Source organism: Bradyrhizobium sp. UFLA05-89, from assembly GCF_059803475.1.
In genome coordinates this window covers 111,232-163,701 of sequence record NZ_JBANBA010000005.1, presented here as the reverse complement: position 1 = coordinate 163,701, position 52,470 = coordinate 111,232, and the positions used below count along the sequence as shown (strand labels likewise).

The window sequence follows — 52,470 nt, the reverse complement described above, 5'->3', positions numbered from 1 at the left end:
AAAGAATCAACGGACCTCCGCCTCAGCCAACCATGCCCGCCGTACGTCACGCCATCGTCGATCTCATCCTTCGGCCGTCGTCTCAACGGTGTCCACACTGCCGAAAACGACTCCTTGAAAAACACTGGCGCAGACCGATTCTGCCAAAGTAGTGCTAATACTCGCAATTCCTGTAGTCCGATGCTTCGCAGGCCTGCAACATCTCGTTCGCGCGAGCCATGTCTTGCGTCGTCATCGTCGCCGAGACGGTCTTGAGCTCCGCCTTGGCCTTGGCATCGCCGCGGGAGGCAGCGAGGCTCAGCCACATGAAGGCGTGCGCCGAGCTCTTCGCCACGCCCTGCCCGCGCTGATACATCGCGCCCAGCATGCCTTGCGCCTTCGCATTGCCGGCCTTCGCCATGCCGCGGAACACCTGGATCGCCGGGACATAGTCGCCGCGGTTATAGGCGGCCATACCGTCTTCCCATGGGCCGGCCATGGCCGCAGAGCTCGTCATGCCCAGCGCAGCCGCGATCAGGCTGCCGATCACCAGCTTTCTCATCTCCCCCTCCTCATCCCTTCCCCTTGCCTTCTAGCGGGTCGGTACGGCGCGCACCAAGGAAAGGTTTCACGGGGCCGGCGGCCCCGGGGGAAATGGGGTTGGAGGGCCACGCGAAATTGGCTACTAGTCTTGCGCAACTGTTCGCGTTCGAGGACTGAAATGACCTATTGCTGCGGAATCCTGGTTCGGGAAGGTCTGGTCATGATCGCCGACACCCGGACCAATGCGGGGCTGGACAACGTCTCGACCTTCCGCAAGCTGCACATCTTCTCCAAGCCCGGCGACCGCATCATGGCGATTGCGAGCGCCGGCAACCTTGCAATCAGCCAGTCGGTGCTGTCGACGCTCACCGAGGGTCTCGAGGACCCCGACACCGGCGACATCGAAACGCTGATGAACGCGCCGACGATGTTCCAGGCGACGCAGCGTATCGGCCGCGCCATCCGCGCTGTGCATTTGACCGAGGCTGCACCGCTCAAGGCCGAAGACATCAATTTCGACGTCTCGTTCCTGTTCGGCGGCCAGATCAAGGGCTCGCGGATGCGGCTGTTCATGGTCTACCCGGCCGGCAACTTCATCGAATGCACCACCGACACGCCTTACCTGCAGATCGGCGAGCACAAATACGGCAAGCCGGTGCTCGACCGCGCCATGCATTACGACGTCGAGCTCTATGAGGCACTGAAGACCGGCCTGATCTCGATGGATTCGACCATGCGTTCCAACCTCGGCGTGGGGCTCCCGATCGACGTTCTGGTCGCACGCACGGATGTCTGCGAGGCCGATCTCAACCATCGCATCGAGGCGGGCGAGCCCTATTTCCACGACCTGCGCTCGCGCTGGTCGGCGGCCTTACGCGCGGCGCATCAAAACATTCCGCGGCCGCCCTACAAGAACGACAAAGAATCCAAAACCTGACAGAGAAGAAAAGGCAGGAAACGATGAGCGAAGCGAAAAAGATCGCAGTGGTGACCGGCGCCGGCACCGGTGTCGGACGCGCAGCCGCACTGGCGCTGATGAACGCCGGTTTCACCGTGGTGCTGGCCGGCCGCCGGCTCGAGATGCTTGAGGACACCGCAAAGCTTGGACCTGCCGGAAAGAGCCTCTGCGTCTCCGCCGATATGACCAATCCCGGCTCGATCGCCGCGCTGTTCGCCAAGGTCTCGGAGACCTATGGGCGCCTCGATGTGCTCTTCAACAATGCCGGCATGGGCGCCCCTCCGGTGAACTTCGAGGATCTCAGCCTCGAGCAGTGGCAGGCGGTGGTGAACACCAACCTCACCGGCCCATTCCTCTGCACCCAGCACGCCTTCCGCATCATGAAGGACCAGAACCCGCGCGGCGGCCGCATCATCAACAACGGCTCGATCTCCGCGCACGCGCCGCGGCCGTTCTCGGCCGCCTACACCTCGACCAAGCACGCGATCACGGGCCTCACCAGGGCCAGCAACCTCGACGGCCGCGCCTACGACATCGCCGTCGGCCAGGTCGACATCGGCAATGCCGCAACCCCCATGACCGACCGCATGGTCGCCGGCCCCGGCGTGATGCAGCCCGATGGCACGATGAAGCACGAGCCGCGAATGGACGCGAAGGCGGTCGGCGATGCCGTCGCCTACATGGCCGGCCTGCCGCTGGACGCCAACGTGCTGTTCATGACGGTCATGGCGACCAAGATGCCGTTCGTGGGGCGCGGCTAAGTTCTTTCGCTCTCCCCGCTTGCGGGGAGAGCGTCGGGCTCTGCCCAAAAAAAACGAAAAACAACCCCATGCACAGTAGGCGTGGCCGCCGCCAGAGGTATTATTTTACTCCAGCCGCTCCACCTTTCGCAGGCCCGGAAACAGCTTCATCCACAACAGCGCGACCGCGATGGTGCCGATGCCGCCCAGCACGGCGGCCGGCATGGCGCCGAACAGCGCCGCAGTGAGCCCGCTCTCGAACTGCCCGAGCTGGTTCGAGGCGTTGATGAAAAGGAAGTTGACCGCGCCGACGCGGCCACGCATCTCGTCTGGCGTCGAGAGCTGCACCAGCGAGAAACGGATCACGACACTGATCGTATCGGCGGCGCCCAACACCGCGAGCGCCAGCACCGACAGCCACATCCACTGCGACAGCGCAAACACCACGGTGGCGATGCCGAACACGATCACGGCCTGAAACATCCTGATGCCGACGTGGCGCGAAATGGCATGGCGCGCCAGCACCATGGTCATCAAGAGCGCACCGACCGCAGGCGCGGCGCGCAGGACGCCGAGACCAAGAGGGCCGGTCTGGAGAATATCGCGGGCATAGATCGGCAACAGCGCGGTGACGCCGCCAAACAGCACCGCGAACAGGTCGAGCGAGATAGTGCCGAGGATCGCCGGATTGCCGCGGATGAAGCGGACGCCCGCGTAGATGTCGTCGTCCGCGGCGTCCTTGGCGATCGCCTGCGGGCCCGGCTGGATCATGCCCGTGAAGATCATGCCAAGAATCCAGAACACCACCATCACGCCATAGGCGAAGTGCGGCGCGACCGCGTAGGCGAAGCCGCCGAGCGCCGGCCCGGTGATGGTCGCGACCTGCGCCGCGCCGCTGGCAATCGCAGTTGCCCGCTGGAGCGAGCCCTGCGGTGCGATCAACGGCAGCAGCGCCGCGGTGGTCGGACTTTCGAACGCGCCGGCGATGCCGAGCGCGAAGGTGGCGACGAAGATCTGCACCTCGCCGATGGCGCCAAGATAGGTGGTCGCGGCGAGATAGAGCGCGGTCGCGGCTTCCGCGAGCTGGCAGAGCTGGACGACGCGCTTGCGCTCGAAGCGGTCGGCGGCGTGGCCTGCGACGAACACCAGCAGCGCTGTGGGGAGGAACTGCACCAGCCCGACCATGCCCAGCGCGAAGGCGCTTCCCGTGAGATCGTAGATTTGCCAACCGATCGCGACCGCCGCGATCTGGCTGGAAAAGCGCGACAGGCTGCGCGAGAGCAGAAAAAACAGGAATGGCGGGTGCTTGAGGAGTTCGCCGGCACTGACCGGCGGGTTCGCGGACATTGGCTGCTCTTGAAGCTGCTCTCTTTCGGCGAGGCCCGTGGCCGCGCGCGAATGGTGTTGACGCTGAGCCGTGACTGAGGCCGGAAGTCTTGTCAACAGCCGGTCGAGCCCGGTGCGCCCCGGCATTGCCTTTGCATCGGCCCGGCTGCCATAATCATTGCGGGATTGGGGACATCATGCTGCGACTGCAATCAGCACTCGGCATTTTCGCATTGCTGTTGATCGCCTGGGCGCTGGCGGAGAACCGTCGCGCGGTCTCGCTGCGTCAGGCGGGAATCAGCCTCGTCGTCACCTTCCTCACTGCGATCGTCCTGCTCAAGCTGCCGTTCGTCGCGCATGCCTTCGGCGCCATCAACGACGCGGTCGGCGCGATTTCGGCGGCCTCGCGCGCCGGCACGTCGTTCGTGTTCGGCTATGTCGGCGGCGGCCCCCTGCCCTACGACCTCAAGGCACCCGGTGCCGATTTCATCCTTGCCTTCCAGGCGCTGCCGATCGTGCTGGTGATGAGCGTGCTGACGACGCTGCTGTTCTATTGGCGCGTGCTGCCCCCGATCGTTCGCGGCATGGCGTGGTTGCTCGAGCGCACCCTGGGCGTCGGCGGCGCGGTCGGACTGTCGACCGCGGCGAACATCTTCCTCGGCATGGTGGAAGCGCCGCTGTTCGTGCGGCCGTACCTGGTGCAGATGACCCGCAGCGAATTGTTCCTGGTGATGACCGGCGGCATGGCCGGCATTGCCGGCACGGTGCTGGTGCTCTACGCGACGCTGCTTGCGCCGCTGATCCCGGATGCGGCCGCGCATTTCGTCATCGCCTCGGTGCTCGGCGCGCCGGCGGCGATCCTGATCAGCCTGATCATGGTGCCGGAGACCAGCGACCGGCTCACCGGTGGCTCGCTGGAAGACCCTGACATGCACGCCTCCGGCACGATGGATGCGATCGTCAAGGGCACCTCCGCAGGGCTCGAGTTGCTGCTCAACATCGTCGCCATGCTGATCGTGCTGGTGGCGCTGGTTTATCTGGTCAACGCGGTGCTCGGGCTGCTGCCGAACATCGGCGGCACCGCAATCTCGCTGCAACGATTGCTCGGACTCGTGATGGCGCCGGTATGCTGGCTGATGGGGCTGCCGTGGGATCAGGCCGTCACGGCCGGCAGCCTGATGGGCACCAAGACGGTGCTCAACGAGCTGATCGCCTATGTCGATCTGTCAAAGCTCGCCCCCGACGCACTCGATGCGCGCTCGCGCCTGATCATGCTCTACGCGATGTGCGGCTTCGCCAATTTCGCGAGCCTCGGCATCATGATCGGCGGCCTCGGCGTCATGGCTCCGGACCGGCGCGATGAGATCAACGCGCTCGGGCTGAAGTCGATCGTGTCGGGGACGCTGACGACGTGTTTGATAGGCGCGATCGTGGGGGTGTTGACGTAGGCACCGTCATTGCGCGGAGCCACCCGGTCCCGCCTCCGGCGGGCCGGATGACAGGCTCCGCGACGAACCGATCCAGAGTGCATCCGCGGAGACATTTCTGGATTGCTTCGCTTCGCTCGCAATGACGGCGGAATTCCTAGCACGCTTACGCCGTGATCTCGACCGTCTTGAACTCGGCCGGCAGGATGATCTCCAGCAGTTCGACGTCGTCGGAATAGTCGAGGATCATGTGCTTGATCTTCGGCGGCTGGGTCCAGGCGCTGCCTTGCTTCATCAGCGTCTCGCCCTGGCCGTCCAGGTAGGTCTTCACCCAGCCCTTGAGCACGTAGACCATCTGGAATTCGACGTCGTGATAGTGGAGCTTTGACACCTCGGCCGGATTGCAAGGCGGCAGCAGGCGGATGACGTGGGCTTGGACGAGACCGTGCGTTGCCGCAGCAATGCCGAGATCGCGGTACTGCGCGTAGGCGCGCAGGCCGTCGGCTTTGAAATCCTCCTCACGATGATGGCTGACGGCGATGTGCTGCTTGGGCCGGGTGCGCGTTTTGGCTGGCGTTGTGCGAGCTTTCGTCTTCACCGCTTTGCGTGCTGACGACCGCGCGGCGACCTTGTGGCCGTGCCACTTCTTTTTCACCGCTGATTGCGCCGCGCTGCGCGAGGTCACCTTCCGCTTGGCCATTGTCTCCTCCCGTTCTTGTTCTGGAGGCAAAAGCTAGCACAGAATTTCGAAATCGTAGGGTGAGCAAAGCGAAGCGTGCCCACCGCTCACGAGCGCAACCGCGGAGTGATGGTGGGCACGGCGCATTCGCGCCTTTGCACACCCTACAGCTCCGACCTACAACTCTGCGGCGCCGTTCAGTTCAGCCTGAACACGCCGTCGACCGCGCGCAGTTCGGCGGGCTTGATCAGCTTGGAGTGCGCCACCGTCACCGAATAGAGCGGACCGTCGAGCTTCTCCTCCCAGAAGGCGAGGAAATCCGTCAGCGCCGGGAATTTCGGGAACAGATCGTAGTTCTGCCAGATGTAGGTCTGGAGCAGCGAGGGATGATCCGGCATCCGATACAGAATCTGCGCCGTCGTCAGCCCGTAACCCAGCAATTGTCTCCGGAAGTCGTCGGAAACACCCCCAACCCGCAAGCCCATGCCAGCCTCCTTTGCAGGAGCGCATATTCAAGGGGTGGCTTACTCGGACTGCCCCAAAGAGCCACCCGGTGGAGATGCGCTCACATGAGAGAAATGTGACGCATACTGCCAACCGATCTCAAGCCCAAAAGTTTGACAAGTTGTTGAAATTCAATGCTTTAGCAGCAGATCGCGATGCCTGCTAATAGCCGGGCGGGCCCGGTTAACGATGGAAAATGATTTTGGCAGACAGGCCTTCTGAGTGCTGATTTTTCTGCTAGAAGCCCTTGCTCCCGTAAAAAACCTGTCCTATCTCCATTTCGCCTGCGTAGCACTCGTGGGCATCGACTGCTAACAACCCAAAAATCTCCATCTCGTGCAAATGCTTAGGAGGACTGCATGAAATTCCGTCCGCTTCACGACCGCGTCGTGGTCAAGCGCATCGACGCAGAAGAGAAGACCGCTGGCGGCATCATCATTCCCGATACGGCCAAGGAAAAGCCCTCCCAGGGCGAAGTGATCGCCGTCGGCCCCGGCGGCCGCGACGAGAGCGGCAAGCTGATCCCGATCGACGTCCAGGTCGGCGACCGCGTGCTGTTCGGCAAGTGGTCGGGCACCGAGGTCAAGATCGACGGCCAGGACCTGTTGATCATGAAGGAAAGCGACATCATGGGCGTGCTCGAAGCTCCCGCTTCGAAGAAGAAGGCCGCCTAATTCAACCGCTCGCACCGCTCACCCCTGAGGAGCGCCTGCCGGGCGCCTCGCCAAGGGTGAGATGAGACCAAGACAACTCAGGGAAACCAATATGTCAGCCAAAGAAGTGAAATTCGGCGTTGACGCCCGCGACCGCATGCTGCGCGGCGTCGACATCCTCGCCAACGCCGTGAAGGTCACGCTCGGCCCGAAGGGCCGCAACGTCGTCCTCGACAAGTCGTTCGGCGCCCCCCGCATCACCAAGGACGGCGTCACCGTCGCCAAGGAGATCGAGCTCGACGACAAGTTCGAGAACATGGGCGCCCAGATGGTGCGCGAAGTCGCCTCCAAGTCCGCTGATGCGGCCGGTGACGGCACCACCACCGCGACCGTGCTCGCGGCTGCGATCGTCCGTGAAGGCGCCAAGGCGGTTGCCGCCGGCATGAACCCGATGGACCTCAAGCGCGGTATCGACCTCGCCGTCGACGCCGTCGTCGCGGACCTCCAGAAGAACTCCAAGAAGGTCACCTCCAACGAAGAGATCGCCCAGGTCGGCACGATTTCGGCCAACGGCGACGCGGAGATCGGCAAGTTCCTCGCCGACGCCATGAAGAAGGTCGGCAACGAGGGTGTCATCACCGTCGAGGAAGCGAAGTCGCTCGAGACCGAGCTCGACGTCGTCGAGGGCATGCAATTCGACCGCGGCTACATCTCGCCCTACTTCGTCACCAACGCCGACAAGATGCGCGTTGAAATGGACGACGCCTACATCCTCATCAACGAGAAGAAGCTCTCCTCGCTGAACGAGCTGCTGCCGCTGCTCGAGGCCGTGGTGCAGACCGGCAAGCCGCTGATCATCGTCGCCGAGGACGTCGAGGGCGAGGCGCTCGCCACGCTCGTCGTGAACCGTCTGCGCGGCGGCCTGAAGGTCGCGGCCGTCAAGGCTCCGGGCTTCGGCGATCGCCGCAAGGCCATGCTGCAGGACATCGCGATCCTGACCGGCGGCCAGGCGATCTCGGAAGATCTCGGCATCAAGCTCGAGAACGTCACGCTCAACATGCTCGGTCGCGCCAAGAAGGTGATGATCGACAAGGAGAACACCACGATCGTCAACGGCGCCGGCAAGAAGGCCGACATCGAGGCGCGCGTGGCCCAGATCAAGGCGCAGATCGAGGAGACCACCTCGGACTACGACCGCGAGAAACTCCAGGAGCGTCTCGCCAAGCTCGCGGGCGGCGTCGCGGTGATCCGCGTCGGCGGCGCGACCGAGGTCGAGGTCAAGGAGCGCAAGGATCGCGTTGATGACGCGATGCATGCGACCCGCGCGGCGGTCGAGGAAGGCATCGTTCCGGGCGGCGGCGTCGCCCTGCTCCGTGCCACCGAGCAGCTCAAGAACCTTCGCACCAAGAACGACGACCAGAAGACCGGCGTCGAGATCGTGCGCAAGGCGCTGTCCTGGCCCGCTCGCCAGATCGCGATCAACGCCGGTGAAGACGGCTCGGTGATCGTCGGCAAGATCCTCGAGAAGGATCAGTACGCCTACGGCTTCGACTCGCAGACCGGCGAGTACGGCAACCTCGTCACCAAGGGCATCATCGACCCGACCAAGGTCGTGCGCACCGCGATCCAGAACGCCTCCTCCGTGGCGGCGCTGCTGATCACCACAGAGGCCATGGTCGCCGAGCTGCCGAAGAAGGCCGCGGCCGGCCCCGCCATGCCCCCGGGCGGCGGCATGGGCGGCATGGACTTCTGATCCAGCCGTTTCAGGCAAACCACGAAATGCGAAACCCCGGCAGCGATGCCGGGGTTTTTGTTTGGGGTTGTCATTCCGGGGCGCTCGACGCGAGCCCGGAATCCATTTCACCAGTCACGCACGGCCTCCTATGTATGGAGTCGATGCGGCCGATCTCAGCCATCCAGCAACTGGTCGGCGGTCCTTGCCCGCGCAAATCTCGGGCGACTGTGATCGGCTTCACAGAGTCGGCATTGATGTCGGCCCAGCATGCGTTAATCTGGAAGATATTTTTCGATGTTTTCCCCGAGGGCATTCATGAGTGCTCTTTGCAGGTTTTACTTCGTCCTGCTCGCCTGCTGGCTTGGCCTGGGTCCCGCATCGGCGGAGACACGGGTGGCGCTGGTCATCGGCAATGGCGCCTATGCCAACACGGCACAGCTCGCCAATCCATCGCACGATGCGGAAGACGTTGCGACCGCGCTCACGCGCAGCGGCTTCGAGGTCATCAAAGGCATCGACCTGCGCCAGGCCGACATGCAGGATCTGTCCATCCGCTTTGCGCGCGCCGCAGGCAGGGCCGACGTCGCCATGTTCTACTACAGTGGACATGCGATGCAGTACAACGGCGTCAACTACCTGATGCCGATCGACGCCGTGCTCGCCGACGAAGCAGACCTGAAGCGCTTCGTGCGCGTCGATGACATCCTGAACGATCTGCAACAGGCCAGGAACCTGCGCATCCTGGTGCTCGACTCCTGTCGCGACAATCCGCTGGCCGAAACCTTGAAGCGTTCCGCCGGCGCGACGCGCGCCGCATCGATCGGACGCGGGCTTTCGAAAGTCGAAGCGCCGCTCGGCACGATCGTGTCGTTCTCGACCCAGTCCGGGCAGACGGCCGCGGACGGAAGCGGCCGCAACAGCCCCTATACGTCCGCGTTCCTGAAGCATATCGAGGAGCCGCACGAGATCGGCGATATCTTTCGCGACATCAGCGGCGACGTCTACGAGACGAGCGGCAAGACCCAGCTCCCGGAGCTCTCACTGTCGATCATCGGAAAGTTCTATCTGAACGGACCAGTGTCGGTGACGATTGCCCCAGCGGCCCCTCAAGCTGCGCCGCGACCTGATCCGTGTGCAGCCGCCGAGGCACACTGGAAGGCGGCCGAGGCGATCGGCACCATCGCAGCCTTCGAAGACCATCTCGCGCGGTTTCCAAGCTGCAGCTTCGCCGATCTCGCGAGGGCGCGCCTCGACGGCCTGAAACAGAAAACCGCGCTCGCCCCGACAGCCGACGCGAAGCTTGTCGCGAGCAAGGAATTCGACGGCAAATGGGACGTCAGCGTCAGCTGTGCGAATGCGGGCAAGGCGCTCGGCTATACCAGGAGCCTCACGGCCACGATCGCGAACGGAGCGTTCCACGCCGAGGATGCAGACCAGGGAAAGGTGAACTGGCTGGCCATCGAGGGGCAAATTCCAGCGGATGGAAAGGCCACGCTGAGTGCGCGGGGCACGACGGGCCCGAGCGCCTATACCGTCAACAATGCCGCTCCCGGCTCGGCCTACGCGTACACGATCGACGCGCAATTCGAACGCACCCGCGGCACCGGCAAACGCAACGAGCTGCGGCCCTGCAACTTCACCTTCGTCAAGCGCTGATCAATCATTCCCGCGCGAAATCCCTGAAGCAGGAGCGTACCCACTCGATCGTCAGGCGCGTTGCGGGATCGCGTTTGAGATGATTTTGCACCAGCAGCCAGACGTCGCGGCGCCTTGCGAGCAAAGTGGCGCGCAGGCTGCGATCGGCGAGCAACGCCTCGCAGCCATATTCGGGGAGCACGCCGATCGCCTGATGCGACTGGATCAGGGTGCGCATGACGCGGATGTTGTCGGTGACGCAGCGCGCATTCTTCAGCCGCTTCGCGCGCAGGAATTGCGCCTCGGGGATGGCGTCGAGCTCGTCCGGATAGGCGCACACGATCGGATCACCGTTGCTGCGCCTTGCAGGCTCGAAGAAGTACAGGCGCACGTCCGTGAGCTTCGAGATCGTGAAATCACCTTTGTCTGGCTTGCGCAGGCGAATGGCGAGATCCGCTTGCCAGCGCGAGAACTTCACGTTCTCGCTCGAGGTGAGGAATTGCAGCGTCAGCCCCGGATTGTCGCGCAGAAAGCCTTGCGCACGCGACGCCAGCAGCTCCTCGGCGACGGTATTGGTGGAGGCGATGCGCAAACGGCCGACGGCGCCGGGCTCGCTCTCGCCGATGCGATCGATTGCGGCGATATGCGCCGCCATGGCCTTGACGTGCTCGAGCACCGCTTCGCAGTGGCGGGTCGGCCGGCGCAATCCGTCGACCGCCTCGAACAGGGGCACGCCGAGGTCGCGCTGGATGCGGGCGAGCCTGCGCCCGACCGTGGTCTCATCGATGCGCAGCCGTGCGCTGGCACCGGCATAGGTGCCCTCGTCCCGCACGGCCGCAATGATGCGCAGATCATCCCAGTTCATGCAGCCATTTAGCACGCACGGCGCGGCGCCTGCAAATTTGCAGCCATCTGCTGCAATATTCCTGCACAATGGCAGGCCAGAGCTGCGCTAGGTTTCGTCGAGCTGACGTCACCGAAAGGCAGCCTCACCATGACCGCTCCCAAGACCCTGCTCCAACTCGCCGGCGCTGATTTGAGCCCGCCCCGGCTCGGCGAGAGCTGTCTCGTCCTGATCGATCTCCAGAACGAATATCGCGCAGGTCCGCTGGCGCTGTCCGATGCGGAGGCGGCCATCGCGCGCGCGGCTCACCTGTTGGCCCGCGCACGGCAGAGCGGTGCGGCGATCTTCCACATCGCGCACAAGGGCCGATCGGGCGGCCTGTTCGATCGCGAGGCCGAGCGCGGCGCGATCATTGCGAGTCTCGCACCGCTCGCAACCGAGCCGGTGATCGAAAAGGCGCTGCCGAATGCGTTTGCCGGCACTGACCTGCAAGCGCGGCTTGCCGCGACCGGACGCAGGAACATCGTCCTCGCGGGCTTCATGACCCATATGTGCGTCAGTTCGACTGCGCGCGCCGCGCTCGATCTCGGTCTGCGCACCACGATCGCATCGGATGCCTGCGCGACGCGCGACCTGCCTGACGGCCGCGGTGGCGCGATCGCCGCCGCAACCGTTCATGACGTTGCACTCGCCGAACTGTCCGACCGCTTTGCCGTCATCGCGCGCGGCGATGCGCTGATCTGATCAAATCCGAACACGGAGCATATCAGCCCATGTTGCAGCTCTACTTCCGGCCAATGGCCTGCTCGTTCGCCAGCCGTATTGCGCTGATGGAGGCCGGCATCGAGGCGCGCTATCACCTCGTCGATCTCGGGACCAAGAAGGTCGTGGACGACGGCAGCGACTTCCACAGCGTTTCGCCGAAAGGCGCCGTGCCGGTCCTGGTCCTGGAGAACGGCGAACGACTGACCGAGAGCGCGGCGGTGCTGCAATATATCGCCGATTTGAAGCCTGAGCTCGACCTTGCGCCGCGGCCCGGTGATCCCGATCGCTATCGCCTGCAGGAGTGGCTCAGCTTCATCGGCGCAGAGATCCACAAGGCATTCCTGTTTCCGACCTTCTGGTACAAGGACGACGCGTCGCTTGCGAAGCCGCGTACGAGAATCGGACAGACACTAGCGGTGCCCGCCACGCATCTCGCCGAGCGCGAATTCCTCGTCGGTGACCGCTTCACCGTTGCGGATGCGCATCTCACCTGGGCCTTGCTGCTGCTCCGTCCTGCAGGCGTCGACATCGCGCAATGGCCCTCGCTGGCCGACTATCTCGCCCGCATGCAGGCGCGGCCCGCCGTGCGGGACGCGATTGCGACGGAAATGGCGCTGCGCAAGACGGCAGCGGCTTAACGCGTCGCGTCACTCCACTCGCGCGAGCACGGCGAGCTTGCGGATGCCCTTGTTGCGGTAGGCGTCGAGGAAGGCGGAGTAGTCGCGGAACGACACGCAGCCGTTGGAATCGCCGTTCGGTCCGAGCATGAAGGTGTGCGCGAGCAGGCCGTCGCGGCCGTAGATCGCGTTTTCGCCGCCGATCGGCGTCAGCCGCAACGCGGGCACGCCGTGGAACAGCGCCTCGCGCGGCTTCAGGTTGTAGATGTGCGGCGGTGTCACGCCGCGCATGCGGACGCGTGAGGAGCGCGGGTCGTCGAGATTGGAGCCGAGGCCGGAATGCGCCTCGAGCTTGGTGCCGTCGGGCAGATACACCGTCTTCGCGGTGATGTCGTAGACCGCAGTGTCGCGGTCATAGGGTGGCGCACCGCCCAGCATCGGGTTCTGCTCTTTCGGCGCGATGCTCGCGGTCACGCTGGCATCGGCTGAAGCGTAAGCCAGCAAGCCGCCCGACGGCTCGCGCTTGCCCCAGAGCTTCTCGACCATCGACTGCCGCGGTCCGGTGATCGCCATCACCGCCGCCTTCGCGCGATCGGCGAAAGATTTCGTGGGCTTTGCCTCTGGCACGCGGGCGGTCTCGGCCGGCTCGGCCGAGGCAACCTGCACCGGCACATCTGCGCCGCGCTTGGCCTTCGCGGCGTCTGCGATCTTGGCGGGGCCTTGCGCCTTCGGCGCTTCCGCAACCTTCACAGGCGCGACAGGCTTCGCAGCCTCCTTGGCGTCGGCAATTTTCGTCGCGGGAGCCTGCGGTACGGCGCTCGCCGCATTCGACTCCACGCCCTGCGGGGCTGCGGCGGCAAAACGCTCGTTGAACATTTCGCGCGTGATCGGCGTGACCACCTGCCCGCGATCGGGCAGCATCGCAAAAACTTCCTTCACCGCTTCGCCAGCCTCGCGCAGCGCGACCTTCGGCGCGCGCTTGATCACGGGCTCGTCGTAGCCGGCGGTGCCAACGGTCGGATAGACGTTCGCACCGAAGACGTTGTTGTAGACGGTCCAGCCGGCGCCCAGCACGAGGCAGCCGATCGCGGCGGCGCCGACGATCGTCTGGATGGTCACTTTCCGGGAAGACTTCCGAGAATTCTTCTTGGACTTCCGTGCCGCGTTACTTTGCGCAGCGATACTCGTACTCATTCGCCTTGCGTCCAGGACGGTGTCACTCAGTCCCCCTTCGAAGTGCCGCTACTGGTCACGGTCCGAAAGCTGCATCTCGCAGAGGGTCGGAGCGTCATTAAGGCGACTTTTAGTTAAATGCGGATTAAGTTCGGGCAGATGTGGGGCAACCTTTAAAAGGTTGTCCCGTTTCGGGAAAAAGCCCGCAGAATTACGGGCTTAGTCGAAATTGTTAACCATGTTTGTCGACCGGTTTGGCGCGATGACCTGCCCCCTCCGGCCGCACCTCATGACGCATCCAACCACGGCCTTTTCGTGATCTCGAACGCCGGCGGATCATAGCAACGGAGCGTTGCGCGAGGCTGGCGGACTCCTTCGGTGCAAGACGCGATGCGCCAGCCGACACCATTCACATCGCGCCCCCGGGCGCTCACGCGACACCGCGCGCTGACCGAGAGTTGATCACGCCTCGCCTGGAAAAGAGCCCCGCGGCAAAATAGGTCCAACCGCGGCACTTTTCAGCAGCCTCTGCGAGTGATACGGTACCGTATCAACATCGCCTTGAAATGTGCCGAGCACGCCAATGGAGGCTGGCATGAGAAGGGTCGCACACGCCGGATTTTTGGCTCTGGCGTCGTCGTTCTTGTTGATCGGACAGGCTGTCGCGCAGCCTGCCGGCGCGGGCTGCACGTCAACGCCGTCGGCGGCGGGAACGCAGACCTGGCGCTGCGACAACGGCATCACGATCGTTGCGGAAAATGGCGCCAGATTTGAACTTAAGGACGCCAACCGCGACGGACATATCGACTCGGTCGAGTTGAGCAGCAAGGCGCTGCTGGTCGAGGTTCCCAAGAAGCCCGGCGGCAATCCCTTCAAGGTGCTGACGCCACAGGCGATCGCCGCGGTGCGCGGCACGAGATGGGCCGTCGATGCCGCCGACGGCAGCAAGACGGCCGTGTTCGTCGCCGACGGACGTGTCGGCGTCAGCCGCAGGGCGCGCGGGCGGGCCGTCGTGCTCGGACCGGGCGAAGGCGTCGACGTCGATGCAACCAGCATGGCGGAGGTCAAGCGTTGGGGCCAGCCGCGCATCGACGCCTTGATGGCAAGACTCGGACAATAGAGACTCGGACGATAGAGGCTCGGACAATAGGTGACAGCAGAACGACGGGTATGAGTAGCCGACGCGTTCAAATCCTCCTTGCGCTCGTCCTCACCGCGCTGTGGGGCGGCACTATTTACGTCGCTCACGCGAACGGCCATCTGCGGTTTCTCGATCGTCTCGAGGCAACGCTCACGGACTTGCGAACGCTGGCGCGCGGCCCGCAATCTCCCCCCGATCTCGTCACCATCATTGCGATCGACGACACCGTCGTGAAGCGCGGCGGCCGCTATCCGCTTCCCCGCGCCGACCTCGCGCGCGTCGTCGATGCCATCGCGCAGTTCAAGCCGAAGGTCATCGCCGTCGACCTCCTGCTGGTCGATCCCGGCGCCAGACTCGGCGATGCCATGCTGGCGCGTTCGCTCGCCGCCGCGTCCACCGTCCTGGCCGCCGCGGCAATCTTTCCAACCGCCAGCGATACCGTGGCAACGAGCAGCGAAGGGCCGCTCGCCGCCCTGCCCCAGGCCGAGCGTTTCCTGCTGCCGCTACCCGCCTTCGCCGATCACGCCGAGGTCGGCATCGTCAACGTTGCGACGGGGCAGTCCGGCTCCCCGCTCTCGGTCCCGATGCTGTTCCGGACGGGCGACAAGGTGGAGCTGTCGTTTCCGCTGCGTGTGGCGAGCCGCGCGCTCGGCCAGCCGCTGACGATTGCCCCTGATCATCTCATGCTCGGCGATCGTACGATCCCGACCGACACCGACTTTTCGCTACCGATCACCTATTACGGCCCGCGCCGCACGATCCGCACGCTCAGCGCGCAGAACGTTTTCGACGGCACGCTCGATCGCGATACAATCGAGAACCGGATCGTCGTGATCGGCGCATCGGTCGCCGGCGGCGGCGATTTCTTCCCGACGCCGTTCGATACCCTGATGCCCGGCGTCGAGGTCGTCTCGACCGCGATCACGCATCTCGTCGCCGGCGACGGCATCGAGCGCGACCGCAAGGTTCATGTCGCCGACGCATTCGCCGCGATCCTACTGCCGATGGTCCTGGTGGGCCTGCTTGCCTGGCGGCGAAGTGCGATCGGCCTCATTGCGGCCGCCGTGGTGGTGATGGTGTGGGCCGCTCTCAACCTGTTCGCGTTCACGCACGGCATCTGGCTCAACGCCGCAACCACGCTCGCGGCCGCGGTGCCGCCGGTTGCAATCTTTGCCGGCGTGCAATTATGGGCGGGGAGCCGCAGAACGCAGTACCTGACGGCAAGAAGCAGATCGCTGGCACAATTCCAGGCGCCCGCCGTGCAGGAGTGGCTGGCGCGCGATCCCGATTTCCTGAGCGAGCCGGTCCATCAGAATGCCGCCGTCGTCTTCATCGACCTCTCCGGCTTCACCGCGCTCAGCGAACGGCTCGACCCGGACACACTTCGCGACCTGCTCAAGTCGTTTCATGCGCTGGTCGACAAGACGGCGGTCTCGTCCGGTGGAATGATCACCGGATTTCTCGGCGACGGCGCCATGATCCTGTTCGGCCTGCCGCGCGCAGCGCCCGACGACGCAGCCCGTGCCGTGAAATGCTCGATCGACCTGCACCGCGTTGTGGAAAGCTGGAGGGCATCGCTGCCGGCACCATACAGGGATCAGCTCGGCTTTAAGATCGGCGCGCATTTCGGCCCCATAGTCGCCTCGCGTCTCGGCGGAAGCCACCAGCACATCACCGCGACGGGCGACAACGTCAACGTGGCGAACCGGTTGATGGAGGTCGCCGCCCAGCACGATGCGCGGCTCGCGTTCAGCGATACGCTGCTGGATGCGGCCGACTTCCACGGTGATCCCCATGGCATTCTGACGGGACCGTTGCAGACGCAGGTTCGCGGCCGCACCCGTGCGGTTACCGTCTGGTTCTGGCACGAAGAGCGGCAGCCGGGACAAGCCGCGGCTGAGGCCAACGTCGCGGGCTGAGAGCTTGACGTCCGTTACCGGGCTTCCGGCGGCGGCGAACGGTCGAGAACCTCGCCCTTGGCGCCTTCCAGCAAATCGATCCCGTAGGTCTCGACGACAAGCGGCCCCCGCTTGCGCTGCAATTCCGCAACGCCCGTCACCTGCGAGAAGATATCGTTGAGGAAGGGATGACCGTCCGCGCGCAGCTCGTCGACATAGAGCAGCTTGCCGGCCAGGAGTGTCGGATCAGGCTCGCCCATGTTGACCCAACGGATACGCTGGTCCCGCTGGACCACGCAGGTGCCGCGCGGCAGATAGAAGGTAAGCCAGGCCGTGGTGCCATAGTCCGGCGCGAGGATGCAGCGGGCGCCGGTCTTCGCGCGAACCGCCTCGATCTCGGATGCGAGCGCGCGCCAGCCGACGCCGACGCTGCGCACGGTGGCGTCGCGGCGATAGCCGGATAGCCAGCCGGTGTTGGCCTGCACGATCAGGGCTGCAAACATCACGATGCCGGCGGGCGCCGCCCATTTCAGGCAGAAGGCGACGAGCTCCTGCTGCCGTGGCTTCCATTGCGCGATGTGCGCGGCCACCGCGGCTGCGACCGCGAAGGCGGGATAGACCGGCGCGAACCAGTTGGCCTCGACGCGGGCGTGCAGCGAATGCCAGACGAAATAGACGACGATGGTCCAGAACATCGCCTCGACCAGGATGCGCGAGGCCGACGCTCCGATCCGCCGCCATGTCAGCGCATGAAGCCCCATCGCACCGAGGATGAAGACAAGCGGAGTTGCGAATGCGAATTGCGTCGGAACGAGCTCGGCGATGAAGACGGGGCGGAAATCCTCGATCCGCGCGCGGCCGAGCTGCTTGAGGAACGACACCCATTGATGATCGGCATTCCAGAAGACCACCGGCGAGAAGATAGCAAACGCCACGATGCCGCCGAGATAGGGCCAGGGCGAGATGAACCAGCGCCGCAGCTTCGGCACCGCGGCGAGCCAGATCAGGATCGCCACACCGAAGAACAATGCGGTGTATTTCGACAGCAGCGCGGCGCCGACCGCAGCGCCCACAGCAAGCCACCACATGCCGCGGCCGGTCTCCAGCACCTTTGCGAGGAAGAACAGCACGAAGCTGGAGGCGACCAGCAGCGGCGCATCGGGCGTGATGATCAGCGTGCCGACCGCGGCCAGCAGCGTCACGTTGAGCAGGATCGCGCTGGTTGCGGCAACGCGCGCGCCGCCGAACAGGATCTCGGCGGCGCGATACACCGCATAGCTCATCGGCAGCGCGAGCAGGATCGAGACCAGCCGCACGCCGAGCTCGGTGTCACCAGCGATCATCGTGCCGGCGCGGATGACGTAGGCGACCATCGGCGGGTGGTCGTAGTAGCCGCCCGCCAGACTCTTCGACCACATCCAGTAATAGGCTTCGTCGAAGGTGATCGGCGTGAAGGCGGCGGCGACCAGCCGCAGCACGACCAGCGCAGCGACAATGAGCGCGGTGTTGCGGACGATCCGCGCGTCAACTCCGCCCATGATGCGCTATTTCTTGCGCCAGACGAACAGCCCGGACATCGCGTAGTTCCACACCACGCCCATCAGCGCACCGGCCATGCCGGCAAGCCACCAGATCGGCTCCTGATCGTAGACCGAGAAGGCGACGCCGACATTGGCGAACAGGCCGACGCTACAGACGATGTAGAAGGCGATCAGGCCGCGCAGGATCGCAAAGCCCTTCAGTCGCTGGTCGCGATAGGTGAGGAAATTGTTGAGGACGAAGTTGCTGGTCATGGCGACGAGAGCGCCTGAGGCCTGCGCCTCCGCGAACGGCGCCTTGAAGATCTCGAGCCCGATGAACAGCGTCATGAGATGCACGACGAGGCCGATGCCGCCGACCATCGCGAACAGGAGGAAGCGCAGCGACACCGCGTCGTTGGTAAGCTTCGCCAGCACCAGGCCCAGGAAGTCGAGCGCGACCATGGAATCGAGCTTGCTCTCGCCGTGCTGGCGCGCGCCGAAGGTGTAGGGAATTTCGACGGCGCGTAAGCTGCCTTGCGCGGTCGCGACGATATCGAGCAGGATCTTGAAGCCGTGCACCGAGAGTTTCGGCGCCAGTTGTTCGAAACGGTCGGTGCGGATCATGAAGAAGCCGCTCATGGGGTCGGCGATCTCGACCTGCAGTACCTGCTTGGCGACTTCGGTCGCAAGCGCGCTGGCGCCGGCGCGCTGCTTGTTGAAGCCTTCGCTCTTGTAGCCCTCGATATAGCGGCTGCCGACGACGAGCTCGGCCTCTCCGCTCGCGAGCAGCGAGAGCATCTTCGGCAGTTGCGTCTCGTCATGCTGGAGATCGGCGTCGATCACGGCCGCATAGGGTGCGCTCGAGGCCAAAATGCCTTCGATGCAGGCACCCGACAGGCCGCGGCGGCCGATGCGGCGGATGCAGCGAACGCGACTGTCGCGCCTGGCGAGCGCGCGCACCACGTCCCAGGTTCCGTCGGGCGAATTGTCGTCGACGAACACGACCTCCCAGGCGATGCCGGCCAGAGTCGCTTCCAGCCGCCGGTACAGGACCGTGACATTGTCGCGCTCGTTGAAGGTGGGAACGACAACGGAAAGCTCTGGCGACCGTGGACCCGATTGCGGGGCCTGCGGCGGGGAATCGGGGGCCGGCCTGATAGCTTCGTTCATGACGGGGAGCGTATATCCGCCGCGTCCCGCAATGCCAAGCCGGGGTTTTAAGGGGAAAGCCCCCAAAGGGGGTACGAAAATGCCAACGACCCCAGAATAACGAGCCACGCGTACATCCGGCGCAGCCAAGCTATTCCAAGGTCGTCCCGGCGCCGGAGCGATAAGCTGCGACGTCGCCGTTATGGGCTAGATAGGAACGACACTGGCCCTCCGCAAGAGGGCCGGCCTATTGGTTTGGCACTTCGCGGATGACCGGTCCGCGCGGGGCAGGCGCGGCCGGAGCCGCGGGTGCTGCGGCCTCAGGCTGGGCGGCCGCCCTCGGTTTCTGCGGCTTGCCGTATTGGCCGATCGGCCCGAACACGACGGCAACCGCCAGCACGACAGCTGCGACGATCGCGCCAAAAATGCCTCCGATCGACTCAGACGTCATGCCTGCGCATTCCTGTTGCAATGTATTGAAACAATATCATGGAAGCGCCAGCCGCCGGAAGGGGGCCGGGTTCCGACGGTTAATGCATGAACAGCTAGCGCTGAGGCGCCCTGTGCTTCGCGAAGGCCGTCACGATATCCTTCTGCGCCGATTCGACCGCCCTGTTCGCGGTCGCGAGATGAGCGCCGGCATCGATGTTGGGATATTGCGTCGTCAGATAGTCGAGCAACGCGACCCGATAATACTGCCGCTCGGAAGGACAGGCGCCCGCGACCGAGCGCGAAAAATCCTGTTCCGAGAGGCCCTGATTGCTGTCGCGTGAATATTCCCGCGCCAGGCAGTGCCAATAGTCGTCGCGGCCCTGAATCGCCAGCTTGTGCGCCCCTCCCGCATCGTCATCATCGGCAATGGCAGCAGACGTCATCATGACCAGCGCCAGCGCGATCAGCATCCGCATCTTGTTCTCCCTTTATCGCAGATCCCGGAGAGCGACCTTAGACGGGACGCCGCAACTGGCCAATCACATCTCGCGACTAAAGCGCGATAAGATCGCGCTTTAGGTTATTGCTTGAGCATGATCTTTTCGGAAAACCGCTTCACACTTTTCCGGATCATGCTTTAGGATGCAAGTCCTCCCCCCATCCGCGCGAGATCCTCCCGTGGCCAAAGCAAAAACCGCGTCGCAAAAATCGGGCAACATCTTCATCGGTGTCGGCGGCTGGACCTTCGAGCCCTGGCGCGGCGTGTTCTATCCGGAAAAGCTCACCCAGGCGAAGGAGCTGTCCTATGCCGCATCGAAGCTGACCTCGATCGAGATCAACGGCACCTATTACGGCTCACAGAAGCCGGAGAGCTTTCGTAAATGGGCCTCCGAAGTGCCGGATGGATTCGTCTTCTCGGTCAAGGGGCCGCGCTTTGCCACCAACCGGCGGGTGCTGGCGGAGGCCGGCGATTCCATCAAGCGGTTCTATGATTCCGGCGTGCTGGAGCTGCGCGATCGCCTCGGGCCCGTGCTCTGGCAGTTCGCGCCGACCAAGAAGTTCGACGGCGCAGACTTCGGCAAGTTCCTCGAGCTGTTGCCGCGCAAGCTCGACGGACGCGCGCTACGCCATGTCGTCGAGGTCCGTCACGACAGCTTCTGCACGCCCGACTTCGTCGCGCTGCTGCGCGAGTTCGAGACGCCGGTCGTGTTCGCCGAGCACGGCAAATATCCGGCGATCGCCGACGTCGTCAGCGATTTCGTCTATGCACGGCTTCAGAAGGGCAATGACGAACTGAAGTCCTGCTATCCGCCCAGGGATCTCGATGCCTGGGGCAAGCGGTTTCAGGCCTGGGCCTCAGGCAGTGAACCGGATGACCTGCCGAAAGTTGACAAGGCAAAGCCAAAAAAGGAGCCGCGCGACGTGTTCGCCTATGTCATCCACGAGGGCAAGGTGCGCGCGCCGGCCGGCGCCATGGAACTGATCGCGCGGGTCGCCTGAGGTCCGGCATGGCCAAAGCGAAGAAGCTGTTCACCATCGGCTACGAGCAGACGCCGCCCAAGGCCGTGCTGGACGAGTTGGAGCAGGCCGGCGTCAAGCTGCTCGTCGACGTGCGCGCGGTGACGTCGTCGCGCCGGCCGGGCTTTTCCAAGAAGCAGCTCGCGGCGGGGCTCGACGAGCGTGGCATCGCCTACGTCCACCTCGCGGCCCTCGGCACGCCCAAGGAGGGGCGGCTTGCCGCGCGCAGCGGCGAGTATGCGGTGCTCGAGAAGATCTACTCAAAGCACCTGAAGACGCCGCAGGCGAAGGAAGAGCTCGACGAATTGTCGGCGCTGGTGAAGAAGGCCGGCCCCGTCTGCCTGCTCTGCTACGAGCGCGACCACACCCACTGCCACCGTCAGATGATCGCGGAGATCATCGAGGAGCGCGACGGGGTGAAGGTGGAGAATTTGGCAGGGCGGCAGGTGTAGGTGCCGTCATTCCGGGCGCGCGAAGCGCGAGTCCGCAATGACGACCGGAGAGAGCCTACGCCTCGCCCGTCAGACGGAACGTCCCTTCCATCATCTGCACGCACTGGCCGCCGACATGGGAGGACAGAAGCCCGCCGTTCTGCTTGCGCACGCGCGTCAGCAGGATGCTCGGCCTGCCCATGTCAAATCCCTGGCCGATGGTGAGCTTCAACTCGCCCTCGTGCCGGGGATCGAGATCGGCAAACAGGGCAGCGGCCGCGACCGTAGCGCTGCCGGTGGCGGGGTCCTCGATCAGGCCGCTTGCGCCGGGGAAGAACATCCGCGCCTGGAGATCGCTAGGCGCTTCCGCTGCAGGCACGTCCCGCGTGTAGAAATAAACTGCGAAGGCGCCGTCACGCGGCAACACCCGGCCGAACGCCGCGGCGTCGGGCTTCGCCCGCTTCACCGCATCGCGCGAGCGCACTTCCGCCACCACGAACGGCGTTCCCACACCGACAATCTGCGGCGCATGCCGATCCAGCCCGATGTCTTCCGCACTCAGCGAAAGACACGCTGCAACGTCGCTTGCGGAAAGCTGCGAGAGGCGGCTCAGCGGCTGCGGCGCGGTGAGCTCGGCGTTGACCACCCGGCCCTGCTCCCGCTGAATGTCCACCGGCACGAGGCCGGCCTTCTCCTCGAACAGCAGTCGCTGTTTCGGCTCCTTGGCAAGCGTCGCGAGCACGAACGCCGTGCCGACGTTGGGATGTCCGGCAAAGGGAAGCTCCCTGACGGGCGTGAAGATGCGCACCTCCGCATCGTTCGCCTTGTCGCGCGGCGGCAGCACGAACGTGGTCTCGGAATAGTTGAACTCGGTCGCGATCGCCTGCATCTGCTGCGTCGACAGCCCGCCGGCATCGAGCACGACGGCGAGCTGGTTGCCGCCGAAGGCGCGGTTGGTGAATACGTCGACGGTGATGTAGCGGCGTTGCATCCTTCTTCCCTCACGCAATGTACAGCCTCGACCGGCTGCATCGGCCTGCATGTTACAGGCCGATGGTAGCAACCGTCATGCCCCAAAACTCGGAGCACTCGGTGCAATCGCGCGAAAGAAATTAGAAGCGGAAAAGCTGATACGGCGATGCCAGTACTTGCGCGCGCTCGTCCTTGTCCGTGACGAGCTCGTCGAGAAAGCGTCGGTTCTTCTCGTAACTTTGCATCGCCTCGAACTGCGTGTGCGGCCAGTCGCTGCCCCACAAAAGGCGGTCGAGACCGTAAGCGGCGCGCAGCAGCGGATAGGCTTCCTTCGCAAAACTCTCGCCGGCCGGACCATTGCGGTACGGCGCGGAGACCTTGACCCAGACATTTCTGGTCGCGCCCAGCTTCAGCGCCGCTAGGAAGCCCGGGTCGGTGACGCCGAGCTTTGGATCCGGCAGAGCGAAATGATCGAGCACGACGGCGACACCGCGGTCGAGAAGCTGCGGCGCGAGCGTTGCGAGATCGGAGGCGTTGCGCTGGATCTCGACCTGCCAGCCCAGCGATTTGACCGATGCCAGCAGCGCCTTCCATTCGGGCGCAGTGAGATCCGGCAAGGGCTGGCCGACGAGATTGAGACGGATGCCGACGATGCCGGCGCGGTCGAGCGCGGCAAGCTCCTCGGCAGGAATCGCGGGATCGACGACGGCGATGCCGCGCAGCCGACCGCCGGCCGCCTTCAGACATTCGACGAGATAGGAATTGTCGGTGCCGAGAAAGCTCGGCTGCACCAGCACGCCGTTGGTCATGCCGTTGCGATCGAGCTGCTCAAGATAGAGATCGAGCAGCGCGTCATAGTCCGGCGCGTAACGCCGGCCGGGCGCAAGCTTCAGGCCACGGTGAAAGACGTGCGCGTGGGTGTCGATCGCAGGCATCGTCACCTCACTCACCGCCTTGCCCGTACTGGCGATCACCGAGGCAAGGGCAACGGCGCCCGCGCCGAATTGACGGCGCGTGAGGCCGCATTCGCCTGTCGTCATGCTCGTTACTCCACATTCGCAGCTCAGGCGCGTGTGCCGGCTACGGCCTGCTCGAACACCTTGCCCCGGGTCTCGGGCAGCAGCAGCACCGCGATCAGCACCAGCGAATAGGCAAACGCCGCGTCGATCCCGATCGCCGGCCCAAGCCCGATATGGTCGCTGAGATAGCCGACGAGAAACGGAAACGCGGCGGAGACGACGCGGCCGAAATTGTAGCAGAAGCCGACGCCGGTGCCGCGCACGCCTGCCGGATAGAGCTCGCTGAACAGCGCGGCCATGCTCGCCGGAATGCCCGCGGAGAAGAAGCCGAGGGGAAAACCCAGGATGCCGCACCTCGCGCAGGTATGTCGGCAGGAACGTGGTCAGCGCGGCATAGCCGCCATGGGCACCAGTACCGAAGAGACCGCCGATCAGCGTCGCGCGCAGCACGTCGCGATGGAAGATGCCGGCGAGTGTGGCAAAGAACGGCGGCTGAGCTGCGCTCGGTGCCACGCGCTGCGGCTCCTTCAGGCCGCGGCGGATGAAGATGATGAGGAGCGCGGGCAACAGTCCGACCGCGAACAGGATCCGCCACGCGATATCCGCCGGCGCATAAGTGAAGACCAGCGCCGACAGCAGCACGGCTGCGCCCCACCCCACCGCCCAGGCGCTCTGCACCGAGCCGAGCGCCTTGCCGCGATGCTCGGGACGGATGATCTCGGCCATCAGCACCGCGCCGCAGGCCCATTCGGCGCCGAAGCCGAGGCCCTGGATGGCCTTCAGGACCAGGAGTTGCGCAAAGCTCATCGCAAAAGCGCTGGCAAAGGTCGCAAGCGCGAAGGCAGCGACCGTGATCTGCAACGCCTTGACGCGCCCGAAGCGGTCACCGAGCGCGCCGCCAAGCCAGCCGCCGAAAGCGCCGAAGAACAGGGTGACCGAGCCAAGCAGGCCGGCATCGGCCTTGCTGATGCCAAAGGCCGCGATCAGCGCGGGGATCGCAAGGCCGAACATCTGGACGTCGAGCGCATCCAGCGCCCAGCCGCCGAAGCTTGCCCAGAAGGTGCGCCGCTCGAGCGGCGAGCTTTCGCTGTACCAGTTTGCCATCGTCTCTTCCCTGAAAATTGGTTATTGCTTGATGTCGTTTTCGCTCGCGCTCACCGGATCTCGGCGTGGTAGCGGAAGCGGTTGGCCGGCCCGCGCGAGCGGCGCCATTCGATCGGGCGCCGCTCGAGATCGAGCGCGAGACGCTCGATGACGATCAGCGGCGCGCGGGCCTCGAGCCGCAACAGGCGAGCCTGCATCTCGCTCGCAGTCTCGACGGTCAGGATTTCCTCCGCCGACACCACGACCTCGCCGCAGCGCTCCTCGTAGAGCGGATAAAGCAGGTCGCCGAACTCGGACGGGTCGATGTCGAGGATCGCCGCGAAGCGCGACTTTTGCAGCCAGATCTCTTCGGCAAGCAGCGGCACGTCGTCAATCAGGCGCAGGCGCGACAGACTGATCACGGGCTCGCCGACGGAGATACGCAGCGCGGATGCGACGGCAGAGGTTGCCGGCACGCATTTCCGCCTGAGGATGCGGCTTTGCGGCACGCGGCGCTCGCCGCTCTCGGACTGGAAGCGGAAGAAGCGGAACAGCGAGGAGTTGAAGCGCGCGCGGCGGACGAAGGTGCCGCGGCCCTGCTGGCGCTCAAGCACGGTGTCGCTGACGAGCTGATCGATCGCCTTCCGCACGGTGCCGATCGCGACGCCGTAATGCGCGGCGAGCTCGGCTTCGGACGGAATCGGCTCGCCCGGCCTCCATTCATTGCGGTTGATCCGCGCGGCGAGATCGTCGCGCAGGCGCTGGTAGCGTGGCAGGCGGTCGTCGAGCGGGGCTGAATTCATATAGTCATATAGATGACTAGATGAGAAATGAGTCAAGAACTACTGAAATACCTTCACCCTCCTAAAGCCTGGTGGTCGTCATTCCGGGGCAGCTCGAAGAGCCGAACCCGGAATCTCGAGATTCCGGGTTCGCCCTTAGGGCGCCCCGGAATGACGGGCATCGGAGTCCACTACCCCAACTGAAAAACCGCCATCGGCCGCTCGTAGCCGCGCACCTCGACCTCTCCGAGCGCGACGGCATCGTCGCCATCGTCACCGAGGACATCGCGCACCGCGGACGAAATCAGGAGCTGCGAGCCGAAATCCTTGTTCAGCGCCTCCAGCCTTGAGGCAAAGTTCACGGTGTCGCCGATCACCGTATACTCCTTGCGCCGGGGTGAGCCGATATTGCCGGCGACGACCTCGCCGAAATGGATGCCGATGCCGATCCGCAGCGGCCAGCTCGATTGCGCGTTGATGTGGTCCATCGCGCTGAGCATCTCGCGGCCGGCAGCGACGGCCCGGTGCGCGGCGTCGGATGCGGCGAGCGGTGCCCCAAACAGTGCGAGAAAACCGTCGCCCAAGAACTTGTTCACGATGCCGCCATGGCGATCGAGGATGTCGACCAGCACGGCGAAGGCGCCGTCGAGCCGATCGACCACGTCCTGCGGCGAGCGCGAGCGTGCGCCGGCGGTGAAGCCGCGGAAGTCGACGAACATCACCGCGACACGCCTGATGTCGCCGCCCGCGCTGGTCCCCTCCGCCATCAGCCGCTCGACGACCTGCGGCGAGACGTGCTGGCCGAACAGGTTTGTGACGCGGTCGCGCGCGGTAGCTGCCGTGATGCTTGCCGCGAACTGGCGGCGAAGCTGCGCGCCGACGGCGCCTGCGAGCACGCCGCAGACCAGGATGATGCAGCTGCGCACCGCATGGAAATAGGCCTGAGGCTCGCCGGCGCCGCTGACGGGATCGAAATAGAGTGCGACGGCGAGGAGCTGGGCAGCCGCCACGAATCCGGTGAAGGCCGACAACCAGAAATCGAGGCGCAGCGTCGAGAGAATGATGAAGATGAAATAGACCAGGGGCACGGCAAAACCGAGTGCAGGGATTGCCCCCATACTGCGGATCTCCAGGACCAGGATGACCGTCGGCAGCGAGGTCTCGATCAGCGTCCCGATGTACCGCCTGACCACCGGCACGTCCCGATCGAGCCTGAGATTTCGCCTGATCTGGGACTGAACCCAGACCTCGAACAGGACAAATCCGATCAGCAGGCTATAGACCTGGATCAGCCCGGACGTCCCGTGCCAGACCCGGTCCACGACGCTCGGGGCGATCAGGTACATCGCAGTGATGAACAGGATCATGACGCATCCCGTCACGATCAGCGCCTTGACGCGCAACAGCTCGGTCCGCAGTACCTCGCGCGCCAGCTCGTGCTCGAAATCCGCCGATATCGCGGCCTTCTGCCCGCCGGTCCTGCTTGCAAAACTGACCATCTCGCCCCTCGTCGTTGCGGGGCATTTTGCCTCAATCGAGCGTGCGGCGGAAGCGCGTCACGGCGATGACCATGGCGACCAGCATGAGGGCTGCCAGCGCCAAAGTGTCATATTGCAGGTTCTGGACGGTTGCGCCTTTGAGCATGATGGCGCGGACGATACGCACATAATGCGTCAGCGGCAGGCCCTCGCCGAGATATTGTGCCCAGACCGGCATGCCAGCGAACGGGAACATGAAGCCGGACAGCAAGATGCTCGGCAGGAAGAACATCATCGACATCTGCATGGCCTGGAGCTGGTTCTGCACGATGGTCGAGAACGTGTAGCCGATTGCGAGATTGGTGGTGATGAACAGCGTCGAAAGCAGCGCCAGCAAGGTGAGGCTGCCGAGCACGGGCACGCCGAACAGCAACACGCCGATCGAGAGGATCAGGAAGGCCTGAATGAAGCCGACCAGCACGTAAGGGATGATCTTCCCGAACATCACCTCGACCGGCCGTATCGGCATCGAGAGCAGGCTTTCCATGGTGCCGCGCTCGACCTCGCGCGTGACGGACAGCGCGGTGAAGATCAGCATGGTCATGGTCAGGATGGTGCCGACGAGGCCCGGCACGATGTTCAGCCGCGAGGACGCGGCCGGATTGTAGCGGGCGTGCGCACGGATCTCGAACGGCATCTCCGGGGGATCGCCGATGTAGAGATCGTGCTGGAGCGCGGTCTGCACGATCATGCCGAGCGAGCCGAGCGCTGCGCTTGCCGCGACCGGATCGGTCGCATCGGCGGCGACCAGCAGCGCCGGCTTGTCGCCGCGCCGCACCGCGCGCTCGAAGCCGCGCGGGATCTCGACGCCGAACAGCACCTTGCCGGACTTCAGCAGGTTGTCGAACTCGTCGACGTCGTGCACCTCGCGGGTGAAACGGAAATAGGCGGTGTTCTCCAGCGCCTTCAGCACGGAGCGCGCGAGATCGCTATCCTCCTGGAGCAGGACGGCGCTCGGCAGATTGTGCGGCGTGGTGTTGATGGCATAGCCGAACAGCAGAAGCTGCATCACCGGGATCATCACGATCATGGCGAAGGAGACGCGGTCGCGGCGGAGCTGGATGAACTCCTTCACCACCATCGCATAGGAGCGCCGCCAGAAGCCGAAGCGCTCGCGGATGTCGTGACCGTGATCCGATATGTCTGTAACGCTCATTGGAAATTGTCCTTATTGGAAATTGTCCCTGGAGCGGTTCATGAGTTCGATGAAGACGTCTTCGAGCGAGGGATGCGATTTCTGCCAGTGCATGCCATCCCGGTCGCGCAAGGGCGCGATACTGGCTTCCAGCGCCGCGACGTCGCGGCCCGAGACGTGCAGCGAGGTGCCGAACGGCGCCACCATGTCGACGCCGGGCTTGCCGGTGAGCTCGGCGGCGAGCCCGTTCAAATCATCGCCAGTGACGGTGTAGGTGGTGAGCGCGGATTTCGCGATCACCTCGTCGACCGTGCCATGGGTGAGGAGATGGCCGTAGGCGATGTAAGCGATCTCGTGGCAGCGCTCGGCCTCGTCCATGTAATGAGTTGACACCAGCACGGTGAGGCCTTCGGCGGCGAGCGCATGGATCTCGTTCCAGAAGTCGCGCCGCGCCTTGGGATCGACGCCGGCGGTCGGCTCGTCCAGCAGCAGGAGTTGCGGATTGGGCAGCGTGCAAGCGCCCAGCGCCAGCCGCTGCTTCCAGCCGCCGGAGAGCTCGCCCGCAAGCTGCTCCTCGCGGCCCGAAAGACCGAGCCGCTTGATCATCTCGCCTGCCGCGCCGCGCGCATCGCGCATGCCGTAGAGCCGCGCAACGAACTCCAGGTTCTCGCGCACCGAGAGGTCCTGATACAGGCTGAAGCGCTGGGTCATGTAGCCGACCTGGCGCTTGATGCGATCGGCATCGCGCCTGATGTCGTAGCCGAGACAGGTGCCCTCGCCGCTGTCGGGCGTCAGAAGCCCGCAGAGCATGCGGATGGTCGTGGTCTTGCCACTTCCGTTGGGACCGAGAAAGCCGTAGATCGAGCCGCGCTTCACCTGCATCGACAGATCGTGCACGACCTCGCGGCCGCCAAAGGACTTTGTCAGTCCTTTGACGTCGATCGCGATACCGTTGCCGGCTGTCCCGCTCATCGCTTGTCCGCTACCGGAGTTTTGGGATTGAGATACACGCTGATCGGCTGGCCCACGCGCAGCGCATCGGGCCGCGACGGCCGCGCCTGGATCAAGTACACGAGCTTGTTGCGCTCATCGAGGCTGTAGATCACCGGCGGGGTGTATTCGGCCGTGGTCGCGATGAAATAGATCTTCGCGGTGAGATCGGCCGCACAATTGTCGCAGGCGACCCGCACCTGATCGCCGATCGCAAGCTTGGGCAGCTCGGTCTCCGGCACGAAGAAGCGCAGCTTCATGTTGCCCGGCGGCATGATCGACAGCACCGGCCGCTGCGCCGCCACCATCTCGCCCTCGCGGAAATAGATCTGCTGGATGGTGCCGGCAACCGGCGCAAAACCCTTGCGCCGCGCCAGCCGCGTCTCCGAGGTCACCACGCGCGCCTCAGCGACCCGCAGGTCCGAGACGGCAGAATCGAGCGTCGCCTGCGTACCGGAGCCGGTCTTTCTAAGCGACTCCGCACGATCATGGGTCTGCTGCGCGTTCGCCAGCGTCGCCTTGGTCTGATTGAGATCGGCAAGCTGGAGATCGTCGTCGACCGAGTAAAGGGCATCGCCGACCTTCACCTCGTCGCCTTCGCGGACGTTGAGCCTGGTGACGCGGCCGGCCTCATCGGGGCTGACGAAGATCATGTCGGCCTCGACCCAGCCCTGGAAGCCGGGATCGCGGCTCTCCTTGCAGGCGGCAAGCCCGGTTGCAAGCAACAGGGCCGCGATCGCACAAAGTCGCGCGCGAGGCACCGAAAACTGAATCGCCTGGGGCGGCAGATGCCTCTGTCGAACCCTCACCCTGAGGAGCCGCGAAGCGGCGTCTCGAAGGGCGAGGGGCAACAACCGGGCCTTCATCCTTCGAGACGCGCGTTCCGCGCTCCTCAGGATGAGGTGAGAAATGGTTTGCGACGACCTCATGTCGTCCTCCGTTCGCCAAAAATCAAATCGAGATGGACGCGCAGCATCTCCTGCGCGTCGAGCGGGAAATGCCGCGCAAACAGGCTCTGCCAGATCACCGCGATCAGCGCCGGCGCGACCAGGATCTGGGGAAAGCGCGCGAGGTTCTTTTGCTGAATCTCACCGCGGGCGATCCCGAGCTCGATCAGCGCGCGCATGCCGGCCATCCCACGCGACACCACCTCGCGATAGTAGAAGTCGGCCACGGCCGGAAAGCGCGGCCCCTCCGCCACGATCAGGCGCACGAGATCGCCGCGCCTGGTGTTCGCAACCTCCTTCAGGAAATTGGTCGCAAAGGCCTCGACGAGATCGCGCACCGAGCCGGTCGGCGGCGGCAGCGTGGTGAGCCGCTCGACCACTGGCACGATGACGATGCGCACCAGCTCCTCGAACATGGATTCCTTGTCCTTGAAGTGCAGGTAGATCGTGCCCTTCGCCACGCCCGCGCGCTTGGCGATGTCGTCGAGCCGCGTCGCCGCAAAGCCGCGCGCGATGAACTCTTCCAGAGCCGCCTCCACGATCGCCGCACGCCGCTCCGCCGCGCGCGTGGCGCGGTTTGATCCGGGAGCGGCAGCTTCGCCGGCTTCGTGCGCATCGCTCTTGGCGCGGACTGCGGATGACATGACGGGTTTGGTCGGTTTCTTTGGCATCTGTAATTTATGACTGACTAGTCAGTCACTGTCAAGTTTTGGATTCGCCTGCAGCATCACTCGGACAAATTAGCCTTGACTAATTCATTAGTGATCGCTAATTTAACGGCCATGCTCGGAGCCGCTCCAAACTCAGTCACCACCGTCATGCGCGCTCTCGCCGATCCAACCCGCCGCGCCGTGTTCGAGCGTGTTTTCCAGAGCAAGGAGATCAGCGTCGCGGAGCTGACGCGCGGCAGCGGCGTAACCCAGGGCGCGATCTCGCAACACCTGAAGTCGCTGAAACAGGCGGGCCTCGTCGCCGAACGCGCCGAGGGGCGCAACGTCTACTACCGCGCCGCGCCGCAGGGACTCGAGCCTCTGGTTGAGTGGATGGATCATTACGGCGTCTTCTGGCGCGAGCGCTTCCAGGACCTGCGTGACCTCTTGAAGGAGATCGATCCGTGAGTGCAGCCGAGTTGAAAGCCGAGACCCAAGCGAATATCCGGGACATCGCCATTGAAGAGGTCTTCCCTCACACACCCGCGACAGTCTGGAAGGCGCTGACCAGCGCGCAGTTGATCGCGCGCTGGCTGATGCCGCCGACCGGCTTCGAGGCGATCGAAGGCAACACCTTCACCTTCCAAACCACGCCGGGAGGCGCCTGGGATGGAGTGATTCATTGCCGGGTTCTGGAGGTCATCCCGAACCAGCGTCTCGTCTATGCCTGGAAGGGCGGCGACGAGCGCAACACCGGCTACGGCGCGCCGCTCGACACGATCGTGACCTGGTCCCTCACCCCGGTCGAAGCCGGAACGCGGATCCGTCTGGTTCATGCGGGCTTCGTCATGCCCAGAAACGACTCCGCCTACACGGTCATGAGCGGCGGCTGGAAGAAGGTCGTCCGGCAGCTCGACGAGATCAGCGGCGAACAGTAAGTGGGAGATCCCGCGATGAACAAGCCCTATACCGGCGGCTGCGCCTGCGGCGCGATCCGCTATTCGATTGCCAGTGAGCCCCTCTTCGCCAACCACTGCCAGTGCCGGGACTGTCAACGTGAAAGCGGCACCGGCCACGGCTCGTACCTCACCTTCGCGCGCCCCGGCGTCACGTTGACGGGCGAGGCCAAGCAATGGGACATGGTCGGCGATAGCGGCAACGTGAAGACGCGCGCCTTCTGCTCCGTGTGCGGCTTGCCGGTCTACATGACCTTCGCAGCACAGCCCGACATCTTCACCGTCCGCGCCGCGAGCCTCGACGAGCCGGCCCGCTACAAGCCGCAGGTGATTACTTACGCGGCGCGCGGTCATGACTGGGATCGCCTCGATCCGAGCCTGCCCAAGTTCGAGACCATGCCGCCGGCGTGAGGCGCCGGCGCTAAATTAATCTAGGCAAAATCGAGCACCATGCGGCCGTCGATCTTGCCGGCCTTCATCTTTTCGAACACCGTGTTGATCTCGGCGAGCGGCACCTTGGTGACCTCGGCATGCACCTTCCCGTCGGCCGCAAAAGCGATGGCCTCATCGAGATCCCTGCGCGTGCCGACGATTGAGCCGCGCACGGTGATGCGCTTCAGCACGACATCGAAGATCGGGGTCGGGAATTCGCCGGGCGGCAGACCGACGAGACTGACGGTGCCCTTCCGGCGCGCCATCTTCAGCGCCTGCGCGAAGGCAGCCGTCGAGACGGCGGTCACCAGCACGCCATGCGCCCCTCCCCCGGTCGCGGCCAGCACCTTGTCGACGGCATCAGCATTCAGCGCGTTGACTGCGAGATCGGCGCCGGTCGTACGCGCCAGCGCCAGCTTGTCCTCGGCGATGTCGATGGCGGCGACCTTGAGCCCCATCGCCTTGGCATATTGGATCGCGACGTGGCCGAGACCGCCGACGCCTGAGATCACTACCCACTCGCCGGGCCGTGCCTCGGTCTCCTTCAATCCCTTGTAGGTCGTGACGCCGGCGCAGAGGATCGGCGCGACGCCGGCGAAATCGATATTGGCCGGCAGCTTCGCCGCGAACGCGGCAGCGGCGATGACGTATTCGGCAAAGCCACCATTCACGCTGTAGCCGGTGTTGTGCTGATGCTCGCACAGCGTCTCCCAGCCGGTCTCGCAATATTCGCAAGCCATGCACGAATCGTGCAGCCACGCGACGCCGACAGCGTCGCCCATCCTGAGGTTGGTGACGCCGGGTCCCAACGCAGCGACGGTGCCGGCGACCTCGTGACCGGGAATGAAGGGCGGAACCGGTTTAACCGGCCAATCGCCGGACGCTGCGTGCAGATCAGTGTGGCAGACCCCGCAAGCCTTCACCTTGACCAGGACCTCGCCAGGACCAGGCTGCGGCAGCGGCACATCCCTGATCTCGAGCGGCTTGCCAAAGCTGGTGACGACGGCAGCTTTCATGGTCGGCATCGGTCTGCTCCTTTGCATTCGTGCAAAGTCCTTTGCATTTGTGCAAAGTCCATTGCATTTGCGGGAAGCAGACTAATGGCCGCGAGCGGCGCGCCCTTGATTGACGTCAAACAGCACAATGTTTGCGCACACGATGCGAAGACACATCCGGTGACAGTGGTTTACGCGCGAGCGAACATGTCAGTGATGGAACTTCAAACCATCGCAAATTTTATCGATCACCTTGCGCTCGGCGCGCATCGCGATGCCAACGAGATTGAGATCGGCGCGGCTGACCGCCCTCACCGCCTCGCGATTGGCAGCATCATGCGTGGTCGAGAACATGTCCTCCGTATAGACCGCGGGCGTGACATTGCGCGTCAGCGCGCGATCGAGCGCGCGGGACAGTGCAGGACCATCGGCGCCGTAGATCAGGATCGGTTGACCGATCAAGGAAAGATACTTGGTCCCGGACGCGTCCTCGTAAGGCTCGCCTATGCATTCGGGAAAGTTGGCGGCGATTCCACTGGTGAGGAACGAGGCCACGTTGAGCTTCTGCCACGCTTGGAGATCGGTGCGGATCACGACGGCGATCTTGGTGTCGAATTGCATGATTTTCCCCACGCTTGCCACGCATCGAGAAATAAAATTCCTCGAGTGAGTGCTATCTGAGGATGAATGTAACTCCGGTTGACCTATTTGTTCACAGCGGGAAAATTTCAAACTCGATGCAACCGGGGACCGCTTCCCCACGCGAGTCGAGTCGGCTATACATCACGGCACTGTCATCAAACTGTCACACAAATCCTATGTCCGAATCTGGCGCCATGAAGCCGGCCTTCGAAACCGTGCGTAATGTACCTCGGTCCAACGGCCATCACGTCCCGGAGGACAGGACGAGAAGCACAGAAGACAGGAAGAAAACCAAGAACTCTGTCGCGTCCCGCACGGAACAAGAGCCTCGCATTGACGATGCGCTCGCGCACGGCGACGTCTCGGACGCCGAAGGCCTTGGCGCTGACGCCAGGCCGTCTGGTGGTGAGACGCCTGCACAGGATGTCTCCCCGTCCGGTGACGTTGCTCCACGCGCCGCCGAACTCGAACTCAAGCTGCTTGTGGACGCTGATCGCCTGGCGGATTTCAACAATGCACCGATCATCACGGCGAACGCGCGCAACAAGGGCACACGAAAGCACCTCAAGGCCATCTACTACGACACGCCCAAGCGTGCGCTTCGTCGTCATGGATTGAGCTTCAGGGTGCGCCAGAGCGGCGCTCGGTTCACACAGACCGTGAAGGCCGACTCCGAGAACGATCCGCTCAGGCGTGGCGAATGGGAGGCAAGCGTACCCTCCGCTGCTGCCGATGTCGCGCTGGCGCTGCCGTTCATCCCGGAGAAGCTGCGCACGGATCTCGATCGTCGTCCGCTCGAGGCGGTCTTCACCACCGACATCCACCGGCATCAGCGCATCGTTGACTTGCCATCCGGCACCGTCGAGGTCGCTTTCGACCAGGGCTTCCTGAAATCCGGCGATCGATCGATGCCGGTCAGCGAGATCGAGCTCGAGCTCAAGTCCGGTAGCGTGTCCGCAGTCTACGAGCTTGCGCTGCGGCTCGCCGAGCATGGACCGGTGAAACCATCCATCCGCAGCAAATCGGCGCGCGGATTTGACCTTGCCGCCGACACCCCGCCGGCGGCAAGAAGGCCGCGCAAGCTGCGCCTCGATCCATCGGCCTCCCTCGATGAGACCTTTGCCGCGATCCTGCGCGCCTGTCTCCTTCATCTTCTCCAGTCGCTTCCCGCCGCCGAGGACGGCCGCGATCCCGAAGGGATTCATCAGCTTCGCGTCGCCCTGCGCCGCCTGCGATCCGCCATGCACCTGATGCAATCGGTCCTATCGGAGAGCAAGCTCGACCTGCTGCGCGCAGAGGCCAGGTGGCTGGGACAAAATCTCTCCGCCGCGCGCGAGTGGGACGTCTTCCAGAACGACACGCTGCGCACCGTCGCGCAAGGCTGCCCCTCGATCGCCGGCTTCGACGCACTGGATCAAGCCGTAGAACAACGCCGGACGTCCTCCTACGACAAGGCGCGCCTGGTGCTGGGCGACCGCCGGGCTGCGTCGTTCGTGATCGGGCTTGGTGGCTGGATCGAAACGCGCGGCTGGCGCAGCGAGGTCGCTGCGGAACGTTTGGGCCAACTGGCCGAGCCCGCCATGAATTTCGCACGGCGTATTCTGTCGGCCCAGCATGCGAAGGTGCTCAAGCGCGGCCGCCGCTTCAAGTCGCTCACCCCTGATGAGCTGCACTGCGTGAGGCTCGCCGTGAAGAAGCTGCGCTATGTCGCTGATTTCCTGTTGCCGCTCTATGGGCAGCGCAAGTCTGCAAAACGCTTCTCGGACAGACTGGCCGATTTGCAGCACGAGCTCGGCATCTATAACGACATGGCGACAACGGCTTCGCTGCTCGCGGATATCGGCACGGAGTCCGCAAACGGCAGCACTGCGGCAGCCGCGATCGCCGGCTGGCAGGCACACGCGATGGTCGGTACCGAACCGCGTCTCAGGAAGGCGTGGTCGGATTTCGTAAAAGCGAAGGTCCCCTGGTCGATCGAGACAGAGGCCTGATCGGCCGAGCCATCACCAACGACCGCGTGCGGGGCTTCAACCCTTCGCGTCGCAGGCCCAGGCACGGATGACGCATTCCTTGCCGCCATATTTGTAGCATTCGCGCGTGGCGGCGTTGAGCGTCGTCGAGATCTTCGGCTTCACGGCGTAGCCATAAGCGCCGCAGGGATTGGCGAGATCGACTGACATCGCGGCGCAGGCGCGCTTCATGGTCACGGTCGTGCACTCGCCCTTGCACTGCTTTTGTGCGGCGGCGCGCGCCGCAGCTTCGCCGGGGAAGTCATAGGCATGACCATAGGCGCCGCACTTGCCGACCGCGAAGGCGCCGGCGGCGTGTGCATCCGTGACGTAGCGGGCTCCTGCCACAGCAACGCTCAGCCCAAAGAAAAACATCGCGCAACGGCGCGCGACGACGTTCGAAGCCATGGAAATTCCCCTCCCCCGAGGCAGGCGGAGGAGACCTTATCGGCCGGTCGTTTCCAGATGGTGAACGAGTGGTTGAAATCGGGAGATTGGGAGGCGGCAAGCAGACCCGATTTGTAGGGTAGGCAAAGGCGCTCTTGCGCCGTGCCCACCATCTTTCGTCGATTGGCGGGAGAAGTGGTGGGCACGCTTCGCTTTGCCCACCCTACGGCATCTCTATCCGCGTCTCGCGGCTTCCAGCGCTTGCGGCGTATCGATGTCGAGGAAGGCGCTCTCGCCATCGACGGGGACTTCGGCCACGACTTCCGCATGCTTGGCGATCAGATGGCGCGCGCCGATGTCGCCGTCGAGCGTCATCAATTCGCTGAAGAAGCGGCGCGACCACAGCACAGGATTGCCGCGGCGGCCCTCGCTGACGGGCACGGCAATCAGATTGCCGCGGTCGGGTGCAAAACTGTCGATCAGGCGGTCGACCAGCCCGGCATCGATCAGCGGCATATCGCCAAGGCAGACCAGCGCGCCATCGCAGGTCTCCGGCACGGCCGCGATACCGGCCTTGACCGAACTTGCGATGCCGCCGGCAAAATCCGGATTGCGAACGAACTTCACCTTCAAGCCCCTAAGCGCCTGCTCGACCAGCTCGGCCTGATGGCCGGTGACGACGATCACCTCGGACGCCTTTGAGGCCAGCACCTGCTCGGTCGCGATCCGCACCAGCTTCTTGCCCTCGAGCTCGGCGAGCAGCTTGTTTGGCCCGCCCATCCGGGTCGACCGCCCGGCGGCGAGCACGATCGCAGCGACGTGGCTGTTGCCTTCGGTCTCGGGTTTTGCGCGCGGCTGCGGCCGCGTGACGATCTCCATCAACAGGCCGCCGACACCCATACCCATCAGCTCGGCGCGCGTCACCTTGATGCCGGCGAGGAGCCGCATTAGCACCCAGTCAAAGCCGTTTTCCACCGGCGAGCGCGCACAGCCCGGCGCGCCCAGCACGGGCACCTGGCCGGCGCGGCCGATCAGCAGCAGATTGCCGGGATCGACCGGCATGCCGAAATGCTCGATCGCGCCGCCGATCTCGGTGATAGCCGCCGGGATCACGTCGCGGCGATCGGCGATCGCGGAGGCGCCGAACACGATGACGAGCTCGGCGCCAAGTCCGAGCAGCTCCTTGATCGCCGCCGATAGCGCCGTCTCCTCATGCGGCACCCGCCGCTCGGCGATGATGTTAGCCCCCGCTGGATCCAGCCGCTCGGCAGTGACGCGCAGCGTCTTGTCGACGACCTTGGAGGACAGGCCCGGCAGCAGCGTCGAGACCACGCCGACACGCTTGATCACGTAAGGCGCAACGCGCAGCACGTCGCGGCCAGCGGCCTTCACCGCGGCATCACGCAAACCGCCCTCGACGCCGAACGGGATGATCTTCACGGTGCCAACCATCTCGCCCTCGACCACCGGCTTGAAGGCGGAGAGCGTCGCAAAGGTAATGGCTTCATCGACATTGTTGATACGATCGACCGCCGCGCGGTCGATCACCAGCACGCCGGGGCGCGCCGCGAACAGATTGGCGCGGCCGGTGAAAGCGCGCTCGACATGGATGCCCTCGCCGCCAACAGCATCGGCAATGCTGGCGGCCGCGACGTCCTCGGAGACGTCGCCCTGCTCCATGCGTACCACGACGATGTCCTTGATGCCGGCGCGTGTCAGCGCCTCGACCTCGCCAGGGCCGATCGTCGTGCCCTTCTTCAGCACCAGCGGACCCTGGCGCAGGGTGTGGACCGTCACCCCTCCAATCGCATCCTTCGGACTCGCCGGGCCGAATTTCATGCCGCTACTTCTTTTTCTTTCGGAGGCAGGCGGAGTTGCGCCGTGATCTCGGCCATGATCGACACAGCGATCTCGGACGGCGAGACCGCACCGATCGCAAGGCCGATCGGCGCATGGATGCGCGCGATGTCGCTATCCTTCGCACCCTGCGCCCGCAACCGGTCGCCGCGCTTGGCATGCGTCTTCCGCGAGCCGAGCGCGCCGATATAGAAGCAGTCGCGCTCGAAGGCATGCAGCAGCGCGGGATCGTCGATCTTGGGATCGTGGGTCAGCGCCACGAAGGCGGTGTAGTGGTCGATGTTGAGCGGCGGCAGCGCGACGTCGGGCCATTCCGCGATCAGCGGCACGTCCGGGAATCGCTCGGCGCTCGCAAAGGCCGTGCGGGGATCGACGACCGTGACGTCATAGCCGAGCGAGCGCGCCATCGGCGCCAGCGCCTGGCTGATATGGACGGCCCCGACGATCACCATCTTCGCGGTCGGCGCATAGACGTTGAGAAACAGCTTCTTGTCGCCGGCCTCGACATTGCCGCTCTTACCCGTGCGGAGCTGCTTCTCCAGCTCGACACGCAGGGGATCCTTGGCAAAGTCCTTGGCCTTCACCAGCCGCTGCTCGCCGCTCTCGGTGTCGGTGACAAGGATGACCGGCCGCCGCGCGGCGCGCTCGGCATTGAGTTCGTGCAGGGTTTCGAGCTTCACGGCTAGCCAACCTTCTCGACGAAGACACGGATGGTACCGCCGCAGGACAACCCGACGTTCCAGGCGGTCTCGTCGGCCACGCCGAACTCCAGCATTTTCGGCTTGCCCGTCTCGATCACGTCCATGGCCTCGGTGACCACGGCGCCTTCGACGCAGCCGCCGGACACCGAGCCCAAAAACGTGCCGTCGTCGTTGATCACGAGGCTCGAGCCCGCCGGCCGCGGTGCCGAGCCCCAGGTCTCGACCACCGTTGCAAGCGCTACGCCATGGCCGGCCTTCTGCCAGTCCTCCGCCGCCTTCAGGATATCCTCGTCGCGATCGAGCATGGCCTACCTCTCAAGCTGCGGAACGGATCAGGCTGCGGTGATGCGGCGGCAGCGGCTGGGAGAGCGTCTTGATCAGCTCCTGGATCGAACTCAAATTATGCACCGGGCGGAATTCGTCAACGTGGGGCAGCATCATTTTGATGCCCTGGGCCTTGGCCTCGAAGCCGCCAAACCTGAGCAGCGGGTTCAGCCAGATCAGCCGGCGGCAGGAGCGGTGCAGCCGGTCCATCTCGAAGGCGAGCTTGGAGTCCGCCTCGCGCTCCAGCCCGTCGGAGATCAGGAGCACGATGGCGCCCTGGCTCAGCACGCGCCGCGCCCACAATTTGTTGAAGTTGTGCAGCGAGGTCGCAATCCGCGTGCCGCCGGCCCAGTCCTCCACCGCCGCCGAGCAGCTTGCCAGCGCCTCGTCCGGATCGCGCTGGCGGAGCGCACGGGTGACGTTGGTGAGGCGGGTGCCGAACAGGAAGACGGAGACGCGCTTGCGCGCGTCGGTGATGGCATGGAGGAAATGCAGGAACAGGCGGGTGTATTCGCTCATCGAGCCCGAGATATCCAAGAGCGCCACGATCGGCGCCGGCTTCTCGATCCGCCCGAGGCGGTGGATGTCGATGATGTCGCCGCCGGTGTGCAGCGAGGCCCGTAAGGTTCGGCGCAGGTCGAGGCGCAACCCGCGCCGATCGGGCCGATGCCGGCGCGTCAGGAGCTCGGCCTGCGGCAGCTTCATCTTCTCGATTGCGCGCAGCGCTTCGCTGATCTCCGCCGCGCTCATCTGCGCGAAGTCTTTCTTCTGAAGGATTTCCTTGTCGGAGACCGACAGGCGCAGATCCTGCTCCTGGTGCTGCGGCGTCTCCGTCATCTGCGGCTGCGACAGCGCCTCCTGGACGCGGCGGGAGGCCGGCGGCGGCTTCTTCTTGGCATGATCAGGCAGCGGCACCGAATCCAGCATGTGCTTCCACTCTTCGGAAGGCCTGAAGAACAGATTGAAGGCCTGCCTGAAGATCAGCGCATGCTCGTGGCGCTTGACGAAGATCGCCTCTAGCGTGGTGAAGACGTCGGCGCGGCTGCCGATGTCGATCACCTGGAGCGCGTTGACGGCATCGATCACCGCGCCGGGGCCGACGGGAAGACCGGCAGCACGAAGCGCGCGGGCGAAACCGACGATGTTGTCGGCGAACTGCTCGGTCTTGTCAGGCGCAAGGTGATTGATGGCCATGGTCTATCCCCTCCTCCGTCATTCCGGGGCACGCGAAGCGTGAACCCGAAATCCAGAGGTTGCAGCGCGAGATTCCGGTTTCGCGCTTTGCCGCGCCCCGAATGACGAAACCTTACGACTCGCTCGTCGCGTCCTTCAGCACCTTTTGCAAGGCATCGCCCTGCATGCGGACGATGTCGTCCTGATACTTGAGCAGCGCGCCCAGCGTGTCGCCGACGACCTGCGCCGTCAGCGAGCGGGCGTCGAGTTCGGAGAGTGCCGTCGCCCAATCGATGGTCTCGGCGACGCCCGGGGACTTGTAGAAATCCTGGTTGCGCAGCGCCTGCACGAAACGCACCACCTGCTGCGACAGCTTTGCCGAGATGCCAGGCACGCGCGTCTTGATGATCGCGAGCTCGCGCTCGGCGGAGGGATAGTCAACCCAGTGATAGAGACAGCGCCGCTTCAGCGCGTCGTGGATCTCACGGGTGCGGTTGGAGGTAATGATGACGATCGGCGGATGCGGCGCCTTCACGGTGCCGAATTCGGGGATGGTCACCTGGAAGTCACTGAGGATTTCGAGCAGATACGCCTCGAACGCCTCATCGGCGCGATCGAGCTCGTCGATCAGCAGCACCGGCGGGCCGGCAACGTCCGGCTCCAGCGCCTGGAGCAGCGGCCGCTTGATCAGATAACGATCGGCGAAGATGTCGGACGAGAGCTGCTCGCGATCGGTGTCGCCGGCGGCCTCCGCCATCCGGATCGCGATCATCTGTGCGGCGCTGTTCCACTCATAGACCGCGGAAGAGACGTCGAGGCCCTCATAGCATTGCAGGCGGATCAGCTTCCGTCCCAGCGCGGTCGACAGCACTTTTGCGATCTCGGTCTTGCCGACGCCAGCCTCGCCTTCCAGAAACAGCGGGCGCCCCATGCGCAGCGACAGATACGTCACCGTCGCCAGCGACCGCTCCGCAAGATAGCCGCGCGAAGTGAGGAGTTCGAGCATCGCATCGACCGATGCCGGCAGTGCCGCTGCAGTCATGAAAGAGCCAGTCTCGCTACGCCCGGTCCGGGCAACTTTTATTTGCGCATGATCTTGTCGGAAAACCGCTGCACACTTTTCCGGATCGTGCGCTACTCTTTGGCGTTGGCAGCGTCGACGGCGCGCCGCGTCAGCACCCCGATCAGGTGCGCACGATACTCCGCGCTGCCGTGGATATCGCTGTTGAGGCCTTCGGCCGGCACGTCGATGCCGTCGAACACCTTCGAGGAGAAGCGCTTCTTCAAGGCTTCCTCGAACGCAGTGACGCGGAACACGCCGTCCGAGCCGGCGCCGGTGATGGCGACGCGCACATCCGACGGACGCCGCGCCACGAACACGCCAACCAGCGCATAGCGCGAGGCCTGGTTGCGGAATTTGACGTAGGCCGCCTTCTTCGGCAGCGGGAACATCACCTTCGTGATGATCTCATCCGCCTCGAGCGCGGTCGTGAACAGGCCCTGGAAATACTCTTCCGCCTTCAGACGGCGCTTGTTGGTGACGATGGTGGCGCCGAGCGCCAGCACCGCCGCCGGATAGTCCGCGGTCGGGTCGTTGTTGGCGAGCGAGCCGCCGATCGTGCCCTTGTGACGGACCGCCGGATCGCCGATTCCGCCGGCAAGGCTCGCGAGCGCCGGGATCGCTTCACCCACGATGGCCGACGTCGCGACATCGGCGTGCTTCGCCGTGGCGCCGATCACCAGCGAACGGCCCTTCATCTCGATCGTGTCGAGACCTTCGATATGCGAGAGATCGACGAGATGCGGCGGGCTTGCGAGGCGCTGCTTCATCACGGGGATCAGCGTATGGCCGCCGGCGATCACCTTGGCGTCCTCGTTCTTCACCAGGAGATTGGCCGCCTGCCGCACGGTCCCAGGGCGATGATACTTGAATTCGTACATAATGGACTTCCTGATCGCGAGATGCGCGCGAATGTCGGTTTACGCGAGATCGGATTTCGCCATCGCCTTCGCGCCGGCGGCGATCGAGGCGACGATGTTCTGGTAGCCGGTGCAGCGGCAGAGATTCCCTTCGAGCTCTTCGCGAATCGTGTGGTCGTCGAGCTCGTGGCCCTTGCGATGCACGATGTCGATCGCGGTCATGATCATGCCGGGCGTACAGAAGCCGCACTGCAAGCCGTGATGCTCGCGGAAGGCCTCCTGCATCGGATGCAGCGGCGCGCCGTCGGCGGCCAGCCCCTCGATGGTCTTGACCTCGTGGCCGTCGGCCATCACCGCGAGCGTGGTGCAGGATTTCACGGCCTTGCCGTCGAGATGCACGACGCAGGCGCCGCACTGCGAGGTGTCGCAGCCGACATGGGTCCCGGTCAACCGCAGATGCTCGCGCAGGAACTGCACCAGCAGGGTGCGGGGGTCGACATTGGCATTGACGGGATTGCCATTCACGATAAGGGAGATTTTGGCCATCAGGACTCTCTGGTCAGCACCCCGCCCTGTCAGGCGAAGCGGTTCTTATAGTTATTCCAACCCATCATATGGGCCATTGCACCTTCGGGCAACATCGCCCGAAATGCAGGCAGTTATGCCTTTAGGCGCAGAGCTAACCCTGTACCGCCTTGGCGAAATTCGCAAAAAATTCGTCGGCCAGCTTTTTGGCAGCGCCGTTGATCAGGCGCTGGCCGAGCTGCGCCAACTTGCCGCCGATCTGCGCCTCGACATCATAGGAGAGCAGCGTGCCGCCATCCTTCTCAGACAGCTTCACCGCCGCGCCGCCCTTGGCAAAGCCGGCCACACCGCCCTCGCCTTCGCCTGTTATCTTGTAGCCGTTCGGCGGGTCGAGATCGCTGAGCATGACCTTGCCCTTGAAGCGCGCCGACACCGGGCCGACCTTCATCTTGGCGACCGCGCGAAAACCGCCGTCTTCGGTCTTCTCCAGTTCCTCGCAGCCGGGGATGCAGGCCTTCAGCACCTCGGGATCGTTGAGCTTGGTCCATACGGATTCGCGCGACGCCGCAAGCTGAACTTCGCCGTTCATTGTCATGGCCATAGGCTGCCTCCCGTGATCACTGACGTAACGCTGCTCAAGTAACGCAGGGCCGCCGCAAAGGAAAGGGCGACCGACGATCACATGCAATGCATATTCGCAACTGCAAAAAGCTTGCGTGAACGGTTGGGGATTGGCAGACGCGGCCCATGGTGGTTAGGTCCCGCACAACATGAGCACATCCCTCTCCCCCCTGCTTGCGCCGATGCTGTCGAGCGCCGCCATGCGCGCGATCTGCGATGATCGGGCTTATCTGCAAAACATGCTCGAATTTGAGGCAGCGCTGGCCCGGGCTGAAGCTGCCACCGGCGTGATTCCCGCAAGCGCGGTCGGCCCGATCGAAGCCGCCTGCAAGGCGGCCGCGTACGACCTTGCCGCGCTCGCCGAAGCCGCGACCAGGTCGGGCAATCTGGCGATCCCCCTCGTCAAGGCGCTGACCGCCGGCGTCGCCAGGGCCGATGCTGAGGCGGCGCGCTACGTGCACTGGGGCGCGACCAGCCAGGACGTCATCGACACTGCGACCATGCTGATGCTTCGCGCCGGGATCGACGCGCTGGACGCCGACCTCAGCCGCGCCATCAAAGGGCTCGCTGCACTGGCGCGCGCCCACCGCAACACCGCCATGGTCGCGCGCACCTGGCTCCAGCACGCGCTGCCGAAGCCGTTCGGATTGAAGGCTGCCGAATATGCCGCAAGCCTTGCCCGCGCACGCTGCCGGCTGCGGCGGCTCCGCCGCGAAGGCCTCGCGCTGCAATTCGGCGGCGCCGCCGGCACGCTCGCAGCGCTTGGCGACAAGGGGCTTGTCGTCGCCGAGCGGCTTGCGCAGGAGTTGAACCTGCAATTGCCCGAAGCGCCCTGGCATACCCATCGCGACCGAATCGCCGAGGCGGCATCAAGCCTTGCGATTCTTGCCGGCAGTTGCGGCAAGATCGCCCGCGACGTCTCGCTGATGATGCAGACCGACGTCGCCGAAGCTTTTGAGCCCGCCGGCGAAGGCCGCGGCGGCTCCTCGACCATGCCGCACAAGCGCAATCCGGTCGCAGCGGCAAGCGCGCTTGGGGCTGCTACGATGGCGCCGCAATTGGCCGCGGCGATCTTCGCGGCCCAGGTCCAGGATCACGAGCGCAGCGCCGGCCCGTGGCACGCGGAATGGCCGACGCTGCCGCAGTTGATGCTGGTCGCTTCCGGCGCGCTTGCTGCCATCGTCGATATCGCCGAAGGACTCGACGTCGACGTCGCGCGCATGCGCGCCAATCTCGACGCGACGCATGGCCTGATCATGGCGGAAGCCGTCACCTTCGCGCTCGCCGAAACAATCGGCAAGAGCGAGGCGCATCACCTGATCGAGTCCGCCAGCAAGAAGGCGGTCGCCGAGAAGAAGCATTTGCGCGACGTGCTCACGGCTGATTCGAACGTCACCGCGCATCTTGCGCCGGAGAAAATTGCGGCATTGTTCGAGCCGATGGCCTATCAAGGCGCTTCCCAGGCCCTGATCGACCGGCTGCTCGACAGCCTCGACCAAGATTAATGGTTTGAGCATGATCCTTTCGGAAAACCGCTGCACACTTTTCCGGATCATGCTCCAAAACGGAGACCCCGCCATATGCCCATGATCGATGCCGACGGGTGCCTGCTCAACGTCTCCGTCGAGGGCCGCGACGGCGGGCCAACCCTGATGCTCTCCAACTCGCTCGGCTGCACGCTGCAGATGTGGGAGCCGCAGATGAAGGCGCTGACGCAGGTGTTCCGCGTCATCCGCTACGACCGCCGCGGCCATGGCAAGTCCACCGTGGCCCCCGGTCCCTATTCGATGGAGCGCTTCGGCCGCGACGTGCTGGCGATCCTCGACGACCTCAACATCGAGAAGGTGCATTGGTGCGGCCTGTCGATGGGCGGCATGGTCGGGCAATGGCTGGGCGCCCACGCGCCGGAGCGGTTTGGCAAGATCATCCTCGCCAACACGAGCTGCTACTACCCCGATCCGACCAACTGGCTGAACCGCATCAAGGCGGTCAAGGAAGGCGGCATCGCCGCTGTCGCCGATACCGTGATCGCCGGCTGGCTGACGGCCGACTTCCGCGAGCGCGAGCCGCAGATTTCCGCGAAGATGAAGGCGATGCTGGTGGCCTCCCCGGTCGAAGGCTATCTCGCCTGCTGCGAGGCGCTGTCAACGCTCGACCAGCGCGCGCTGCTGCCGAAGATCAAGAGCCCGACGCTGGTGATCGCCGGCCGCCACGACATGGCAACCCCAATTTCGGCGGGCGAATTGATCCGCAGCCAAATTCCCGGCGCCAGCATGACCATCATCGATGCCGCCCACATCTCAAATGTCGAGCAGCCGCACGCCTTCACTGACGCGGTGGTCGGCTTCTTGACGCAACGATAGTGCCGCACGTTCGAACACCTCTCCCATCGGGAGAGGTCGGCGCAAAGCGCCGGGTGAGGGGTTATGGTCCCTCATGAGCACCTGAGCGCCCTCACCCGATTTGCTGCGCAAATCGACCTCTCCCCGATGGGGCGAGGTGAAGAACCGCCCAAGAGGAGAAGTCCATGGACGACGAGAAGCGCCGCGATGCCGGCATGAAGGTGCGCCGCAAGGTCCTCGGCAACGCCTGGGTCGACAAGTCGATCGCCAACCGCAATGCGTTCAACACCGATTTCCAGGACCTGATCACCAGCTACGCCTGGGGCGAGATCTGGACGCGGCCGCATTTCGACGAGCGGACCCGTCGCGTGCTCGTCATCGGCACCATGGTCGCGCTCGGGCAATGGGACGAATTTCGCCTGCACGTGCGCGCAGCGCTCGCCGAGGGCGGCTTCACCCCCGACGATATCAAGGAAATCCTTCTGCAGCAGGCGATCTATTGCGGCGTGCCGGCGGCCAACCACGCGGTCAAGGAAGCCTCAGCGATTGTGCAGGAGCTCGGCCTGCTCAAGCCCTAGCGACGCTGTCGATTCGACGCGCGGCTGGGCCGGCCGCTCGATCACCAGCACGATTGTCGCGCCGAGCAGCAGCAAGAGCTCGGTCGCGTGCAGCCTGAGGGCAGCCACCTCGCCGACCTTCGAGGCCATCACCATGCTCGCAAACGACATCAGGCTGCCGATGACAAGTGCAATGGCGAGCGCCTCGTCGGAGCCGCCGGCCTTGCGGACCCTGGGGAGCGAGAGCAGCGCCAGGAAAATGGCAAAGAAGGCCACCACGGTGAGGCGGCCGAGCGCCAGCAGCCACGCCGCGCGGACCGTGCTCATGCCCGACATCTGAAGCTGGTCGCTGATGAACAGCGCCACCGCGACGCTCGGCCGCTCGTAGAGGCCGTGCACGGGGGCGACCATGATATTAAAGGCAATCAACGTCCAGGCCGGGATGAAATAGGCGGCCAACACCACGCCATTGATTGAGCTGATCCGCCAGTTCTTCAGCATTGCCGCTTCCCGCATGATTTCCGTTGGGCCCGAGCCGGTCGGGGCCTTTTGCGGCAGCTAACTCCCCTCGACTTGAGGCGGCAATTTAAACCCTTTGTTTACCTTAACTGCCGTGGACAAGCCTCAGCCGGGCAAATGGAAAAAGTCCCGCCTTTCGGCGGGACTCTTACAACTCCAAAGTGCTTGCAACTCCAAGGCGCTTGCACAACTCCAAGGTGCTTCGGGATCAACGCTGGTCCTGACCATGCTGGCCCGGCTTGTCGCCCTGGCGCATCGGATCCTGTTGCTGCTGTCCGGGTTTCTGGCCACCACCCTGCTGCTGCTGATCGGGGCGCTGGCCGGGCTTCTGATTCTGCTGGCCCGGATTCTGATTTTGCTGCTTCGTCATCGCGGGAAACTCCCTTGTTGGACGCCAGAAGAGCATAACGGCCGGTGTCTATTTTGGTTGCCGGGGAACCGGGTTCCCTCTCCGGAGGTGGAACCCGGGACGCGAAATGAACTCTGTACAAGCCTTTATGCCAAGGCCAAGCCCAGTTGCGGCGGCCAGTTCCCTCCTGTTACAACAAAAGGGATGCTCAAGGGCTGCCGGGGCCCCAAGAACTCTCTCTCAAGAGCTCCCTTTGAGCCGCACCAAGTTCAGATAACGGCAGCCCATGGACTATTTCACCCAGCAGCTCATCAACGGTCTCGTCCTCGGTTCGATCTATGGCCTGATCGCCATCGGCTACACGATGGTCTACGGCATCGTCGGCATGATCAATTTCGCCCATGGCGACATCTTCATGATCGGCGGCTTCATCGCCCTGATCACCTTCCTGATCCTGGTTTCGTTCGGCCTGACCGCGGTCCCGATCATCCTGCTCGTCGTGCTCCTGGTCTCGATGGCAATCACCGCGCTCTATGGCTGGACCGTCGAGCGCATCGCCTACCGGCCGCTGCGCCACTCCTTCCGCCTCGCCCCGATGCTGTCGGCGATCGGCATGTCCTTCGTTCTGACGAACTACTCGCAGGTGGCGCAGGGCGCCCGGGTCAAGCCGATCCCGCCGTTGATCACCGGCGGCTACACGTTGCACGAGAGCGCGGACGGTTTCGTGATCCAGCTCTCCAACATCCAGATCGTGGTGGTCGTCACCACGATCGTGCTGCTGTTGATCTTCAACCGGCTCGTATTGCGCACGCGGCTTGGGCGCGACATGCGCGCCTGCGAGCAGGACCAGACCATGGCGGCGCTGCTCGGCGTCAATGTCGACCGCACCATCTCCATGACCTTCGTGATCGGCGCGGCGCTCGCGGCAGTGGCGGGCCTGATGTACCTGCTCTACTATGGCCAGGTCGATTTCAACATGGGCTTCGTCGCCGGCATCAAGGCGTTCACGGCGGCCGTGCTCGGCGGCATCGGCTCGCTGCCGGGCGCGGTGCTGGGCGGGCTTGCGATCGGCCTGATCGAGACCTTCTGGTCGGCCTATTTTTCGGTCGAGTACAAGGACGTCGCCGCGTTCTCGATCCTGATCATCGTGCTAATCTTCATGCCGACCGGCCTTCTCGGCCGTCCCGAAGTCGAAAAAGTCTGACGGGTCGCCCGCGTGACAGCTCTTTCGCAAGAAACGGTATCCGCAACCCGCACCGCAGCGGGTATCCCCTTCATCCTGAAAAAGGCTTTCCTGAGCGCCCTCGTCGCGCTGGTGCTGTTTTCGCTGATGATCGGCATCCGCACCGAGGCCGGTCCCGATGGGCAACTGACCTACTGGACGAGGTTCGGCGAACTCGCCTCCATCGTCGGCATCGTATTCGGAGGATCGATCCTCATCGAGTTGCTGCGGCAATGGATCGGCCCTGTCGGCGCCGAGAAGCTGGTGCCGCCCGCCGTGCATCGCGGCATGTCGATCCTTGGCCGGTACCTGGCGCCGGCGCTTCTGATCTTCACCCTCCTCGTGCCGGCGATCTTTTACAACCAACGCTACATCCTCGACCTCGCGATCCTTGTGCTCACCTATGTGATGCTGGGCTGGGGCCTCAACGTGGTGGTCGGGCTCGCCGGCCTGCTCGATCTCGGCTACGTCGCTTTCTATGCGGTGGGGGCCTATTCCTATGCGCTGCTCGCCACCAATTTCGGCCTGTCGTTCTGGATCTGCCTACCGCTCGCCGGAATCCTCGCAGCCATGTGGGGCGTTATGCTCGGCTTCCCGGTGTTACGACTGCGCGGCGACTATCTCGCGATCGTCACGCTCGCTTTCGGCGAGATCATCCGGCTCGTCATCATCAATTGGCAGAGCCTGACCGGTGGCCCGAACGGCGTCACCGGCATTCCGCGCCCCACCCTGTTCGGCATCCCGCTCGACAACAGCGACGATGGGCTCGCCGCAAAGCTCGGCATCGAATATTCGCCGACCCACCGCATCGTCTTCCTGTTCTACCTGATCCTGGCGTTGGCGCTGCTCACCAACTGGGTGACGATCCGGTTGCGGCGCCTGCCGATCGGCCGCGCCTGGGAAGCGTTGCGCGAGGACGAGGTCGCCTGCCGTGCGCTCGGCATCAACACCACTACCACGAAACTGACGGCATTCGCGACGGGTGCGCTGTTCGGCGGCTTCGCCGGCGCCTTCTTCGCAACGCGCCAGGGTTTCATCAGCCCGGAATCCTTCACCTTCCAGGAATCCGCGCTGGTGCTTGCCATCGTGGTGCTCGGCGGAATGGGCTCGCAGCTTGGCGTGGCGCTCGCCGCTCTCGCCATGATCGGCGGCTTCGAGCTGTTCCGCGGGCTTGAGATCTACCGCATGCTGGTTTTCGGCTGGGCGATGGTGCTGATCATGATCTGGCGACCGCGCGGCCTGATCGGCCATCGCGCGCCGACCGTGTATCTGAAGAAGGCGCAGGCCATCTCCTCCGACCTCGTCAAGGAAGGCCACGGATGAGCGGCGAGCGTATCCTCAGCGTCGATCAGCTCACCATGCGCTTCGGCGGCATCGTCGCCGTGCAAGACCTGTCGTTCGCGGCGGACCGGCGCAAGATCACGGCGCTGATCGGACCGAACGGCGCCGGCAAGACGACGGTGTTCAACTGCATCACCGGCTTCTATAAGCCGACCGGCGGCACCATCCGCCTCACCCACGATGACGGCAAGGAAATCGCGCTCGAGCAACTCAACGACTTCCGCATCGCCAAGCAGGCCAAGGTCGCGCGCACCTTCCAGAACATCCGCCTGTTTCCCGGGATGACGGTGCTGGAAAACCTGATGGTGGCGCAGCACAACATGTTGATGCGCGCCTCCGGTTTCACCTTCCTCGGCCTGATCGGTGCGCCGAACTACCGCAGTGCGGAGGCGCAGGCGATCGCTCTCGCCACCGACTGGCTGAAGCGAGTTAGCCTCCTGGATCGCGCCGACGATGCGGCCGGCAACCTCGCCTATGGCGACCAGCGCCGCCTCGAGATCGCGCGCGCGATGTGCACCGAGCCTGCACTCCTGTGCCTCGACGAGCCGGCTGCCGGCCTCAACGCGCGCGAGAGCGCCGCCTTGAGCGAGCTCTTGCTTTCGATCCGCAACGACCTCGGAACGTCGATCCTCCTGATCGAGCACGACATGTCGGTGGTGATGGAGATCTCCGACCACATCGTGGTGATGGACCACGGCGTGAAGATCGCGCAAGGCACGCCGCGCGAGGTGCGCGACGATCCCAAGGTGATCGCCGCCTATCTCGGCGCCGACGAGGAAGAGGCGATGGCGGTCATGGAGAGCGGGTCGTGACGGCGGCATCCCCCCTGCTCGCGATCCGGGGCCTGCGCGCGGCCTACGGCAAGATCGAGGCGCTGAAGGGCGTCGACGTCGAGATCAATTCCGGCGAGATCGTCGCGCTGATCGGCGCCAACGGCGCCGGCAAGTCGACGCTGATGATGACGATCTTCGGCAAGCCGCGCGCCCGCGCCGGGCAGATCCTGTACGAGGGCAAGGACATCACCGCCGTCCCGACCCACGAGATCGCGCATTTGCGCATCGCGCAGTCGCCGGAAGGCCGCCGCATCTTCCCGCGGATGAGTGTCGCCGAGAACCTCCAGATGGGGGCTGATGTCACCGACAGCACGCCGGCGGAACGGGAGAGCACGCTCGAGCGCGTGTTCGCGCTGTTTCCCCGCCTGAAGGAACGATTTGCCCAACGCGGTGGAACCCTGTCCGGCGGCGAGCAACAGATGCTGGCGATCGGCCGCGCCTTGATGAGCCGCCCTCGCCTGCTTATGCTCGACGAACCCTCGCTGGGGCTCGCACCGCTCATTGCGCGACAGATTTTCGACGCGATCCGCACCCTGAACCGGCAGGATGGCCTGACCGTGCTGATCGTCGAGCAGAACGCCAATCATGCCCTGAAGCTCGCGCATCGCGGCTACGTCATGGTCAACGGCCTGATCACGCTCGCGGGCAGCGGCGCCGAATTGCTGCAGCGCCCCGAAATCCGCGCCGCCTATCTGGAAGGTGGCCGGCACGCCTGACCAGGCCCGCCCTGCGCGAGAAAGCGGCTAGATATCTTTGCTAATGCCCGTATTTTGCCGGTGACTTCTCCGTAAATTCATTCAAGAATGGCGCCGGTTTGAACCGGACCAACCCGGCAACTCCCAACAAACGACCACCCGCGAGGTATCTCATGAAATCACTGAAGCTCATCGGTCTGGCATTTGGCGCGTCCGTAGCGCTGTCGACGGCAGCGTTCGCGCAGGATATCACCATCGCAGTCGCGGGCCCGTTGACCGGTACCGAGTCCGCCTTCGGCCGGCAGATGAAGAACGGCGCCGACCTGGCGGTGGCCGACATCAACGCCGCCGGCGGCGTTAACGGCAAGAAGCTCGCGCTCGACGCCGAAGACGACGCCTGCGATCCCAAGCAGGCCCGCTCGGTGGCGGAAAAGATCGCCGGCGCCAAGATCCCGTTCGTCGCCGGGCATTTCTGCTCGTCGTCCTCGATCCCGGCTTCGGAAGCCTATGCCGACGGCAACGTGCTCCAGATCACGCCTGCCTCCACCAACCCGCTCTTCACCGAGCGCAAGCTGTGGAACGTGGCGCGCACCTGCGGCCGCGACGACCAGCAGGGCCTGATCGCCGCGCAGTACATCGGCAAGAACTTCAAGGGCAAGAACATCGCGATCCTCAACGACAAGACCACCTACGGCAAGGGTCTTGCGGACGAGACGAAGAAGGCCCTCAACAAGGCCGGCATCACCGAGAAGCTCTACGAATCCTATAACAAGGGCGACAAGGACTTCAACGCGATCGTTTCGCGCCTGAAGAAGGACAACATCGACCTCGTCTATATCGGCGGCTACCATCAGGAAGCCGGTCTGATCCTGCGTCAGATGCGCGACCAGGGCCTGAAGACGGTGCTGATGTCGGGCGACGCGCTGGCCGACAAGGAGTACGCCTCCATCACCGGCCCGGCGGGTGAAGGCACGCTGTTCACCTTCGGACCCGATCCGCGCAACAAGCCGAGCGCGAAGAAGATCGTCGAAGCTTTCAAGGCGAAGGGCATCGATCCGGAAGGCTACACCCTCTACACCTACGCCGCGCTGCAGGTCTGGTCGCAGGCGGTGAAGAAGGCCGGCACAACCGATCCGAAGAAGGTCATGGAGACCATCAAGGCCGGCAAGTGGGATACGGTGCTCGGCCCGATCGAAATTGACGCCAAGGGCGACCTCAAGCAGATCGACTACGTCGTCTACAAGTGGGACGCCAAGGGCAACTACGCCGAACTCGGCGCCAAGGGCT

55 protein-coding genes and 1 pseudogene (1 of these 56 only partly in view) are annotated in these 52,470 nt (G+C 64.4%); 24 read left to right on the top strand and 32 right to left on the bottom strand.

Annotated elements, in window-relative coordinates:
• Positions 1-154 precede the first annotated feature (154 nt).
• Positions 155-541 (bottom strand): SEL1-like repeat protein, encoded by a 387-nt coding sequence (locus tag SO139_RS04890; protein WP_449383093.1) that lies wholly within the window; start codon positions 539-541, stop codon positions 155-157.
• A 159-nt stretch (positions 542-700) separates the two neighbouring features.
• Between SO139_RS04890 and SO139_RS04885 the strand changes: the two genes are divergently transcribed.
• Positions 701-1,459: a proteasome-type protease gene (locus SO139_RS04885; protein WP_449383094.1), complete on the top strand. Its 759-nt coding sequence runs from the start codon at positions 701-703 to the stop codon at positions 1,457-1,459.
• 23 nt (positions 1,460-1,482) lie between these two features.
• A complete protein-coding gene (locus SO139_RS04880) occupies positions 1,483-2,241 on the top strand; it encodes an SDR family oxidoreductase (RefSeq protein WP_449383095.1) in 759 nt (252 codons plus the stop codon).
• 105 nt (positions 2,242-2,346) lie between these two features.
• Here SO139_RS04880 and SO139_RS04875 read toward each other — a convergent pair whose 3' ends face one another.
• Positions 2,347-3,567 carry an MFS transporter gene (locus SO139_RS04875; RefSeq protein WP_449383096.1) on the bottom strand — a complete coding sequence of 407 codons (1,221 nt, stop codon included), beginning with the start codon at positions 3,565-3,567 and terminating at the stop codon, positions 2,347-2,349.
• 176 nt (positions 3,568-3,743) lie between these two features.
• Between SO139_RS04875 and SO139_RS04870 the strand changes: the two genes are divergently transcribed.
• Positions 3,744-4,994 carry a NupC/NupG family nucleoside CNT transporter gene (locus SO139_RS04870; RefSeq protein ID WP_449383097.1) on the top strand — a complete coding sequence of 417 codons (1,251 nt, stop codon included), beginning with the start codon at positions 3,744-3,746 and terminating at the stop codon, positions 4,992-4,994.
• 145 nt (positions 4,995-5,139) lie between these two features.
• On the opposite strand, the gene SO139_RS04865 is transcribed toward SO139_RS04870, so the two are convergent.
• Positions 5,140-5,673: a cupin domain-containing protein gene (locus SO139_RS04865; RefSeq protein ID WP_498539747.1), complete on the bottom strand. Its 534-nt coding sequence runs from the start codon at positions 5,671-5,673 to the stop codon at positions 5,140-5,142.
• 176 nt (positions 5,674-5,849) lie between these two features.
• On the bottom strand, positions 5,850-6,137 hold the full coding sequence (locus SO139_RS04860; protein WP_449383099.1) for an usg protein: 288 nt from the start codon (positions 6,135-6,137) through the stop codon (positions 5,850-5,852).
• Positions 6,138-6,515: 378 nt separating this feature from the next.
• On the opposite strand from SO139_RS04860, the gene groES reads away from it, so the two are divergent.
• The 3 genes from groES (at position 6,516) to SO139_RS04845 (ending at position 10,200) form a co-directional block, all read left to right on the top strand.
• Positions 6,516-6,830 (top strand): co-chaperone GroES, encoded by a 315-nt coding sequence (groES, locus tag SO139_RS04855; RefSeq protein ID WP_212407848.1) that lies wholly within the window; start codon positions 6,516-6,518, stop codon positions 6,828-6,830.
• A gap of 91 nt (positions 6,831-6,921) precedes the next feature.
• On the top strand, positions 6,922-8,562 hold the full coding sequence (gene groL / locus SO139_RS04850) for a chaperonin GroEL (protein ID WP_474798514.1): 1,641 nt from the start codon (positions 6,922-6,924) through the stop codon (positions 8,560-8,562).
• A gap of 297 nt (positions 8,563-8,859) precedes the next feature.
• A complete protein-coding gene (locus tag SO139_RS04845) occupies positions 8,860-10,200 on the top strand; it encodes a caspase family protein (protein ID WP_498539746.1) in 1,341 nt (446 codons plus the stop codon).
• A 4-nt stretch (positions 10,201-10,204) separates the two neighbouring features.
• Here the strand turns inward: SO139_RS04845 and SO139_RS04840 are convergent, their stop codons facing one another.
• A complete protein-coding gene (locus SO139_RS04840; protein WP_498539745.1) occupies positions 10,205-11,044 on the bottom strand; it encodes a LysR family transcriptional regulator in 840 nt (279 codons plus the stop codon).
• 129 nt (positions 11,045-11,173) lie between these two features.
• Here SO139_RS04840 and SO139_RS04835 point away from each other — a divergent pair, with 129 nt between their 5' ends.
• The gene (locus SO139_RS04835; RefSeq protein ID WP_498539744.1) at positions 11,174-11,767 is read left to right on the top strand and encodes a cysteine hydrolase family protein; all 594 of its coding nucleotides are present in this window, start codon (positions 11,174-11,176) and stop codon (positions 11,765-11,767) included.
• Between the two features lie 29 nt (positions 11,768-11,796).
• Positions 11,797-12,426, top strand: coding sequence for a glutathione binding-like protein (locus SO139_RS04830; protein WP_498539743.1), 630 nt, complete (start codon positions 11,797-11,799; stop codon positions 12,424-12,426).
• A gap of 9 nt (positions 12,427-12,435) precedes the next feature.
• Here the strand turns inward: SO139_RS04830 and SO139_RS04825 are convergent, their stop codons facing one another.
• Positions 12,436-13,599: a DUF2778 domain-containing protein gene (locus SO139_RS04825; RefSeq protein WP_498539742.1), complete on the bottom strand. Its 1,164-nt coding sequence runs from the start codon at positions 13,597-13,599 to the stop codon at positions 12,436-12,438.
• A 574-nt stretch (positions 13,600-14,173) separates the two neighbouring features.
• Between SO139_RS04825 and SO139_RS04820 the strand changes: the two genes are divergently transcribed.
• Both SO139_RS04820 and SO139_RS04815 read left to right on the top strand, forming a co-directional pair.
• Positions 14,174-14,698: a FecR domain-containing protein gene (locus SO139_RS04820; protein WP_498539741.1), complete on the top strand. Its 525-nt coding sequence runs from the start codon at positions 14,174-14,176 to the stop codon at positions 14,696-14,698.
• 50 nt (positions 14,699-14,748) lie between these two features.
• A complete protein-coding gene (locus tag SO139_RS04815; protein ID WP_498539740.1) occupies positions 14,749-16,638 on the top strand; it encodes a CHASE2 domain-containing protein in 1,890 nt (629 codons plus the stop codon).
• Between the two features lie 14 nt (positions 16,639-16,652).
• Here SO139_RS04815 and SO139_RS04810 read toward each other — a convergent pair whose 3' ends face one another.
• The 4 genes from SO139_RS04810 to SO139_RS04795 form a co-directional block, all read right to left on the bottom strand.
• Positions 16,653-18,155 carry a glycosyltransferase family 39 protein gene (locus tag SO139_RS04810; protein WP_498539739.1) on the bottom strand — a complete coding sequence of 501 codons (1,503 nt, stop codon included), beginning with the start codon at positions 18,153-18,155 and terminating at the stop codon, positions 16,653-16,655.
• A 6-nt stretch (positions 18,156-18,161) separates the two neighbouring features.
• Entirely contained in the window at positions 18,162-19,307 is a 1,146-nt protein-coding gene (locus tag SO139_RS04805) for a glycosyltransferase family 2 protein (protein ID WP_449377235.1), read from the bottom strand.
• A gap of 226 nt (positions 19,308-19,533) precedes the next feature.
• Positions 19,534-19,737: a hypothetical protein gene (locus SO139_RS04800; RefSeq protein ID WP_449377234.1), complete on the bottom strand. Its 204-nt coding sequence runs from the start codon at positions 19,735-19,737 to the stop codon at positions 19,534-19,536.
• 94 nt (positions 19,738-19,831) lie between these two features.
• Entirely contained in the window at positions 19,832-20,194 is a 363-nt protein-coding gene (locus tag SO139_RS04795) for a hypothetical protein (protein WP_449377233.1), read from the bottom strand.
• 166 nt (positions 20,195-20,360) lie between these two features.
• Here SO139_RS04795 and SO139_RS04790 point away from each other — a divergent pair, with 166 nt between their 5' ends.
• Together SO139_RS04790 and SO139_RS04785 are read left to right on the top strand one after the other, a co-directional pair.
• Positions 20,361-21,218 (top strand): DUF72 domain-containing protein, encoded by an 858-nt coding sequence (locus SO139_RS04790; RefSeq protein WP_449377232.1) that lies wholly within the window; start codon positions 20,361-20,363, stop codon positions 21,216-21,218.
• 8 nt (positions 21,219-21,226) lie between these two features.
• Positions 21,227-21,688 carry a DUF488 domain-containing protein gene (locus SO139_RS04785; protein WP_449377231.1) on the top strand — a complete coding sequence of 154 codons (462 nt, stop codon included), beginning with the start codon at positions 21,227-21,229 and terminating at the stop codon, positions 21,686-21,688.
• Positions 21,689-21,743: 55 nt separating this feature from the next.
• Here SO139_RS04785 and SO139_RS04780 read toward each other — a convergent pair whose 3' ends face one another.
• The 9 genes and pseudogenes from SO139_RS04780 to SO139_RS04740 form a co-directional block, all read right to left on the bottom strand.
• The gene (locus tag SO139_RS04780; RefSeq protein WP_449377230.1) at positions 21,744-22,658 is read right to left on the bottom strand and encodes a PhzF family phenazine biosynthesis protein; all 915 of its coding nucleotides are present in this window, start codon (positions 22,656-22,658) and stop codon (positions 21,744-21,746) included.
• 121 nt (positions 22,659-22,779) lie between these two features.
• Positions 22,780-23,679 (bottom strand): amidohydrolase family protein, encoded by a 900-nt coding sequence (locus SO139_RS04775; protein WP_498539738.1) that lies wholly within the window; start codon positions 23,677-23,679, stop codon positions 22,780-22,782.
• Between the two features lie 23 nt (positions 23,680-23,702).
• Positions 23,703-24,762 (bottom strand): annotated as a pseudogene (locus SO139_RS04770) (MFS transporter).
• A 50-nt stretch (positions 24,763-24,812) separates the two neighbouring features.
• Complete coding sequence (locus SO139_RS04765; RefSeq protein WP_449377227.1) at positions 24,813-25,544, bottom strand: GntR family transcriptional regulator; 732 nt, start codon at positions 25,542-25,544, stop codon at positions 24,813-24,815.
• 170 nt (positions 25,545-25,714) lie between these two features.
• Positions 25,715-27,022: an adenylate/guanylate cyclase domain-containing protein gene (locus tag SO139_RS04760; protein ID WP_449377226.1), complete on the bottom strand. Its 1,308-nt coding sequence runs from the start codon at positions 27,020-27,022 to the stop codon at positions 25,715-25,717.
• A gap of 31 nt (positions 27,023-27,053) precedes the next feature.
• Complete coding sequence (locus SO139_RS04755; RefSeq protein WP_498539737.1) at positions 27,054-28,217, bottom strand: ABC transporter permease; 1,164 nt, start codon at positions 28,215-28,217, stop codon at positions 27,054-27,056.
• A gap of 12 nt (positions 28,218-28,229) precedes the next feature.
• Entirely contained in the window at positions 28,230-29,168 is a 939-nt protein-coding gene (locus SO139_RS04750) for an ABC transporter ATP-binding protein (protein WP_449377224.1), read from the bottom strand.
• A complete protein-coding gene (locus SO139_RS04745) occupies positions 29,165-30,115 on the bottom strand; it encodes an HlyD family secretion protein (RefSeq protein WP_498539736.1) in 951 nt (316 codons plus the stop codon). Before SO139_RS04745 ends, SO139_RS04750 begins: the two co-directional genes overlap by 4 nt.
• Entirely contained in the window at positions 30,112-30,804 is a 693-nt protein-coding gene (locus tag SO139_RS04740) for a TetR/AcrR family transcriptional regulator (RefSeq protein WP_498539735.1), read from the bottom strand. Before SO139_RS04740 ends, SO139_RS04745 begins: the two co-directional genes overlap by 4 nt.
• Before the next feature lie 111 nt (positions 30,805-30,915).
• On the opposite strand from SO139_RS04740, the gene SO139_RS04735 reads away from it, so the two are divergent.
• Genes SO139_RS04735 through SO139_RS04725 form a run of 3 tightly spaced genes read left to right on the top strand, consistent with a single transcriptional unit; the run spans position 30,916 to position 32,150 of the window.
• Positions 30,916-31,251 carry an ArsR/SmtB family transcription factor gene (locus tag SO139_RS04735; RefSeq protein WP_498539734.1) on the top strand — a complete coding sequence of 112 codons (336 nt, stop codon included), beginning with the start codon at positions 30,916-30,918 and terminating at the stop codon, positions 31,249-31,251.
• Complete coding sequence (locus SO139_RS04730; protein WP_498539733.1) at positions 31,248-31,721, top strand: SRPBCC family protein; 474 nt, start codon at positions 31,248-31,250, stop codon at positions 31,719-31,721. The genes SO139_RS04735 and SO139_RS04730 overlap by 4 nt, the downstream gene beginning before the upstream one ends.
• Before the next feature lie 15 nt (positions 31,722-31,736).
• Positions 31,737-32,150, top strand: a complete 414-nt coding sequence (locus SO139_RS04725) for a GFA family protein (protein WP_498539732.1) — start codon at positions 31,737-31,739, stop codon at positions 32,148-32,150.
• 20 nt (positions 32,151-32,170) lie between these two features.
• Here SO139_RS04725 and adhP read toward each other — a convergent pair whose 3' ends face one another.
• Both adhP and SO139_RS04715 read right to left on the bottom strand, forming a co-directional pair.
• Complete coding sequence (adhP, locus tag SO139_RS04720) at positions 32,171-33,196, bottom strand: alcohol dehydrogenase AdhP (RefSeq protein ID WP_498539731.1); 1,026 nt, start codon at positions 33,194-33,196, stop codon at positions 32,171-32,173.
• Positions 33,197-33,376: 180 nt separating this feature from the next.
• Entirely contained in the window at positions 33,377-33,787 is a 411-nt protein-coding gene (locus SO139_RS04715) for a DUF2000 family protein (RefSeq protein ID WP_449377217.1), read from the bottom strand.
• A gap of 215 nt (positions 33,788-34,002) precedes the next feature.
• On the opposite strand from SO139_RS04715, the gene SO139_RS04710 reads away from it, so the two are divergent.
• Complete coding sequence (locus tag SO139_RS04710; protein ID WP_498539730.1) at positions 34,003-35,799, top strand: CYTH and CHAD domain-containing protein; 1,797 nt, start codon at positions 34,003-34,005, stop codon at positions 35,797-35,799.
• A gap of 36 nt (positions 35,800-35,835) precedes the next feature.
• On the opposite strand, the gene SO139_RS04705 is transcribed toward SO139_RS04710, so the two are convergent.
• From SO139_RS04705 to SO139_RS04665, 9 genes are all read right to left on the bottom strand, one after another.
• Complete coding sequence (locus SO139_RS04705) at positions 35,836-36,225, bottom strand: DUF4189 domain-containing protein (protein ID WP_449377215.1); 390 nt, start codon at positions 36,223-36,225, stop codon at positions 35,836-35,838.
• A 213-nt stretch (positions 36,226-36,438) separates the two neighbouring features.
• Entirely contained in the window at positions 36,439-38,043 is a 1,605-nt protein-coding gene (locus SO139_RS04700) for an NTP transferase domain-containing protein (RefSeq protein WP_498539729.1), read from the bottom strand.
• Positions 38,040-38,741: an XdhC family protein gene (locus SO139_RS04695; protein WP_449377213.1), complete on the bottom strand. Its 702-nt coding sequence runs from the start codon at positions 38,739-38,741 to the stop codon at positions 38,040-38,042. The genes SO139_RS04700 and SO139_RS04695 overlap by 4 nt, the downstream gene beginning before the upstream one ends.
• A 2-nt stretch (positions 38,742-38,743) precedes the next feature.
• Positions 38,744-39,067, bottom strand: coding sequence for an XdhC family protein (locus SO139_RS04690; protein ID WP_027525321.1), 324 nt, complete (start codon positions 39,065-39,067; stop codon positions 38,744-38,746).
• 10 nt (positions 39,068-39,077) lie between these two features.
• On the bottom strand, positions 39,078-40,280 hold the full coding sequence (locus SO139_RS04685) for a vWA domain-containing protein (protein WP_449377212.1): 1,203 nt from the start codon (positions 40,278-40,280) through the stop codon (positions 39,078-39,080).
• A gap of 112 nt (positions 40,281-40,392) precedes the next feature.
• A complete protein-coding gene (locus tag SO139_RS04680; RefSeq protein WP_449377211.1) occupies positions 40,393-41,301 on the bottom strand; it encodes an AAA family ATPase in 909 nt (302 codons plus the stop codon).
• A gap of 92 nt (positions 41,302-41,393) precedes the next feature.
• Entirely contained in the window at positions 41,394-42,200 is an 807-nt protein-coding gene (locus tag SO139_RS04675; RefSeq protein ID WP_449377210.1) for an FAD binding domain-containing protein, read from the bottom strand.
• Positions 42,201-42,239: 39 nt separating this feature from the next.
• Positions 42,240-42,725 (bottom strand): (2Fe-2S)-binding protein, encoded by a 486-nt coding sequence (locus SO139_RS04670; RefSeq protein ID WP_027525325.1) that lies wholly within the window; start codon positions 42,723-42,725, stop codon positions 42,240-42,242.
• Between the two features lie 133 nt (positions 42,726-42,858).
• Positions 42,859-43,305 carry an SRPBCC family protein gene (locus SO139_RS04665; RefSeq protein WP_449377208.1) on the bottom strand — a complete coding sequence of 149 codons (447 nt, stop codon included), beginning with the start codon at positions 43,303-43,305 and terminating at the stop codon, positions 42,859-42,861.
• A gap of 169 nt (positions 43,306-43,474) precedes the next feature.
• Here SO139_RS04665 and SO139_RS04660 point away from each other — a divergent pair, with 169 nt between their 5' ends.
• The 3 genes from SO139_RS04660 to SO139_RS04650 all read left to right on the top strand — a co-directional run bounded on the left by SO139_RS04660 (position 43,475) and on the right by SO139_RS04650 (position 46,245).
• A complete protein-coding gene (locus SO139_RS04660; protein ID WP_498539728.1) occupies positions 43,475-44,830 on the top strand; it encodes a 3-carboxy-cis,cis-muconate cycloisomerase in 1,356 nt (451 codons plus the stop codon).
• A 75-nt stretch (positions 44,831-44,905) separates the two neighbouring features.
• On the top strand, positions 44,906-45,688 hold the full coding sequence (gene pcaD, locus SO139_RS04655) for a 3-oxoadipate enol-lactonase (protein WP_498539727.1): 783 nt from the start codon (positions 44,906-44,908) through the stop codon (positions 45,686-45,688).
• 164 nt (positions 45,689-45,852) lie between these two features.
• Entirely contained in the window at positions 45,853-46,245 is a 393-nt protein-coding gene (locus tag SO139_RS04650) for a carboxymuconolactone decarboxylase family protein (protein ID WP_498539726.1), read from the top strand.
• Here the strand turns inward: SO139_RS04650 and SO139_RS04645 are convergent.
• Together SO139_RS04645 and SO139_RS04640 are read right to left on the bottom strand one after the other, a co-directional pair.
• Positions 46,207-46,725, bottom strand: coding sequence for a hypothetical protein (locus SO139_RS04645; protein ID WP_498539725.1), 519 nt, complete (start codon positions 46,723-46,725; stop codon positions 46,207-46,209). The genes SO139_RS04650 and SO139_RS04645 overlap by 39 nt on opposite strands.
• A 226-nt stretch (positions 46,726-46,951) precedes the next feature.
• Entirely contained in the window at positions 46,952-47,113 is a 162-nt protein-coding gene (locus SO139_RS04640) for a hypothetical protein (protein WP_254111720.1), read from the bottom strand.
• 265 nt (positions 47,114-47,378) lie between these two features.
• Between SO139_RS04640 and SO139_RS04635 the strand changes: the two genes are divergently transcribed.
• The 5 genes from SO139_RS04635 to SO139_RS04615 all read left to right on the top strand — a co-directional run.
• Entirely contained in the window at positions 47,379-48,296 is a 918-nt protein-coding gene (locus SO139_RS04635) for an ABC transporter permease subunit (protein WP_449377203.1), read from the top strand.
• 12 nt (positions 48,297-48,308) lie between these two features.
• A complete protein-coding gene (livM, locus tag SO139_RS04630; RefSeq protein WP_449377202.1) occupies positions 48,309-49,637 on the top strand; it encodes a high-affinity branched-chain amino acid ABC transporter permease LivM in 1,329 nt (442 codons plus the stop codon).
• Positions 49,634-50,467: an ABC transporter ATP-binding protein gene (locus SO139_RS04625; RefSeq protein WP_449377201.1), complete on the top strand. Its 834-nt coding sequence runs from the start codon at positions 49,634-49,636 to the stop codon at positions 50,465-50,467. Before livM ends, SO139_RS04625 begins: the two co-directional genes overlap by 4 nt.
• Positions 50,464-51,204 (top strand): ABC transporter ATP-binding protein, encoded by a 741-nt coding sequence (locus SO139_RS04620; RefSeq protein ID WP_027525334.1) that lies wholly within the window; start codon positions 50,464-50,466, stop codon positions 51,202-51,204. The genes SO139_RS04625 and SO139_RS04620 overlap by 4 nt, the downstream gene beginning before the upstream one ends.
• A 152-nt stretch (positions 51,205-51,356) precedes the next feature.
• On the top strand, positions 51,357-52,470 hold the 5' portion of the coding sequence (locus SO139_RS04615) for a branched-chain amino acid ABC transporter substrate-binding protein (RefSeq protein ID WP_449377200.1). 5 nt of this gene lie beyond the right edge of the window; the window shows 1,114 of its 1,119 coding nt (coding positions 1-1,114); the start codon lies at positions 51,357-51,359; the stop codon falls past the right edge of the window.

Coding starts and splice junctions, on each gene's coding strand:
- SO139_RS04890 (WP_449383093.1), bottom strand. CDS start 541: ATGAGAAAGCTGGTGATCGGCAGCCTGATCGCGGCTGCGCTGGGCATG.
- SO139_RS04885 (WP_449383094.1), top strand. CDS start 701: ATGACCTATTGCTGCGGAATCCTGGTTCGGGAAGGTCTGGTCATGATC.
- SO139_RS04880 (WP_449383095.1), top strand. CDS start 1,483: ATGAGCGAAGCGAAAAAGATCGCAGTGGTGACCGGCGCCGGCACCGGT.
- SO139_RS04875 (WP_449383096.1), bottom strand. CDS start 3,567: ATGTCCGCGAACCCGCCGGTCAGTGCCGGCGAACTCCTCAAGCACCCG.
- SO139_RS04870 (WP_449383097.1), top strand. CDS start 3,744: ATGCTGCGACTGCAATCAGCACTCGGCATTTTCGCATTGCTGTTGATC.
- SO139_RS04865 (WP_498539747.1), bottom strand. CDS start 5,673: ATGGCCAAGCGGAAGGTGACCTCGCGCAGCGCGGCGCAATCAGCGGTG.
- SO139_RS04860 (WP_449383099.1), bottom strand. CDS start 6,137: ATGGGCTTGCGGGTTGGGGGTGTTTCCGACGACTTCCGGAGACAATTG.
- groES (WP_212407848.1), top strand. CDS start 6,516: ATGAAATTCCGTCCGCTTCACGACCGCGTCGTGGTCAAGCGCATCGAC.
- groL (WP_474798514.1), top strand. CDS start 6,922: ATGTCAGCCAAAGAAGTGAAATTCGGCGTTGACGCCCGCGACCGCATG.
- SO139_RS04845 (WP_498539746.1), top strand. CDS start 8,860: ATGAGTGCTCTTTGCAGGTTTTACTTCGTCCTGCTCGCCTGCTGGCTT.
- SO139_RS04840 (WP_498539745.1), bottom strand. CDS start 11,044: ATGAACTGGGATGATCTGCGCATCATTGCGGCCGTGCGGGACGAGGGC.
- SO139_RS04835 (WP_498539744.1), top strand. CDS start 11,174: ATGACCGCTCCCAAGACCCTGCTCCAACTCGCCGGCGCTGATTTGAGC.
- SO139_RS04830 (WP_498539743.1), top strand. CDS start 11,797: ATGTTGCAGCTCTACTTCCGGCCAATGGCCTGCTCGTTCGCCAGCCGT.
- SO139_RS04825 (WP_498539742.1), bottom strand. CDS start 13,599: ATGAGTACGAGTATCGCTGCGCAAAGTAACGCGGCACGGAAGTCCAAG.
- SO139_RS04820 (WP_498539741.1), top strand. CDS start 14,174: ATGAGAAGGGTCGCACACGCCGGATTTTTGGCTCTGGCGTCGTCGTTC.
- SO139_RS04815 (WP_498539740.1), top strand. CDS start 14,749: ATGAGTAGCCGACGCGTTCAAATCCTCCTTGCGCTCGTCCTCACCGCG.
- SO139_RS04810 (WP_498539739.1), bottom strand. CDS start 18,155: ATGGGCGGAGTTGACGCGCGGATCGTCCGCAACACCGCGCTCATTGTC.
- SO139_RS04805 (WP_449377235.1), bottom strand. CDS start 19,307: ATGAACGAAGCTATCAGGCCGGCCCCCGATTCCCCGCCGCAGGCCCCG.
- SO139_RS04800 (WP_449377234.1), bottom strand. CDS start 19,737: ATGACGTCTGAGTCGATCGGAGGCATTTTTGGCGCGATCGTCGCAGCT.
- SO139_RS04795 (WP_449377233.1), bottom strand. CDS start 20,194: ATGCGGATGCTGATCGCGCTGGCGCTGGTCATGATGACGTCTGCTGCC.
- SO139_RS04790 (WP_449377232.1), top strand. CDS start 20,361: ATGCAAGTCCTCCCCCCATCCGCGCGAGATCCTCCCGTGGCCAAAGCA.
- SO139_RS04785 (WP_449377231.1), top strand. CDS start 21,227: ATGGCCAAAGCGAAGAAGCTGTTCACCATCGGCTACGAGCAGACGCCG.
- SO139_RS04780 (WP_449377230.1), bottom strand. CDS start 22,658: ATGCAACGCCGCTACATCACCGTCGACGTATTCACCAACCGCGCCTTC.
- SO139_RS04775 (WP_498539738.1), bottom strand. CDS start 23,679: ATGACGACAGGCGAATGCGGCCTCACGCGCCGTCAATTCGGCGCGGGC.
- SO139_RS04765 (WP_449377227.1), bottom strand. CDS start 25,544: ATGAATTCAGCCCCGCTCGACGACCGCCTGCCACGCTACCAGCGCCTG.
- SO139_RS04760 (WP_449377226.1), bottom strand. CDS start 27,022: ATGGTCAGTTTTGCAAGCAGGACCGGCGGGCAGAAGGCCGCGATATCG.
- SO139_RS04755 (WP_498539737.1), bottom strand. CDS start 28,217: ATGAGCGTTACAGACATATCGGATCACGGTCACGACATCCGCGAGCGC.
- SO139_RS04750 (WP_449377224.1), bottom strand. CDS start 29,168: ATGAGCGGGACAGCCGGCAACGGTATCGCGATCGACGTCAAAGGACTG.
- SO139_RS04745 (WP_498539736.1), bottom strand. CDS start 30,115: ATGAGGTCGTCGCAAACCATTTCTCACCTCATCCTGAGGAGCGCGGAA.
- SO139_RS04740 (WP_498539735.1), bottom strand. CDS start 30,804: ATGCCAAAGAAACCGACCAAACCCGTCATGTCATCCGCAGTCCGCGCC.
- SO139_RS04735 (WP_498539734.1), top strand. CDS start 30,916: ATGCTCGGAGCCGCTCCAAACTCAGTCACCACCGTCATGCGCGCTCTC.
- SO139_RS04725 (WP_498539732.1), top strand. CDS start 31,737: ATGAACAAGCCCTATACCGGCGGCTGCGCCTGCGGCGCGATCCGCTAT.
- adhP (WP_498539731.1), bottom strand. CDS start 33,196: ATGCCGACCATGAAAGCTGCCGTCGTCACCAGCTTTGGCAAGCCGCTC.
- SO139_RS04715 (WP_449377217.1), bottom strand. CDS start 33,787: ATGCAATTCGACACCAAGATCGCCGTCGTGATCCGCACCGATCTCCAA.
- SO139_RS04710 (WP_498539730.1), top strand. CDS start 34,003: ATGAAGCCGGCCTTCGAAACCGTGCGTAATGTACCTCGGTCCAACGGC.
- SO139_RS04705 (WP_449377215.1), bottom strand. CDS start 36,225: ATGGCTTCGAACGTCGTCGCGCGCCGTTGCGCGATGTTTTTCTTTGGG.
- SO139_RS04700 (WP_498539729.1), bottom strand. CDS start 38,043: ATGAAATTCGGCCCGGCGAGTCCGAAGGATGCGATTGGAGGGGTGACG.
- SO139_RS04690 (WP_027525321.1), bottom strand. CDS start 39,067: ATGCTCGATCGCGACGAGGATATCCTGAAGGCGGCGGAGGACTGGCAG.
- SO139_RS04685 (WP_449377212.1), bottom strand. CDS start 40,280: ATGGCCATCAATCACCTTGCGCCTGACAAGACCGAGCAGTTCGCCGAC.
- SO139_RS04680 (WP_449377211.1), bottom strand. CDS start 41,301: ATGACTGCAGCGGCACTGCCGGCATCGGTCGATGCGATGCTCGAACTC.
- SO139_RS04675 (WP_449377210.1), bottom strand. CDS start 42,200: ATGTACGAATTCAAGTATCATCGCCCTGGGACCGTGCGGCAGGCGGCC.
- SO139_RS04670 (WP_027525325.1), bottom strand. CDS start 42,725: ATGGCCAAAATCTCCCTTATCGTGAATGGCAATCCCGTCAATGCCAAT.
- SO139_RS04665 (WP_449377208.1), bottom strand. CDS start 43,305: ATGGCCATGACAATGAACGGCGAAGTTCAGCTTGCGGCGTCGCGCGAA.
- SO139_RS04660 (WP_498539728.1), top strand. CDS start 43,475: ATGAGCACATCCCTCTCCCCCCTGCTTGCGCCGATGCTGTCGAGCGCC.
- pcaD (WP_498539727.1), top strand. CDS start 44,906: ATGCCCATGATCGATGCCGACGGGTGCCTGCTCAACGTCTCCGTCGAG.
- SO139_RS04650 (WP_498539726.1), top strand. CDS start 45,853: ATGGACGACGAGAAGCGCCGCGATGCCGGCATGAAGGTGCGCCGCAAG.
- SO139_RS04645 (WP_498539725.1), bottom strand. CDS start 46,725: ATGCTGAAGAACTGGCGGATCAGCTCAATCAATGGCGTGGTGTTGGCC.
- SO139_RS04640 (WP_254111720.1), bottom strand. CDS start 47,113: ATGACGAAGCAGCAAAATCAGAATCCGGGCCAGCAGAATCAGAAGCCC.
- SO139_RS04635 (WP_449377203.1), top strand. CDS start 47,379: ATGGACTATTTCACCCAGCAGCTCATCAACGGTCTCGTCCTCGGTTCG.
- SO139_RS04625 (WP_449377201.1), top strand. CDS start 49,634: ATGAGCGGCGAGCGTATCCTCAGCGTCGATCAGCTCACCATGCGCTTC.